44 protein-coding genes (2 of these 44 running past the window's edge) are annotated in these 56992 nt (G+C 51.1%); 12 read left to right on the top strand and 32 right to left on the bottom strand.

Going from position 1 to position 56992, the window contains the following annotated elements; translation table 11 throughout:
* Positions 1 to 149 precede the first annotated feature (149 nt).
* Positions 150 to 617 carry a redox-sensitive transcriptional activator SoxR gene (gene soxR / locus PsWM33_RS03940; protein ID WP_063299292.1) on the top strand — a complete coding sequence of 156 codons (468 nt, stop codon included), beginning with the start codon at positions 150 to 152 and terminating at the stop codon, positions 615 to 617.
* Positions 618 to 681: 64 nt separating this feature from the next.
* Here soxR and PsWM33_RS03935 read toward each other — a convergent pair whose 3' ends face one another.
* From PsWM33_RS03935 to PsWM33_RS03900, 8 genes are all read right to left on the bottom strand, one after another.
* On the bottom strand, positions 682 to 1410 hold the full coding sequence (locus PsWM33_RS03935) for an SDR family NAD(P)-dependent oxidoreductase (protein WP_063299291.1): 729 nt from the start codon (positions 1408 to 1410) through the stop codon (positions 682 to 684).
* Complete coding sequence (locus PsWM33_RS03930) at positions 1410 to 2216, bottom strand: cyclase family protein (RefSeq protein WP_063299290.1); 807 nt, start codon at positions 2214 to 2216, stop codon at positions 1410 to 1412. The genes PsWM33_RS03935 and PsWM33_RS03930 overlap by 1 nt, the downstream gene beginning before the upstream one ends.
* A gap of 2 nt (positions 2217 to 2218) precedes the next feature.
* Positions 2219 to 3478, bottom strand: coding sequence for an SDR family NAD(P)-dependent oxidoreductase (locus PsWM33_RS03925; protein ID WP_063299289.1), 1260 nt, complete (start codon positions 3476 to 3478; stop codon positions 2219 to 2221).
* Positions 3478 to 4656 (bottom strand): thiolase family protein, encoded by a 1179-nt coding sequence (locus PsWM33_RS03920; RefSeq protein ID WP_063299288.1) that lies wholly within the window; start codon positions 4654 to 4656, stop codon positions 3478 to 3480. The genes PsWM33_RS03925 and PsWM33_RS03920 overlap by 1 nt, the downstream gene beginning before the upstream one ends.
* Complete coding sequence (locus tag PsWM33_RS03915) at positions 4653 to 6272, bottom strand: AMP-binding protein (protein ID WP_063299287.1); 1620 nt, start codon at positions 6270 to 6272, stop codon at positions 4653 to 4655. Before PsWM33_RS03915 ends, PsWM33_RS03920 begins: the two co-directional genes overlap by 4 nt.
* Before the next feature lie 17 nt (positions 6273 to 6289).
* On the bottom strand, positions 6290 to 6772 hold the full coding sequence (locus PsWM33_RS03910) for an aromatic-ring-hydroxylating dioxygenase subunit beta (RefSeq protein ID WP_057465281.1): 483 nt from the start codon (positions 6770 to 6772) through the stop codon (positions 6290 to 6292).
* A complete protein-coding gene (locus PsWM33_RS03905; RefSeq protein WP_063299286.1) occupies positions 6753 to 8108 on the bottom strand; it encodes an aromatic ring-hydroxylating dioxygenase subunit alpha in 1356 nt (451 codons plus the stop codon). Before PsWM33_RS03905 ends, PsWM33_RS03910 begins: the two co-directional genes overlap by 20 nt.
* A gap of 82 nt (positions 8109 to 8190) precedes the next feature.
* Positions 8191 to 9150: a PDR/VanB family oxidoreductase gene (locus PsWM33_RS03900; protein ID WP_063299285.1), complete on the bottom strand. Its 960-nt coding sequence runs from the start codon at positions 9148 to 9150 to the stop codon at positions 8191 to 8193.
* Between the two features lie 199 nt (positions 9151 to 9349).
* On the opposite strand from PsWM33_RS03900, the gene PsWM33_RS03895 reads away from it, so the two are divergent.
* From PsWM33_RS03895 to PsWM33_RS03850, 10 genes are all read left to right on the top strand, one after another.
* Complete coding sequence (locus tag PsWM33_RS03895; protein WP_063299284.1) at positions 9350 to 10378, top strand: TRAP transporter substrate-binding protein; 1029 nt, start codon at positions 9350 to 9352, stop codon at positions 10376 to 10378.
* The gene (locus PsWM33_RS03890; protein WP_063296609.1) at positions 10375 to 10884 is read left to right on the top strand and encodes a TRAP transporter small permease; all 510 of its coding nucleotides are present in this window, start codon (positions 10375 to 10377) and stop codon (positions 10882 to 10884) included. The genes PsWM33_RS03895 and PsWM33_RS03890 overlap by 4 nt, the downstream gene beginning before the upstream one ends.
* On the top strand, positions 10884 to 12170 hold the full coding sequence (locus PsWM33_RS03885) for a TRAP transporter large permease (RefSeq protein WP_063299283.1): 1287 nt from the start codon (positions 10884 to 10886) through the stop codon (positions 12168 to 12170). Before PsWM33_RS03890 ends, PsWM33_RS03885 begins: the two co-directional genes overlap by 1 nt.
* A gap of 30 nt (positions 12171 to 12200) precedes the next feature.
* Positions 12201 to 12674 carry a MarR family winged helix-turn-helix transcriptional regulator gene (locus tag PsWM33_RS03880; RefSeq protein WP_063299282.1) on the top strand — a complete coding sequence of 158 codons (474 nt, stop codon included), beginning with the start codon at positions 12201 to 12203 and terminating at the stop codon, positions 12672 to 12674.
* A gap of 118 nt (positions 12675 to 12792) precedes the next feature.
* Positions 12793 to 13314 carry a MarR family winged helix-turn-helix transcriptional regulator gene (locus tag PsWM33_RS03875; protein WP_082826866.1) on the top strand — a complete coding sequence of 174 codons (522 nt, stop codon included), beginning with the start codon at positions 12793 to 12795 and terminating at the stop codon, positions 13312 to 13314.
* A 62-nt stretch (positions 13315 to 13376) separates the two neighbouring features.
* A complete protein-coding gene (locus PsWM33_RS03870) occupies positions 13377 to 15527 on the top strand; it encodes a thiamine pyrophosphate-dependent enzyme (RefSeq protein WP_063299281.1) in 2151 nt (716 codons plus the stop codon).
* A gap of 2 nt (positions 15528 to 15529) precedes the next feature.
* Positions 15530 to 17092 carry an indolepyruvate oxidoreductase subunit beta family protein gene (locus tag PsWM33_RS03865; protein WP_063299280.1) on the top strand — a complete coding sequence of 521 codons (1563 nt, stop codon included), beginning with the start codon at positions 15530 to 15532 and terminating at the stop codon, positions 17090 to 17092.
* Between the two features lie 580 nt (positions 17093 to 17672).
* Positions 17673 to 18950 (top strand): aromatic amino acid transport family protein, encoded by a 1278-nt coding sequence (locus PsWM33_RS03860; RefSeq protein ID WP_057465273.1) that lies wholly within the window; start codon positions 17673 to 17675, stop codon positions 18948 to 18950.
* A gap of 70 nt (positions 18951 to 19020) precedes the next feature.
* Positions 19021 to 20391, top strand: coding sequence for an L-serine ammonia-lyase (locus PsWM33_RS03855; RefSeq protein ID WP_063299279.1), 1371 nt, complete (start codon positions 19021 to 19023; stop codon positions 20389 to 20391).
* A gap of 156 nt (positions 20392 to 20547) precedes the next feature.
* A complete protein-coding gene (locus PsWM33_RS03850) occupies positions 20548 to 21636 on the top strand; it encodes an endonuclease/exonuclease/phosphatase family protein (RefSeq protein WP_063299278.1) in 1089 nt (362 codons plus the stop codon).
* 82 nt (positions 21637 to 21718) lie between these two features.
* On the opposite strand, the gene PsWM33_RS03845 is transcribed toward PsWM33_RS03850, so the two are convergent.
* From PsWM33_RS03845 to tssA, 23 genes are all read right to left on the bottom strand, one after another.
* A complete protein-coding gene (locus PsWM33_RS03845; protein WP_063299297.1) occupies positions 21719 to 24865 on the bottom strand; it encodes a hypothetical protein in 3147 nt (1048 codons plus the stop codon).
* Between the two features lie 30 nt (positions 24866 to 24895).
* The gene (locus tag PsWM33_RS03840) at positions 24896 to 28162 is read right to left on the bottom strand and encodes a hypothetical protein (RefSeq protein WP_063299277.1); all 3267 of its coding nucleotides are present in this window, start codon (positions 28160 to 28162) and stop codon (positions 24896 to 24898) included.
* A gap of 47 nt (positions 28163 to 28209) precedes the next feature.
* On the bottom strand, positions 28210 to 30948 hold the full coding sequence (locus PsWM33_RS03835) for a hypothetical protein (protein ID WP_063299276.1): 2739 nt from the start codon (positions 30946 to 30948) through the stop codon (positions 28210 to 28212).
* 50 nt (positions 30949 to 30998) lie between these two features.
* A complete protein-coding gene (gene tssM / locus PsWM33_RS03830; protein ID WP_063299275.1) occupies positions 30999 to 34628 on the bottom strand; it encodes a type VI secretion system membrane subunit TssM in 3630 nt (1209 codons plus the stop codon).
* The gene (gene icmH / locus PsWM33_RS03825) at positions 34625 to 36043 is read right to left on the bottom strand and encodes a type IVB secretion system protein IcmH/DotU (protein ID WP_063299274.1); all 1419 of its coding nucleotides are present in this window, start codon (positions 36041 to 36043) and stop codon (positions 34625 to 34627) included. Before icmH ends, tssM begins: the two co-directional genes overlap by 4 nt.
* Positions 36044 to 36071: 28 nt before the next feature.
* Positions 36072 to 37409, bottom strand: coding sequence for a type VI secretion system baseplate subunit TssK (tssK, locus tag PsWM33_RS03820; protein WP_063299273.1), 1338 nt, complete (start codon positions 37407 to 37409; stop codon positions 36072 to 36074).
* Positions 37409 to 37903 (bottom strand): type VI secretion system lipoprotein TssJ, encoded by a 495-nt coding sequence (gene tssJ / locus PsWM33_RS03815; protein WP_082826865.1) that lies wholly within the window; start codon positions 37901 to 37903, stop codon positions 37409 to 37411. Before tssJ ends, tssK begins: the two co-directional genes overlap by 1 nt.
* Complete coding sequence (locus PsWM33_RS03810) at positions 37893 to 38708, bottom strand: type VI secretion system-associated FHA domain protein (protein ID WP_082826864.1); 816 nt, start codon at positions 38706 to 38708, stop codon at positions 37893 to 37895. Before PsWM33_RS03810 ends, tssJ begins: the two co-directional genes overlap by 11 nt.
* A gap of 4 nt (positions 38709 to 38712) precedes the next feature.
* Entirely contained in the window at positions 38713 to 39003 is a 291-nt protein-coding gene (locus tag PsWM33_RS03805) for a PAAR domain-containing protein (protein ID WP_063299272.1), read from the bottom strand.
* Positions 39000 to 39593 (bottom strand): DUF6931 family protein, encoded by a 594-nt coding sequence (locus tag PsWM33_RS03800; protein WP_063299271.1) that lies wholly within the window; start codon positions 39591 to 39593, stop codon positions 39000 to 39002. Before PsWM33_RS03800 ends, PsWM33_RS03805 begins: the two co-directional genes overlap by 4 nt.
* Before the next feature lie 8 nt (positions 39594 to 39601).
* Positions 39602 to 41710: a type VI secretion system Vgr family protein gene (locus tag PsWM33_RS03795; RefSeq protein ID WP_063299270.1), complete on the bottom strand. Its 2109-nt coding sequence runs from the start codon at positions 41708 to 41710 to the stop codon at positions 39602 to 39604.
* 40 nt (positions 41711 to 41750) lie between these two features.
* Positions 41751 to 42032 carry a hypothetical protein gene (locus PsWM33_RS03790; RefSeq protein WP_063291939.1) on the bottom strand — a complete coding sequence of 94 codons (282 nt, stop codon included), beginning with the start codon at positions 42030 to 42032 and terminating at the stop codon, positions 41751 to 41753.
* Between the two features lie 21 nt (positions 42033 to 42053).
* A complete protein-coding gene (locus PsWM33_RS03785) occupies positions 42054 to 44033 on the bottom strand; it encodes a type VI secretion system contractile sheath domain-containing protein (protein WP_063299269.1) in 1980 nt (659 codons plus the stop codon).
* Positions 44026 to 44913, bottom strand: coding sequence for an ion transporter (locus PsWM33_RS03780; RefSeq protein ID WP_063299268.1), 888 nt, complete (start codon positions 44911 to 44913; stop codon positions 44026 to 44028). Before PsWM33_RS03780 ends, PsWM33_RS03785 begins: the two co-directional genes overlap by 8 nt.
* A gap of 131 nt (positions 44914 to 45044) precedes the next feature.
* Positions 45045 to 47726, bottom strand: coding sequence for a type VI secretion system ATPase TssH (tssH, locus tag PsWM33_RS03775; RefSeq protein ID WP_063299267.1), 2682 nt, complete (start codon positions 47724 to 47726; stop codon positions 45045 to 45047).
* 8 nt (positions 47727 to 47734) lie between these two features.
* On the bottom strand, positions 47735 to 48895 hold the full coding sequence (gene tssG, locus PsWM33_RS03770; protein ID WP_063299266.1) for a type VI secretion system baseplate subunit TssG: 1161 nt from the start codon (positions 48893 to 48895) through the stop codon (positions 47735 to 47737).
* Positions 48892 to 50769: a type VI secretion system baseplate subunit TssF gene (tssF, locus tag PsWM33_RS03765; RefSeq protein ID WP_063299265.1), complete on the bottom strand. Its 1878-nt coding sequence runs from the start codon at positions 50767 to 50769 to the stop codon at positions 48892 to 48894. The genes tssG and tssF overlap by 4 nt, the downstream gene beginning before the upstream one ends.
* Position 50770: 1 nt before the next feature.
* Complete coding sequence (gene tssE, locus PsWM33_RS03760; protein ID WP_063299264.1) at positions 50771 to 51277, bottom strand: type VI secretion system baseplate subunit TssE; 507 nt, start codon at positions 51275 to 51277, stop codon at positions 50771 to 50773.
* The gene (locus PsWM33_RS03755) at positions 51270 to 52121 is read right to left on the bottom strand and encodes a type VI secretion system accessory protein TagJ (RefSeq protein ID WP_063299263.1); all 852 of its coding nucleotides are present in this window, start codon (positions 52119 to 52121) and stop codon (positions 51270 to 51272) included. The genes tssE and PsWM33_RS03755 overlap by 8 nt, the downstream gene beginning before the upstream one ends.
* An 82-nt stretch (positions 52122 to 52203) precedes the next feature.
* A complete protein-coding gene (locus tag PsWM33_RS03750; RefSeq protein WP_057465257.1) occupies positions 52204 to 52734 on the bottom strand; it encodes a type VI secretion system tube protein Hcp in 531 nt (176 codons plus the stop codon).
* Positions 52735 to 52867: 133 nt separating this feature from the next.
* Complete coding sequence (gene tssC, locus PsWM33_RS03745; protein ID WP_063299262.1) at positions 52868 to 54373, bottom strand: type VI secretion system contractile sheath large subunit; 1506 nt, start codon at positions 54371 to 54373, stop codon at positions 52868 to 52870.
* The gene (gene tssB / locus PsWM33_RS03740) at positions 54366 to 54899 is read right to left on the bottom strand and encodes a type VI secretion system contractile sheath small subunit (protein ID WP_063299261.1); all 534 of its coding nucleotides are present in this window, start codon (positions 54897 to 54899) and stop codon (positions 54366 to 54368) included. Before tssB ends, tssC begins: the two co-directional genes overlap by 8 nt.
* A gap of 42 nt (positions 54900 to 54941) precedes the next feature.
* Positions 54942 to 55991 carry a type VI secretion system protein TssA gene (tssA, locus tag PsWM33_RS03735; protein ID WP_063299260.1) on the bottom strand — a complete coding sequence of 350 codons (1050 nt, stop codon included), beginning with the start codon at positions 55989 to 55991 and terminating at the stop codon, positions 54942 to 54944.
* A gap of 320 nt (positions 55992 to 56311) precedes the next feature.
* On the opposite strand from tssA, the gene PsWM33_RS03730 reads away from it, so the two are divergent.
* Positions 56312 to 56992 carry the 5' portion of a protein kinase domain-containing protein gene (locus PsWM33_RS03730; RefSeq protein ID WP_063299259.1) on the top strand. Its footprint extends 3 nt past the window's final position, so 681 of the gene's 684 nt are visible here — the first part of the coding sequence; it begins with the start codon at positions 56312 to 56314; its stop codon lies beyond the right edge, outside the window.
* Positions 56961 to 56992: the end of a hypothetical protein gene (locus tag PsWM33_RS03725; RefSeq protein ID WP_208994375.1), read on the bottom strand. 997 nt of this gene lie beyond the right edge of the window; the window shows 32 of its 1029 coding nt (coding positions 998-1029); its start codon lies beyond the right edge, outside the window — the gene reads right to left on this strand; its stop codon occupies positions 56961 to 56963. The two genes, PsWM33_RS03730 and PsWM33_RS03725, sit on opposite strands and share 35 nt — an antisense overlap.

Raw genomic sequence — 56992 nt, 5'->3', positions numbered from 1 at the left:
TAACTATAGGCGTGGACCACTTCAAAGGGGGAAGCTCACCGCGTAAATCTTGTTCATCTGCCATTCCTTATTGGGTCTTGATTACTGTCATGATCTCTTCTAATTCCTCAAGTAATGTTGAGGTCAAGGCGAAAAATAGAGGAATGACAATGGTCTCCTTGCAAGGGTTAACCGTAGGGCAGGTCGCAGAGCGCAGTGGCATCGCAGTCTCTGCTGTTCACTTCTATGAAGAAAAGGGGCTCATCAGCTCCTGGCGCAACAACGCAAACCATAGAAGATACTCCGCAGCCGTCCTGCGTAAGATCGCCGTGATCAAGGCCGCGCAAAAGCTGGGCGTGTCTCTAAAGGAAATCAAAGCGGCCATGGACCAACTGCCCAACGAGAAGAAGATCTCAGCAGCGGATTGGGCCAAACTCTCCACGTGGTGGCAGCAGGATCTCGACAACCGCATTGCAGAACTTCAGGACCTGAGAGCAGGCCTTGATGAGTGCATCGGCTGCGGTTGCCTCTCCTTGACCGACTGCCATCTCCTTAATCCTGAAGACAAACTTGGCAGTGATGGAGCAGGCGCCCACTTACTCGGGTGGCGTCGGAAAATGCCGGCAGAAGAACACTGACTCAGCGGCATCAGACATGTGCAGTCATGAGCTGAATCTGATTCAGAACTTTAACTGCACGAAATTACAGCAGGGCAGTCCCCACACTCATCCCACCACAGACAAACAGCGTCTGCCCGGTGATGAAGCTGGACTTGGGATCAGCAAAGAACATAAAGGCATTGGTGATGTCCTCCACCGTGCCGATGCGGCCAACAGGAATGCCATCCGCCAGCTTTTGCTCCTGTTCACTGCCCTTAGGAATGATGCCCCAGAAGTTGTCTGTCTTCACCGGACCCGGCGCCACCACATTCACCGTAATCTGATGCTGCGCCAACTCCAGCGCCCACGTCCGCGCCATGCCAATCATACCAGCCTTGGAGGCACTGTACGCCGTCCGTGTCTTTGCTCCCAAAGCAGCACGGGAGCCGTTAAACAGCACGCGCCCAAACTGATTGGCCTTCATGCTCGGCAAGAAGGCTTTGAGCAGAGTCAGCGCTGACCCCAGATGAAGCTGGGCAAGTCCTGTAATATCGTCAGGCTCAGTCTCTTCAATCAAATTGGGAAAGATCAGTCCCGCATTGTGAATGAGATGCGTCACCTCATGCTCACCAGCAATTGCCTCAGCCGCAGCACTCACTTGTGCCTGATCCAGCAAGTCAGTCTGATGAAAATGCAGCTTCGGGTGCTCAAACTCAGGCTCACGGCGCGACAGGCATATGACCGTGTAACCAGACTCCAGCATCTCTTGAGTTAATGCCGCGCCAATGCCCTTGTTGCCGCCTGTGATGACCGCTGTGAACTCCTCTGACATCAGCGGTCTCCCTTTGGCACCAGCGCCAGAACGCGCAGCGGGCTACCTGTCCCGTTTTTGATCTTCAACGGGGCACATAAGATCATGGCACCCGTGGCAGGCAACTGGTCCAGATTGCACATGCATTGCAATCCATACTTGCCAGCCCCGTGCAGATAAAAATGCGCCGGATAGGGCGGCGTATAATGCACACCTTGGCCCGCATCTGTCCCCACAGTCTCTGTCCCAAACCCGCGAATGCCGCGCTCCTCAATCAGAAACCGAATTGCGTCCGGTGTCGGTCCGGGTGAATGTGGCCCGTCATCGCGCATATTCAGATAAGCCGCACCACGGCGCTTGCTCCAGTCTGTGCGCATAAACACCCAGCTGTCCGCCGGAATCCGCCCATGTTCAGCTTCCCACCGGGCAATGATCTCCGGTGTCAGCTCAAAGTCATCATCCTGTGCAGACCCTTCAGAACAATCAATCACCACCACTGGCCCGACAAAGTGTTCAGGGGGAATGGAGTCCACCGTGTTATTGGGCAGATCCCTGCCGGAAATCCAATGGATCGGCGCATCAAAATGCGTGCCTGTGTGTTCAGAGCAGGTGAAGGTGTTCCACTTCCATGCAGGACCGCGATGATCATAGGCGGAGATCTCTTCCATGCGAAAGCGCGCGCACTGCCCAAACTCGGGCGGTAGCACAATTACCGGAAAATCCGGATCAAGCGTATGCGTCAGGTCCACCACTTCCACATCACCGGAAAGCAAAGCAGAGCTCAGAAGCTCAACCGGGTTCGCCAGTTTCTCTTTCAAGGCTTCCATGGTCAAAGCGCCTCCAGACTTGTCATTTCTTTTTCAAGCACCTTCGGGCTCTCCATGAACTTGCGCCGGATGTCCTTGGCAATGTCACCCACATACACATCCTCCAGCCCTGCTTGCAGAGCTTTCACCAGTTCCCGCGCCAACGCACCCGCAGGCACTGTAGGGGGAGGCAAAGGCTGATGCCATTCATCCTCGGTTGGGCCGCAATAAACATTCACCACCCGCACACCAGAGGACGCCATTTCCGCCCGCAAACATTGTGAGAGTGAATGCGCGGCTGCATTGGAGGCTGAAAAGCTGCCAAAGCCGGGGTTGCTGACCAGCGAGTAGACGGAGAGCACGTTCACCCACGCCACCGCGCTGTTCACCCCATCTGCACTGCGCCCGGCCATGGCAGGGGCAAAGGCCTGTGCAAGCCGCATCATGCCGAAATAGTTGACCTGCATCTCATCCATAGCAAAGCCCACGTCCCCACGACCCTGAATACCACCGGGCCGCACAAAGCGGGCATTGTTGATCAAAATATCGACCTTGCCACCAAACTCGCCGGCAAGTTCCTGAACGGAGGAAGTGTCAGTCACATCTAAAGAAACCAGCTCAACACCTTGAAGAGACTCAAGTTTGGCGCGATCAGGGTAGGGTCGCCAACTCTCCGCTTCTCCAACAAACACAGCAGAAGCTCCAGCCTCCAGCAGGCTCTTTGCCAGTGCATACGCATTCGGATTGCGTGCATCTGTGATCAGAATGCGCCGGAATTTCGGATCACACGTCAATTCACGAAGCTGCATATCATCCTCCTGCAACTGGCCTTTTTCCAGGGGCAAGGCAAGCAAAACGCTCTGTCCGGACTTATCGAGCCGATTAATCAGCTGCACCTCATCCCCCACCGCCACCTCACTGTGAAGGTGGCACATAACGGAGGGGCCAATCTCCAGATGCACCGTCCCAAGCCGCCACGGTGTACGCTCACGGAAATAAGTGTTGGTGCTCGTACGCACAGTAGACGTTGCAATCAGCTTTCCGCGCGAAGACACATCCTGCCAAACGAGCCGATCAGACAGACAACAACTGCAAGCATCCCGTGCAGGGTATTGAACAGACCCACAACCTGGCCCAGCACAGACCTGCAGCATAAACCGCCCCTCAGCGGCAGCTGCGGCCATGAACAGGGCAGAACGGCTACGATAATGAGAAGGCAATGTGGGCACACGAGTGCGCACCTGCGGGTTCTTTTTGGGTGGTTTTTGAAGAGGTGTAACCATCAGCTCACCCCTTCTAAAATCACCGCACTGGTGCACACGCCGCGGTCGTAGTTGATCACCCCAAAGCCGGAAACCAAAGCCCGCTTGGCATCCGCCACCTGCGTTGCCCCAGCCGTGCCCGTCACCTGCCGGATGGCCTCAGCAAGTCCAATAAACCCACCAGCAGCCCCAGCCTGACCAGCAGACAGTTGCCCGCCGGAGGTGTTGTGCGGGAAGTCTCCGGAAACCGTTAGGTCCTTATCTGCAATAAACCGAGCTGCTTCGCCTTTCGCGCAAAAGCCCAGGTCCTCCAGCTGCATCATCACGATGACCGGATAATCATCATAGGTCTGCAACAGATCCACGCTCTCTGGCCCATGCCCGGCCATCCCGTAAAGCTCATCAATATCCATCTCCCAGCCACCACGCATCTGGATTGGGTCTTCAGCAAACGCATTGTGCCGCTCAATGGTCGCGCTGATATGCGCATGCGGAATCCCAGAGGCGACCGCATCTTCTTCGCGCATCACCAAAAAAGCTTCAGCACCAGCCACAGGCATCACGCAGTCAAACAGGGTAATTGGATCACTGATCTCACGCCCTGCCAGATAAGCCTCCATGGTCAGTGGCTTCTTCATCACTGCGTTTTCATTGCGCAAAGCATTGTCCCGCTGAGAAACGCAGATCCGGCCAAAATCTTCACGGCCCACGCCAAATTCGCGCATGTAATAGTCAGTCAGCAGCGCAAAACAGGCATTCGGCCCGCCAGCGCCATATGGGTAGGAGGCATCCTGCGCGAACCGTGAAAAGCTGGAGAGCATGCGCCGGAAGCTGTCCACGTGGTTGGTATCCCCCGCAACGCAAGCCACCACAGAGGCATCCCCACATTGCACGGCACGAGCAGCCCGGCGCAGTGCACTGGGCCCACTGGCGCCGCCCTGCGGAATATGATCCAGCCAACGCGGAACAAGCCCCAGATGCTGAGTCAGGCCAACAGCCGTATCAGGAAACAGCGAGAAACTGGCGACAGAAAACCCGTCAATATCGCGCGGTGTAAGACCGGCAGATTTGATCGATTGCCGCAGCGCTTTGGCAATCCACCAATGCGCGGTCTCTGTTGAATAACGTTCATAGGGAGTGCTGGCAGGGGCTGCCACGACAACCCCGTCATACCCCATGCGTTTGCGTGGCTTGATCATGAAACCAACTGCCTCCGCTTCAGGTGGATGGTGTCGAATGCCTCTGATGTTTCAAGCAGTTCAAGTGCCCTCTGTTTTTGGGCTGCCCGCTGGATCTTCTGTGTACCGGTCAGCTTTAAAGAGCTGCAAAATGCGATGTAGCCGGGCACCTTGTAATAGGCCATGCGCTCCAACCCCCAGCGCACAATCGCTTCTGCTGCATCCTTCGTTTGTTCGCCGCGCCAGACGATAGAGGCAAACACCTCATCCCCGCGAATGGTATCTGGGACAGGACAAACAGCAACTGCCTCAATGTCCGGATGCTGCATCAAAACGGATTCCACATCCACCGCGGCAATGTTCTCGCCACTGCGCCGGATCACGTTCTTCTTGCGATCCACGAAGAAGAAGTCACCATCCTCATCCCGCCGAACAATATCGCCCGTATGAAACCAGTTGGCTTTCCATGCCTCATTGGTCGCTGCATCATCCTTGAAGTAATGGGAGAAGAACCCGACACGCGGATCATCGCCCTTGCGCCGCACCAGCAACTCACCGGGGTCGGTTCCTGTAACAGGCACACCGTCATCACCCATGATGCACACATCCATCTCAGGTCCGGGCTTACCAAGGCAGTTCATGCCGCGCTTACGAGGCTCCTGGTTGGCCGCAATCACAGATCCAGCGCCTGTTTCTGTCATGGCCCACGCTTCCACCAGAGGAATTCCAAAGCGCTCCTCAAACGGAACATGCAGCTTGGCATCAATGCCCGCCCCAAAGCCAAAGCGAACAGAATGGGCTTTGTCTTCCGGCGCTTCTGGCAGACCCATCAGGATCGATGGCATAACGCCCAGATAATGCAGGCAGGTTGCTCCACTATCCCGCACATTCTGCCACCAGGAACGCGGGTGGAAGCGGTCCAGAGCTGTCAGGCACCCACCAACAGCAATCATCGCCATGGCAGAATATGCCATCGCATTCATATGGAAGATCGGCAGCGGCGTAATCATCCGCTCGCCATCCTCATTCAGCGCACACGTGCCGCCTGCATTGGCGTACCAATGCCCCGCTTCCAGAAAGTAGCGGTTAGCCAGCACACAGCCTTTCGGGCTCCCGGTGGTGCCAGAGGTATAAAGCATCGCCGCAGGGTCTTCTTGCGCAGGCGAATAGATCTCATCTGAAGGCGCGCGCACAACGGGCAGGGCATCATCCAGTGTGGCACAGGCAAAACCTAGCCCACTGTCACGCGCTGCCTGTTCCATATCTGCTTTGCGCTCATACGTTGAAATAACCAGAACAGGCTCTGCATGTCTGCCGATGTATTCAAGCTCTGAGCTTTGTAAGTCAGGATTGATTGGCACGATTACCACGCCAAGCGCATTCAGGGCCAGCCAGTGCAGAAAGAAGGCAGGGCGGTTTTCAAGCAGAACCAGAACTCGGTCTCCAGCTTGAAGGCCAGCTTGCCGATACCGCACCACCGCACTCTGCGCCTGAACCAATGCTTCTGCGTAGCAGGTCTCTCTAGCCTCAATGCCGTAAAGCTCGGCAGTCTCAGGCAACACATTCACAAACGGACGGTCTGGCCACTTTTCGGCAGTAGCACAAAACGCATCGAAAACAGATTTATGCTCAATCATTCAAACAACCTGTTTTCTCAAATGAACAGCTGGATGTTGCCAAAGGCAGCATCACAGTTGAGCAGATCAACCCGCTTCAGCTTAATTTTCAACTCGTCCTCCATCATCTCAAAATGATGGTGCACGGTGGCTGCCAGCAAGAATTGGTCATCGAGCCGCGTCTCCACATAATGAACAGCAGTGCGGGTGATAAATTGGCCCGCCTTCGGATCAAAAGCCTCGATGCTAGGACGGTTTAAAACATGAGAGCAGCGGCTCTTGGGTTTTTGCGAAAAAGTGCGCAGGCCATTGAGGCGCTCAACACGAAGCTTCCGCAAGAATGCGTCCTCATACATAAGCGAGGTCATGTTTTTCGGGTTGTCCTGCTGATAATCCAGCGGCATCCAGTAGTAGCTGTCAGAGCCCCAAAGCTCCAGCCACTCATCAAAGCGGCCTTCATCAATCACCCGGGCTTCATGGTAGACAAAGTCGATCAGGTCATCACGCGTCGGTAAGGTCACGAGCTTCGGCCTCCATGCTTGCAACAACAAACTTCTTCCAGGCATGGAACTGATTGCGCATCTGGCGTTCCGTCGTCCCGTTCTCAACGGCTTCTTCATCCAGGTCTTCGTCAGCATCATAAAGGCGCTGCACATTCACCCACTCAAGTTCCTGAGAATGCAGGCCTTCCTGCGCGCGCTCATACATCTCCAGATCATCGTGCCCAACAATGGAGGTTGGCGCGTTGATCAGGCGGTTGTACATGGCCGTGCGCTCAAGCAGCATGTCCGGCGCATCAACAAGGCGGAAGATATAGCTTTCAACCAGCGTCTTATTGGCGGCCAGTGGAATGAACACACGCAACTGCTGGATAGGGCCTTTGATCATGATGTTCGGGAAATAGACCGTGTTATGCCGGTTTTCACCCAAAATAGCCTTGGCACGCTCTTCGCCATACGCCTCCACCATCATCTCCAGATAACCCGGAATAGCAGAGTAATCCGAGTGAATGGAATGATGCACACCTGTATGGCCATGACCATTCGGCCAGGTGCGAATACCCATATCCTCAAAGAACTCATAGGGCGACATGAACGGCGCAATCACCTCCATCGCCATAGGCGTTTTGGTGTTCTCGTCCTTGTCTATGCTCTCCCAGATCTCAACCGCGGTGCCAGCGGAACTTTCATGAGCAACCATCGGGTGACAGGTGTCCGTCTGGTTATCAACCAGCATCTTCCAGTTACAATTGTGCATATAGCGCAGCGGTGGGCCAGCCACCTCTAGCTTCCCAACCGGAGAGCGGTCCACCATGTTATCGAGAGAGGAGAGGGAGCCGCCGAAGAACTCCTCAAAGCTGATGCCCTCTTGGTTCATGCGCACAAAGATAAAGCCGCGGTAGTTCTTCACCGCACCCACAGGCGGCAGACCGCTTTGCCCAGCCTCACTCTGCTCAAAACCGGTGTCTTTGTACCCCTTCTTCAGCGGAATCGCGAGCAGCTTGCCATTGGTGCGGAACGACCAGGCATGGTAAGGGCAGCGGAAAAACTTGCCCGTGTTGCCTGTACGATCAATGACGATCTTGGTGCCTTTATGCGGGCAGCGATTGTGCAGCACATACACCTCGCCATCCGTATGCCGTGCAAGCAAAATAGGCTGAGCAGCAACGTCGGTCGCGAAATAATCGCCAGCATTGGGCACCTGACTTTCATGCCCCACATAAACCCACGTGGAGGCAAACAGATGCTTCATCTCCAGGGCAAACACTTCATCGTCGATGTAAAGATCGCGATGAACCTCAGCGGGGCGCACAAGGTCGGCCACCGCCTGCGGGTTATCTTTGTATTTCATGGTCATAAGCTCCCCTCCCAAAAAGCTTAGAGCGCATACTGACCGGAGCTAAAAATGCGTCCCTCCGGCAAATACGCGAAATTATCTTTTACAAATCCAGCACCAGTCGTTTGGACTTGGCGCGCGATACGCAAATATGCATCACGTCACCAGCCGCTTTCTCATCATCACTCAGCACCACGTCCCGGTGGTCTGGCTCACCCTCAAGCACATCCACCTGACAAATCCCGCAGTCCCCGCGCTGGCAATCGTAAACAAGGTCTACGCCGCCGTCTTCCAGCACATCCACGATGGATTTATCCTGTGGCACCCAAAACACCTCGCCTGAGGATTTAACCTCCACCTCAAACCCGTCACTGTCATCATCGCCTGAAGAAGCAGCGCTAGCAAACAGTTCAAAGTGGATTTGCTCCTTACCAAAGCCAGCAGTCAGCGCCGTCTCGCGCACGGCTTCAATCATCCCCTTCGGGCCACATACATAGATATGGCTGCGAGTATCGAGCGTAGGAATGAGAGCGCCAAGATCCAGACAGCGCTCAGGATCGTCATCACTATGGATGTTCAAAGCATCACCGCAGAGGTCTGCAAGCTCATCCCTGAATGCCGTCCCGTCCAGCGTGCGGCCAGAGTAGTGCAGGGCATAGGCTTTGCCTGCGCGCTTCAACGCAGCAGCCATGCTGATGATCGGCGTCACACCAATGCCGCCTGCAATCAAAACAACCGGTCTGTCGTCTTCAATCAGCGGAAAATCGTTCTTTGGCACGTCAACCTGAACAGCGTCGCCCACCCGCAAAGAATGCATGTAAGCCGAACCGCCACTTCCGTCTTGCTCCAAAAGTATACCGAGCGTGTATCGCTGATTCTCGTAGGGTAAGTTTTCACCAAAATCGATCAGAGAATATTGACGAGAAGAGCCATCCTTAAGTTGAACTGCGATATGTGCACCAGCTTCAAATTGCGGAAGCTGCGCATTATCTTCGGCTTTGAGAACAAACTGTTTGATTTTTGGGGCGGCCGTCCGAACCCCCTCAATAATAAGTGTTTTCATGCTTTTTGGCGTCCTCCCTCAGAGCCAAAACAAGGAGAGTCTCCTCTCGCATAAATGAGAAATATAATATGCGATATCATATAAAACAATGTCAATGCATGAATTGGAAATAGTTTCCATTTCATATTTGTGCTTGATTAACCCACGGTATGTGTGCACATTTTTCTCATTCATCCTGTATTCTCTGGGGAGGGAGAACATGAATAAGAAACTCAAGATATTTGCAGCTGCAACTATTACCGCGCTCTCTGTCAGCGCATCTGCCATGGCGCAGGAAACCGTATTGCGCATGTCCAGCTGGCTGCCGCCGACACACCCGATCGTAAAAGGAATGATGGTGCCATGGGCGGCCAAAGTAAAGGAAGTCACAGAGGGACGCGTCTCTGTACAAATCCTCGACGCACCGCTCGGCCCGCCACCAGCCCACTTTGACCTCGCCGCAAACGGCATTGCTGATCTCACATACGGCGTGCACGGTTACACACCGGGCCGCTTTAAACTCACACAGATTGCGGAGCTGCCATTCCTTGCAACGGACGCCACCAGCCTGTCCGTTGCCTACTGGCGTCTCTATGAAAGCACGCTGGCAAAAGCCAATGAGCACCGCGGCTCAAAGGTTCTGGGCGTCTTCACCCACGGTCCCGGCCTGCTTTACACAACCGACCGTGCCGTCTCACCTCTGAGCGAGCTGAAAGGCGCAAAGATCCGCGTCGCTGGCAGCATCACCAACCAGCTGGTTCAGGCTATGGACATGGTCGCCATTCAGGCGCCTGCACCTCAGTCCTATGAGATCCTGTCTGGTGGCATTGCTGACGGCATCGTGTTCCCGACTGAATCCATCCCGTTCTTCAAGCTGGATGGCCTGCTCAGCAACGGCCTGCGCGTAGAGGGCGGACTTTACAACGTCTCCTTCTTCTTCATCGCCAACAACGCCAAGTTCTCAAGCCTGTCAGAAGCGGATCAGAAAGCCATTGAGGCCATCTCTGGTGAAGCCTTCTCCCGTCTTGCGGGCGCCGCATGGAATGCTGCCGATGCATGGGGTCTGGAGCAGATGAAAGGCAAAGTGACCATTCATGACGCCACCGCAGAAGAGCGTGCTCAGCTGGAAGAGGTTACCCGTCCAATGTTTGACGGTGTTGCCAAATCCTACGGCGAAAAAGGCATCGACTTTGAAGTTGCCATGGACATGCTCCAAAAAGAAGTTGCAGCAGTTGCCTCTGAAAAATGAGTGGGAATCTGGTTGACTTAGCAGCGCGCGCCCGACGAAAGCTTCGTTCGGGCGCCTCTGTTCTCTGCGGAATACTGCTTCTGGCGCTGGTCGCAGTAACGGTCATTGATGTGATTGGCCGTTACCTGTTTGCAAGCCCATTGCCCGGAGCGCCGGAATATACGGAATTGCTGCTCATGGCGGTGATCTTTACAGGCCTTCCTGCAGTGTGTCTGGATGATGGACACATCACGGTAGACCTGTTCACCTCCAAGTTCAAAGGCGGAGTAGCCGCCCTGCAAATGTTCTTTTCACGCATGTTTGTGGCTGTGGTCCTGTCCGTTGTGGCCTGGGAGCTCTGGCAACACGGAACGCAGCTTGCGAGTTATCAGGAAGTTACGGTGTATTTACGCATCCCTCTTGCTCCATTTGCAAAAGCAGCCGGTGTCATTTGTGCGTTTTGCGCATTCATCACATTCGTGCTTGCAGTCTTGAGAATTCCTAGAGGTGTTGGGGGCGGTTCCTGATGGAATGGTATCTGGGTCTTGCCATCCTGATGGCATTGATTTTTGTAGGCGTGCCGATTGCTTTTGCAATGGCTGCCGTTGGTTTTTTTGGAGTTGCGTCCATCATTGGATTGCCTCCTGCTTTTCACCTTGTCGGACAGGTCTATTTTGACAGCGGTCGAAGCTACACCCTGTCGGTCGTGCCCTTGTTCCTGCTCATGGGCAATCTCATCGTCCAGTCTGGAATCGCCAGTGACATGTATACGGCGGCAAACGCATGGCTAAGACACCGCAAAGGCGGTCTGGCCATGGCAACCATCGTTGCCTGTGGCGGCTTTTCCTCGGTTTGCGGATCATCTCTGGCGACCACCGCAACCATGGCACGCGTCTCTCTGCCAGCCATGCGCCGGTTTGGGTATTCGGACCGCTTGGCAACATCTTCCATCGCAGCAGGTGGAACGCTGGGTATTCTCATCCCGCCCTCCGTTATTCTTGTCATCTACGGCATTCTTACACAGCAAAACATTGGCGCGCTGTTCCTGGCTGGCATTTTGCCGGGCCTCGTCGGCGTCATCGGCTATATGCTCGCCGTGCGCTTGTCGCTCTTCATGTTTAATGAGGAGCTGGAAGTTCAGAGCAAACTGCCACTGATAGAGCGGATCATCGCTCTGCGCGGTGTGTCATGGGCATTGCTTTTGTTCGTCTGCGTGCTGGGGGGCATCTATCTCGGCGTCTTCACAGCCACGGAAGCGGCTGGCATCGGAGCAGGCGGGGCGCTGGTTCTGACTGCAATGCGGGGTAAACTAACCTATCGGGAGACGCTCAACACTCTGTTTGAGACAGCCAAAACCACAGCTGTGATGTTCTTCATTCTGTTCGGGGCGCTCTATTTCCTGAACTATGTGAACATTTCCGGTCTGACGACGGACCTGCGCACATGGGTAAATTCCCTTGGCGTCGGACCCTATGCCATCATCACCATGATCGTGCTGATCTATCTGGTGCTGGGGTGCCTGCTGGAAAGCCTGTCCATGGTCACACTCACGGTGCCGATTCTCTTTCCAATCGTGACCGGTCTTGGGTTTGACCCGATCTGGTTCGGTATCTTCGTCATTATTGTCACGGAAATGAGCTTCATCACGCCTCCAATCGGCATGAACGTGTTTGTTATGCGCTCAGTTGCGCCTGAGGTGCCGGTCGAAAAGATATTTGTCGGTGTAGTTCCATTTGTTGCTATGGATGTTGTGCGCTTGATCCTGCTAATTGCAGTTCCGGGACTCGCACTTATCATTCCGTACTCAATGTAGCGCGGCAAAAACAAAAGAAGAGGCTGGCCGGTGGACGCAGACCTGAATGAAATCGACACGCATGAAAAGGAATCCGGCTTTGTAGACGGGTACCTTTTGTATCTGCTGGCATCGGCAAGCCATCTGGCAAGCGGGCAGTTTCACGAAGAAATCCGGGGCGCAGGCGTACGTGTCCCGGAATGGCGCGTACTGGCGTGTCTTCGAGACAATGACGGCCAGATGGTCACTCAGTTGGCCCGCTTCGCTTTGATGGAGCAATCTCACCTCACCAAAACCATCGATCAGATGACAGAAAGAGGGCTGGTGACACGCCGCTCAGATGAAGCAGACCGCCGCCGTGTCCGCATCTTTTTGAGCGAGAAGGGCAGGGAACTCGCTGGTCAACTCGTCACGCAGGCCAGTGCTCATGAAGAGCGGTTGATCCGTCAGCTTGGCATGAATGATATCACGCAGGTGAAAGGTTTTCTCTCTCGCATGATCGAGACTCTCGAAAACAATGAATGATCACATATTTGCGCTATAATCTACAGGATTGCAGTTGATATAAATATGTAAATGCATATAATCATTTCAAGCTCTACGAGAGAGGTGGGGCTTGTTCAAAAAAGAAAGAGTGCACCACATGAACGAGATTCTCGGTGATCAAGCTCCCGAAACTGAACAGGACGGACAACACTCAAAACCTGTATCCACGCCAAGAACTCTGGGAGAGGTCGGGCTGGGCCATTTCGCGCCCTATCTGATGAACCGGATCATGGGCCGATACAACGAGAGTCTGCGCGAAAAACTGAGCAGATCAGGGTTGTCGGTCGCCAAAATGAGAGCACTCGCTGTGTTGTCAGTCGTGGACGGGCTGATGATCAATGAACTCTCAGTTTACTCGGTGATCGAGCAATCAACTTTGAGCCGCACGCTGGACGCGATGGAAAAGGAAGGCCTGATCCACCGCAAAGCCAGCGAGCAGGACAACCGCGTGCGTCATATTTTTCTGACAGAGGCAGGACGGTCTGCTTTCGGTGAGATGTGGCCGCATATGCGCGATGAATACAGCACAATGTTCACTGGCGTCTCGCAAGCCGAGCATGACGCCTTTTTGGTGACGCTGCGCAAAGTGCTGGCAAACATACGAAAGCACGACTTCTAGGGCGCATTTCTCTTCACTGAGTTTGCGCCAGCTGGATCTGTCATGCTTTCGAGGGAGGGAGTATGGCAGAAAGATCCTTTGTCAAAGAGGTCGAGAAACTTCGCGCTGGTGAAGGCGAGGTTTTCCGGGGTGAGGGCATTCTGGCCATCACCAAAGCACTTCTGGAAAATGGTGTAGGCTATGTTGGCGGCTATCAGGGCTCGCCCATCAGTCACCTCATGGATGTTCTGGCTGATGCGCAGGATATTCTTGGTGAGTTGGGCGTGCATTTTGAAGCCAGCGCCAGCGAAGCCGCTGCAGCTGCCATGCTGGCCGCATCCGTTCACTATCCCATTCGCGGCGCAGTCACCTTCAAATCAACTGTCGGCACCAACGTTGCCTCTGATGCCTTGGCAAATCTGTCATCTGGCGGCGTCACTGGTGGCTCCCTTGTTATTGTCGGGGAAGACTACGGTGAAGGCTCTTCCATCATGCAGGAGCGCAGCCACGCCTTTGCAATGAAAAGCCAGATCTGGCTGCTTGATCCTCGTCCCAATCTGCCATCCATCGTCAAAACTGTTGGTGATGGTTTTGAACTGTCAGAAGCCTCCAACACGCCGGTCATGCTTCAAGTGCGCATTCGCAGCTGTCATGTGCATGGCGAGTTCGCCACCAAAGACAACCAGCGCCCATCCATGAGCGTGGCTGATGCTCTGGAGAACCCCAGGCGTGACTTGAACCGCATTGTCTTGCCACCAGCCTCATTCCTCCATGAGCAGGAGAAAGTGACAAAGCGTCTGCCTGCCGCGCTGGATTATATTCAAACGCATAAATTGAATGAGTTGTTTGGACCAGAGGGCCGAAATGTCGGGATTATCCTGCAAGGCGGTATGTATAACGGCGTCATCCGCGCATTGCAGCGTTTGGGGCTTGCTGACATCAACGGCGAGACACAAATTCCGCTCTACGTCATGAATGTAACCTATCCGCTTGTTCCAGCTGAAATCACCGAGTTCTGCCGCACCAAAGAGGCGGTGCTGGTGGTGGAAGAAGGCTATCCTGATTATCTGGAACAAGCCGTTGGCGCCATGCTGCAAAAGGAAGGCCTCAGCACCAAACTGGAAGGGAAAGGACCATTCCCGGAAGCTGGTGAGTATACCGGACAAGTGATGCTGGACAGCATCCAAACTTTCCTTGCAACCCATTCTGATGCATTGCCCGGCAAAGGACGTGCGCCAAATACACCAGGTCCACTGCCAGATATAAAGGAGCTGCAAGAGGTTGTTCCCATGCGCCCGCCCGGGTTCTGCGTAGGCTGTCCGGAACGTCCCATCTTTGCTGCCACCAAACTGGTAGAAGATGAGCTGGGCCCGCATCACATCGCCTCAGATATCGGCTGCCACCTGTTCTCCATCATGCCACCCTTTGGCATTGGCTCCACCACCATGGGGTATGGATTAGGACCGGCCTCGGCCTCTGCGTTCAACACAACGGAAACGGATCGAAGGTCCATCTCATTTATGGGAGATGGTGGCTTCTGGCACAACGGTCTGACCACTTCCATCGGCAATGCGGTCTTCAATCAAAATGATGGCGTGATCGTCATTGTCGACAATTATTACTCAGCGGCCACAGGCGGGCAGGACATCTTGTCCTCAAGGGCAAACAACAAAAGCAAGTCCACCAAACACCCGATTACCGAAGCGGTGAAAGGCGTTGGTGTGAAATGGGTCCGTCAGCTTGACCGCACCTATGACGTCACCCAGATGCAATCAATCCTGAAGGATGCGTTGACCACTGATGTCAAAGGACCAAAGGTCATCATTGCGTCCTCAGAATGCATGCTCAACAAACAGCGCCGGGAAAAGCCAATCATCAATCAAGCGGTGAAAGAGCAAAAGCGCGTCGTCAAAACCCGCTTTGGTGTTGATGAAGATGTCTGTACAGGGGACCACGCCTGTATGCGCTTGTCCGGTTGTCCCTCTTTGACAGTCAAAGATCTGGACGACCCGCTGCGTGATGATCCTGTCGCGCATATTGACCAGAACTGCGTCGGTTGCGGCAATTGCGGAGAGGTTGCTGACGCCGCCATCCTCTGCCCATCCTTCTATCAGGCTGACACCATTCACAACCCAAGCAAGTTCGAACGCTTCTTCAGTAAGGTACGCGGTCGCATCATTTCCGCGCTGCAAAACTGGCGCGAGCGCCGATCTCTGATCATTGAGGAGGCATAATTATGGATATCGACACTCAATGGCAGGCTTTGGGAACAGGCGAGGATGAAACCCGAACCATCACGAAAATTGCCATTTTCGCCGTTGGCGGGCAGGGCGGTGGTGTCCTCACAGACTGGATCGTCAACTTAGCTGAAGCCAACGGCTATAAAGCCCAGTCCACCTCTGTCGCAGGTGTCGCCCAGCGCACGGGTGCAACAATCTATTACGTCGAAATGGCACCAGACACTGGCAAAGCCCCTGTCTTCTCCCTCAGCCCAGCGCAAGGCGATGTCGACATCGTCATTTGTGCCGAACTCATGGAAGCAGGCCGCGCCGTTATCCGTGGTTTCGTGACTGCTGATAAAACCACGCTCATCGCCTCATCTCACCGCATTCTAGCAGTCTCGGAAAAGATCGTGCCGGGCAAAGGGGAGCAGGACAGTGATGTCGTCCTCTCTCGTCTCGGAAATGCCTCCCAAAAACTGGTTGCCTTCAATATGGAAGAGGTCGCCGCAGACAATGGCAGCGTCATCTCCTCCAGCCTGTTCGGCGCACTTGCCGGTTCCGGCGCACTTCCGTTTCTCAAAAGCACCTATGAAGACACCATCCGCAAAGGCGGTAAAGGCGTCAAAGCAAGTCTGGCCTCCTTCAATGCGAGCTTCGAGCACGCCCAGTCATCAGCTGCTGCTGGAAGCGCTGGTACCAGACGACCAGAACAACCCAAGTCTGAAAAGGCACTCACAGTCCGCGGACCTGAGAAGAAACGCGCAGCCTGGCAACTGCTTTTATCTCGTATTGAAGCGCTTCCAAAACAGGTTCACGAGATGGCGCTGGCAGGGCTGCGCAAGGCCGTTGAGTTTCAGGATCTGGAATATGGTGAGGAGTATCTCAATCACCTCGAAATCGTGCTCGCAAGCGATACCGAAAATTGCAATTGGGAGTTCACCAGAGTTGCGGCCAAGTATATCGCAAATGCTATGTGTTATGACGACACGATCCGTGTTGCCGACATAAAAACGCAAAAAACACGCTTGCAACGCGTTGAAAGGGAAATCGGGTTAGGCGCAGAAAATCAGCTGGAACTGACCGAATATCTCCACCCACGTATGGAAGAAATCTGCGGAACTCTGCCAGTTCGGCTTGGTAAATGGGTCGAAGCCCGTCCTAAAGTGTTCAACTGGCTGGATAGAAGGGTGAACAAAGGGCGACGCATAAGAACGCACTCCGTTCGAGGCTTCCTCAGCCTCTGGCTCATCAGCAGCCTGAAACCCTGGCGCCGCAGTTTTCTGCGCCATGAAATTGAGACAGAACATCTCCAAAACTGGCGGGATCTTGCGATAAAGACCGTGCACTCAGACTACGATCTGGCTGTTGAGATCCTCACTTGTCGCCGGCTCATCAAAGGATATTCGGACACGCATAAACGCGGACACACCAAATTTGACCGGGTTCTTTCCTCTCTCACACTCTTGAGAGACAGAAAAGACGCCGCAGATTGGCTCAGACGTCTCAGAGAAGCCGCGCTTTTGGATGAAAAAGGCGAAGCCTTGGAAGGTGCATTGAAGACAATTCAAACCCTCTGATTGAAAACAGGGGGAAAGAATGTCGCATTTGAAATTTTTCCTCCGATTATAATTAATGTATGCATTTGTGTGCCTTAGCGAAAATACGGTGTTTTTCCGAGCGCACAAAATGCGCGTGCAAGGGGCATATTGTCATCATTTGAGGACAGGTGAACGCATTAGATTCAGGCATACACCTGAATGCAATTTTACTTATGCGAATTACTCAAATGACGCCAAAGTACCTCTAGGTCAGTGATATACGCTTGGGAAACAGTGTGTTGACTGCATATATTAGAATACGCGTATATTGCGTGAATTGCAGGTCTGACGAAGAGCCGAAGCTGATTAATAGGAGTTCGGTGAAAAATCCTATTTAATATAATTATTTACAGCGCCGCGGCAGATTGTTGCACGCGCACTGGGGTCTCACGCTATTAAACTGAAGTCGTATTCAGTATCGCTGCGTTATTATGGCGCGCAGGATGTGTATTAAAACGTATGGTCTTAAAATTTTAACATAAGTATATCAGGTCCCCGTCCTAGAGAGATTGGGAAATTCTCCTAGGGCACATGAGTGGCACATGGGGAAATAAAAGAAATGTCAAGCATCAATGCGACCGAAGTCGAAGTCGCCCCGAAAGAAACGGTTAAATATACAAAAGAAGATCTTACCTGGTCTTTGTCCATGTTCGGTACCGCAGTCGGTGCCGGTGTTCTGTTTCTTCCAATCCGTGCAGGTCTTGAAGGCTTCTGGCCGCTGATCCTGATCGCAGCTCTCGTAGGTCCAATGACCTACTTCTCTCACCGCGCATTGGCTCGCTTTGTTCTTTCCTCCAAGAACAAAGACGCAGACATCACAGACGTGGTTGAAGAACACTTTGGTAAAGCAGCTGGCCTGCTGATTACCTTCTTCTATTTCTTCGCGATTTACCCAATCGTGTTGATCTACGGTAACGCGATTACCAACACCATCGACAGCTTCATCGTCAACCAGCTGGCAATGCCTGCGGTTCCTCGCTGGCTCCTCTCTGGTATTCTCGTTGCAATGATGATGGGCGTAATGATCCTTGGTCGCCGCCTTATGCTCGTCGCAACTGAGCTTCTGGTGTACCCACTGGTGATCATCCTGTTCGGTATGTCTGTATACCTGATCCCATCCTGGTCTTTTGAAGCCATGAGCTTCGACATGATCCCGGAAACCGGCACTTTGCTGACAGTGGTGTACCTCACCATTCCAATGCTTATCTTCTCCTTCAACCACAGCCCAGCCGTCTCCTCCATGGCTCTGGCTCAGCGCGAAGCACATGGCGATAACGCAGTTGCAAAGTCCGACATCATCCTGAAGCGCGCATCTGTGATGCTCCTCGGTTTCGTTATGTTCTTCGTATTCAGCTGCGTTCTCGCACTGACACCTGAACAGCTGATGGAAGCAAAACAGCAGAACCTGCCAGTCCTGTCTTACCTTGCAAACGTGTTTGACAGCCCGCTGATCTCCTTCATGGGCCCACTGGTTGCGTTCCTTGCAATCTTCTCTTCCTTCTTCGGTCACTACCTTGGCGCAAAAGAAGGTCTTGCAGGTATTGCTAAGAAAGCTGCTCCAAAAGCTGTTGAAGGCCTGGGCGAAAAGAAATTCAACACACTGCTTGTTGCATTCTTCTTCTTCTCCGTCTGGGGTGTTGCAATCATCAACCCTTCCGTTCTTGGCATGATTGAAGGCCTGGGTGCTCCGTTCATCGCAGCAATCCTGTTCCTGATGCCAATGTACGCAATCAAAAAAGTCCCAAGCATGAAGAAGTACGACGGTGCGCTGTCCAACATCTTCATCACCATCATGGGCATTGTCGCAATCTCTGCGATCGTAAAAGGCCTCTTCTAAGAAGGCCAACTAACAAAAATGAACCGGTGTCTTCGGACACCGGTTTTTCTCTCCCACTGAGGTTCACGTTATGTTCAGCGTTTTTGACATCTTCAAAATCGGTGTAGGTCCATCCAGCTCCCACACAGTCGGGCCTATGAAAGCGGCAAAGCAGTTCATTGATAGCCTGCGTGCTCAGGATAAACTGCGTGATGTGACGCGTATTGCAGTTGACATATACGGCTCTCTGTCTCTGACAGGCAAAGGCCACCACACAGACACAGCAATTATTATGGGGCTTGGTGGCAACTCTCCGGAAACCGTTGATATTGACAGCATTCCAGAGTTCATTCAGCGCGTAGAACAAACCGGACGCCTCCCGGTTGGCATGCATTGCCACGTGGTTGACTTCCCGAATGATGCGATCACATTCAATCGTCCAGCACTTGAGTTGCACGAAAACGGCATGTCCATCCATGCCTTCGCAGGTGGAGAAAAGATCTTCTCCAAAACCTACTATTCCATCGGCGGTGGTTTCATCGTGGATGAAGAGAATTTCGGTAAGGCTTCAGAAAACGAAGTTTCAGTGCCTTATCCATACAAATACGCTTCAGAGTTGCTGGAGCATTGCCGCCAAAACGGTATGAGCATTTCCGCGCTTGTTCTGGAGAACGAAAAAGCATTCCGCAGTGAAACAGAACTGCGTGAGAGCTTTGGTCGTGTCTGGAATGTGATGCGCGATGGCATAGAGCGTGGCAGCAACACGGAAGGTCTGCTGGCAGGCCCGCTCAAAGTCCCACGCCGTGCTGCAGCACTGCGCCGTCAGCTGACAGCTACAGAGCGCAGCAGCAATGATCCAATGGCGACGGTTGATTGGGTCAACATGTTCGCGCTGGCCATATCAGAGGAAAATGCAGCAGGTGGCCGCGTTGTGACAGCACCAACCAACGGTGCTGCAGGCATCATTTCTGCGGTTCTCGCGTACTATGACAAGTTTATCGAACGTCTTGAGCCTGAGCACTACACAAAGTTCTTCCTCGCCTCAGGCGCCATTGGAGCGCTGTATAAGACCAATGCATCCATCTCTGGTGCAGAAGTTGGCTGTCAGGGTGAGGTTGGTGTTGCGTGCTCCATGGCAGCGGCAGGCCTTGCAGAGCTGATGGGTGCGAGCCCGGCTCAGGTCTGCATTGCAGCTGAAATCGGTATGGAGCACAATCTGGGTCTCACATGTGACCCTGTTCTCGGACAGGTTCAGGTGCCTTGCATCGAGCGCAACGCAATAGCCTCCGTCAAAGCGATCAACGCAACACGTATGGCTATGCGCCGAAACTCAGATCCATGTGTTTCTCTCGATAAAGTCATCGCGACTATGTACGAAACTGGCAAGGATATGCTGGCAAAATACAGAGAAACCTCACAGGGTGGTCTTGCGCTTAAAGTGGAGCCGGTCGCAGCAGAATAAGCAACAACCAACGCGTTTGAGATACAAAAGCTGGCCTTTGGGTCAGCTTTTTTGTCTTGCTCAACCATTTTGCGGAAACATTTAAAACTGCAAGAACACTCGGAACGGGCCACTAACCCATGTTTGGTACTCCCAAAAGAAAAAAGGGAGAAACCCATGAAATCCTTGCTACTGGGTGCAACGATCATCGGATTGGCCATGCCGGCAGCCTTTGCTCAAGACAAGCCAGTCACGATCGTCAGTTACAACGTGCAAAATCTCTTCGACACTACTGATGATGAGAACAATCCACGAGATGACACTTACCTTTCCAAAGAAGCAAAAGAAGCCCGTGGTAAGGATCATGAAGACGCTTGTGAGAGCTATAATGATAAAGGTTCCCACTATTACAAACAATGCATTGAGCTGAACTGGGGCGAGGAAAGCTACAAGCAAAAATTGATGACACTTGGTGATGTCATTCGTTCCTTCCCGGAAACGCCAGACATTCTGGTTTTACCTGAAACAGAAAACAAAAAGGTGCTTGATGATCTGGTCAATAAAGCACTGGCCGGTCTGGACTATACCTCAGTCATTCAACTGGATACCTCCAACAATGAGCACAATCGCGGTATCGATGTTGGCATCATCTCACGCTTGCCGCTGAAGGGTGAACCTGAGACGATCAAGGTGTTTGGTGAGGATGGTGATAACCCTCATGATTGCAAACCAACGCGCGATATTGTGAAAGCGCAGTTTGAGATGCCAGATGGCGAAACAATGTATGTCTTCGGCGTTCATTTTCCATCAGGTGCTGCCTATCAATGCCGCAAGGATGCAATGGAAGTGCTGAATAAAGAACGCGCAAAGCTTCCTGATGATGCAAATGTTGTTGCAGCTGGTGACTTCAACTTCAACTGTACGGATGTTCAAAATGGCGAGTTTCAGGCTTTAGCGAGGGAAGGGCACTGGAGTTATCCGCCAGAGATCGTTGGTTGTGCTGCCCCGGGCAGTGCCTTCTACTACAAGGATCAGAGCTGGTCGTTCCTTGATATGATCCTTGTATCCAAAGCTTTGCGTCCGGATCAGGACAGCAACAGTACATGGTTTGCTGATCTGGGCAGTTTCCATACAGTCGTCACACACCCAAGCCAGTACGCGCAGGATGCAAGAAACAGAGTGCGTCCGAAGCGTTTTAATCCCGACAACAATCAGGGCGCTAGCGATCACTGGCCAGTCTTGATGCGGTTCTTAAAGCGTTTCTGACAACCGCATACAATACTCCAAAATAGAAGAACCGGCCTGAATGTTCAGACCGGTTCTGTGCTGTTTGTGTTACAGGCTAAGCTCAGACTTTATAGAGCTTCAGATCAGCTGTGATCTCACGATGTACAAGCTCGATCTGAGCTGACATCGCATCAACAACAGCCTCCATTTCAGAATGGCGTTGACCAGCGGTCCACTTCTCGTTCTTTGGATTTTCCGGCTTGTCTGTCACCGGCGCATAAGCATCTAAGCCCTTCTTCAGGTTGTCCAGTTCTGTGCCGACCTGTGTGGCATAATCAAACACTGCTTTCATACCATCCGGCTTGCTCAATTGCTCATCGCGAACTTCTGGGTACTTGAATGGATCACCATTGCAAAGCTTATGCAACTCCTTGATAGAACGGTCGATATTTGGCGTCAGACAACTGTCTCGAGCCATCCTCGGATAGGCTCGCGTGGTCGCTGCCTTCTTGAACAAGAACCAGGACTTCAGGGTCAGATCAGGCGTACAAGGGTGCCAGTTCTCTACCTTTGGAACACGGCGCAGCACAACAGGATCATCGCTGTAAAGCGTCTCAAAATACCGCACAACTACAGAACATACATCTGTGCTGGAAACTAACACTTCCGGTGTCAAACCGCTGTTACGGCCAACCTGACGGGCAATTGGATCTTTTTCCTCGACGATACCGTAAGCGAGCACACACTTGGCAAGTGTGGAGTTGCCCGCAATCGCAGCCCGCGCGGCCTTACGGTTTGCAGGATCCATCCGGGCTTCCTGATACTTCTTCCAACCATAAATAATCTTCGCACGGCCATAGGTCTTATAACCGAAATCAGAAAGTGCACGGCCCATGTTCATGCCTGCGGAAATACCGGCAGAGGCCTGTGTTGCATCAGCCAGGCGTGCAATTTCAGCCGCAACACCGACAACTGAGAAGAAGGTGTTCAGTGTCTTCTGGCTCACCTGAATGGCAGCCTGCGTGTGCCGCTCTTTGATAGCATGGTAATAGACCGAGTTACTTGCTTCAGCCATGTTGACGTTCTTACGCCATTTCTCGACCTCGGCAGATTTCTTCGCCAGCGCGATGGCGTCCATGGTCAATTTTCTGATCGCTTCAGCAAGGCCCGTTGCAGGGAATATTGTGGTGACTGCCTTAACGCCACCACTTGCAATGGTCTCGATCATTTTGATCTTCATTTGAGAGGCTTTGATATCTGCAAGCAGAGTGTCGATGGCCTTCAAAGACTTCTCGACGGCCTTTTCATCATTGGGATCATCTGGTGAGGAAGCTTCTGCAATGAGGTCTTGCAGAGCCTTGTGTTCTTCATCCGCTGCCTTCTCAATCTCATCCATATAAGCTTTGCGTTCTTTAGGATCAGCAAGCTTCTCCTTCAAACTAGCAAGCGCATTGCCTGTTTTCTCTTCTTCGATTTTTTTCAGCGCTGCCGCTGTATTTCTCTTGACGATCTCAGCGTCTTTTTCATCGCGGCCTGGCTTCTTGAGCTTATCAAGACCGCCAGTCAGCAGTGCGTTGACGTTTGCCATGATGTCATCGTCAGAAAGAAGCTCCATGCTCTTCTCAACGCTCTGAACACCTGCACTTGGACCAGCAAGTTTCAGTTTCTTCTCAAGAATTTGTTGCGGTGTCAGGCCTTCAGTTTCAGCTTCGCCTTCTTCAGTCAACTCACCTTGGTCTGGCTGAATCTTACCCGTAATGGCATCACCAATCGCATCAGAACCAGTAGCACTGGCAAGGTTTGCCAAGCCTCCTGTGAGGGCTTCCGCAAAGGCTTGATAATCACCATCAATCAGCGCTTTCGTTGCGGTGCCAGCATCAGTCGTTGCAATCATTGCAGCTTTAAGTGCTTCACCAACAATTTCAGGAGTAGCGGATTCCGTACCGCTCAACTGCGAGCCTGACGAAATTGCCGTAGAGAGGGAATCTGCCAGAGTCCCAATAATGGACATCACCGCTTCTTGCTTGGCGTCTTTGTTGGGAGCTTGTTTAGCCTGCAGAATTTTCTCTGAGACGCGCCCACCTGCCATCGCAACATCAATCAGGCCAGAAACACCCTCAAAAATATTGCCGTGGTCATCGTCCCCTTTACGATCAGATGCAGATTTATCAAAAGCAGCACCAGCGGAGAGAATTTTTTTGATTTCCTCACCGATCATCTCACCAGCTTCATTCGCAAAGCTCAGCTTATCGGCGGCTGTTTTGCCTTTCTGCTCAGAGAAGACAATCCCTTTCTCGGCAGCTGCAAGACCAGTATCAAGCAATGTGGTGGTTGCGGTAAACAATGCACGTTGTTCAGCCACCCAGTTGGCATCTTTCGAGAGATTGTCGCCCAGTGAATTCAATGCTGAATCGATGTTGGTGACTTTTTGAAGTTGATCTCCATATTGTCCAGCATCTTTTGCAGCTTTGATGACGTCTTCCGAGCTGGCATTCGCATCCATGCCAAGAGACGTACGCAATTCACCCGTCACCTGACCTTTCTGATTGTTCAGGACTTCTTGCTTGGCGGAGATCTGGTCTTTGTCTGGGGCGTCACCGGCAACCGTGTTTAGATTGGCTAGGGTAATCGCATTGGAGCCGATAGAGGTGGCGAGTGTCACCACATCACGTGCAAAACCGATGGCTTCTAACGTATTTTCGTGTTTAGAAGCGGTTTCTCTGTGCTCTTCAAGTTTTTGCTCATAGATCTTCGCGCCGCCTTTGAACATCTTCTCAAACTGGCTGTAGCGGGAGGGGACCAAGTTTGACGGAATAATCCCTTCGCGCACCAGTGGAGTCCAAAGTTCACGTGTGATGTCCTCTTCAGAAAACAACTCATTGCCGTCTTTGTCCTTAGCAGCGATCATTTCAGCTTGCCGGGCCAGAATGCGCTCAAAGGAAGCGTTGAGTTTCTTCAGTGTCTCAGCATTGATTGCCCCGCTATCGGCGCGGATATCAGCGCGGGTGTCAATCTCTGTCTGCATATCCCCAGTCATCCAAGGCATCTTCGTGCCTGATCCGGGGAGCTTAAACCATTTTTCATTCCGCGCCAGCGTTACTTCAAAGTTTTGGGCCTCGCGAATGGTTTCCTTGTCCCCATCCAGCTTGGTCATAATGTCATTCAATCGTCCAGCCTTGGCTGCAACATGTTCGGAATTCTGTTCAAAATTGCCGGCGCCTTGTTGCGCTGTTTTGAGCCAAGTGAGCTGTTTTGCGGTAAGGGGCATGACAAACTCCAACCTGTACAGGAGAACGGGTTAAGAACTATAAGTCTTCACATCTACTCTGGCATCGCGGAGGATCAACGTTGCCTGTGCTCGTAAAGAGTCCGCGACTTCAACCATTTCGACATGTAATCGGCCACCCGTCCAAGTCTGTGTTTTCTTGTCGGTTGGTTCGGCAATAACTGGCCGATACCCCTTGAATTCCCGTTCAAGGGTCTCTAGGTGCTTTTGAACATCCTGGGCGTAGGTCAGGATCTTTTCCTGCCAGTTATCTTCGGAAATCGTGTCATCGGAGATCATGCCATCCCGAACAGAAGGGTAGTTGAAGGGGTCTCCACCACACAAGGTGTGCAGAGCCTTCAAAGCTTGCTCGATAGCTGGTGTCTTACAGCTTTCCTTAGCCATCAAAGGATAGGCTTTCTTGGTTGCTGCACGTTTAAAGCTGAACCAGCTCTTGAGCGTCAGGTCTGGTGTTCCAGGGTGCCAGTTTGCAACCTTCGGAACACGCCGCAAGACGACAGGATCTTCACTGTAAAGCGTCTCGAAATAACGCACCACCGCAGCACAAACATCGCTGTTTGATACCAGAACTTCGGGTGTCAGACCGCAGTTGCGGCCAACTTGCTGTGCGATAGGGTCGCGTTCTTCAACAATGCCGTAGGCAAGCACACACTTGGCAAGCGTCGAGTTCCATGCAATAGCCTCGCGGGCCTTCTTGCGGTTCTCTGGATTTTTGCGGGCATCAAGATACTTCCGCCATCCAAAAACGACCTTTGCGCGTCCGTAAGTCTTATAGCCAAAATCAGAGAGCGCTTGCCCCATGTTCTTTGCAAGAGAAAGTCCTGTAGAGGCTTGCGTTGAATCGGCCAACCGAGCAGTCTCTGTAGCCACCCCAATGATAGACAGGAAGGTATTGATTGTCTTCTGACTGACTTGAACCGCTGCCTGTGTATGGCGCTCCTTACAAGCGTGGTAATAGGGCGAGTTTGCGGTTTGCGCCATTTTCACGTTTCCACGCCACTTTTCAACTTCAGCAGCTTTCTTACCAAGAGCAACTGCGTCAAATGCAAGTTTTCTGCAAGCTTCAACCATGCCCGTTGCTGGAACAACACGAACCAGAACCTGAACACCACCCTTGGCAATCTTTTCAATCAGCTTGTACTTCATTTCAGATGCTTTGATGTCAGCAATCAGCCTTTCGACCGCTTCCATTGATTTCTGAAGAGCCTTCGTGTCTTCAGGATCGGGAGGAGGAGAGGCTTCCTCGATCAGGTTTTTCAGCGCCTTTGTTTCTGCTTCCACATCCGCTTCGAGTTTCTCCATAAACTCTTCGCGTTCTTTTTTGTTGGATTGTTTCTTCTTAAAAGCGGCCAATGCATCCCAGGACTTCTTGGCTTCCATCCTCTGAATGGCAGCATTCGTTCTCTTTACCGTTTCAGCATCCATCTTCTTCTTGTCATTTGCCTCGCGGCAAGCATCCTGCATCTCACGCATATTATTTGTGATTTTGTGCAGGTATGTGGGTTCTTGAAAGCTGTCCAGAAAAGCTTCACGCTCAGTTCGTTTAAACGTACAGCCAGATCGCTCAAGCTTCTGATCCATAAGCTCGCGAGGAGTGAGCTCACTGAGTTCTTTTTTTTCTTCTTCAGTATTGAGAGGTAAGTCAGGCTTTGCCATTGCGGCGAGGGGGCCGGTCGTAGCAGAGGAAGCGACCTGCATCAAACCAAGAACAAGAGATTCAGAGAAGGCTTTATAGTCTTTATCTTTGATCGCTTTAACCGCAGTCCCTACGTTGACACTAGCAACAAAGAACGCCTTGATCGCAACACCAATTAGTTCGGTCTGGTCGTTTTCATTGCCCGGTCCTGGTCCCGGATCACCGTAGGCATACGCCTTGCTTTCGTCTTTGAGAGTGAGTTCGGAATCTTGCTTGCCAGTGTCCACATGGCCTTGAACGTCACCCGCTGCAAAAAAAACTTCAGCAAGGGAGTCAGCGATAGAGCCTGCAATTTGCAAAACTGCATTCTCGCGCTCTTTGTTTGTTTTTGCTTGCGTTGCTAAGGCAATTTTCCGTGCAACCTGATTGGCTTCAATAGCGACACTCACAGCACCTGCAGCATAAGAAATGTTCTGAAGTGTATCTTTATCTGCAGCACCTGCAAATTCAATCTGATCGGTAGTTTGGTGCTCTTCGTGCTCGTAGGTTTTGCCTGTTGCCTCCAAAGCAAGCTTAAGTTGGCCAGCAACGATATCAGCAGCGTCTTGGGCAAAGGCGAGTGTGTTTCTTGCGTTCTTTTGTCTCTCTGAAAACTGCATACCCTTCTCTGCCATGGCAAGGCCGCCATCCAGCAGCGACGTGGACATCGTCAGTAAAGCTTTTTCCTCTTCGAAAAGCTTGTTTTGCCCCATCAGCTGTTCAACTAGTTGTGATTGGGCAGCTTCAACGTTCTGGTAGCTTTTGATCTGGCTACCATATTCACCGCGTCGGGCTGCCTCTTCCAAAACCTCTGCATCCGAGGTGTTTGCACCCATTTTGAACTCAGTCCGAAGATCACCAGCAATTTGGTCCTGCTTACCTTTCAGAACCTGGCGTTTGGCTGCAATTTCGCGTTTTTCTGCCAGTGAACGAGACTGGTCTTCAAAGTTGGCAATGGTCAGTGCGCTACTACCAAGACTACCGGCTAGTGAGACGACATCACGCGCAAACCCAATAGCTTCAAGCGTATTCTCGTACTTTGACGCTGTTTCACTATGCTGCTCCAGCTTCCCTTCATAGATCTCAGAGGCACCTTGGAACATCTGCACAAATTGACTATATTTATCCGGAACGATGTTGGAGGGAATGATCCCTTCACGAACCAAAGGTGTCCAAAGCTCCCGCGTGATATCTGCATTACTGAAAAGCCGCGTCTTCCCATCCTTCTTCTTCGCCGCAATCATCTCCGCTTGCCGCTCAAGGATCTTGCCAAAAGCAGCATTAAGAGCATCAACATTTTCAGGTTGAATGAGAGGCGTTTCAGATGTCACGTCCGCGTAGGTATCTACCTCGGTTTTCATATCGCCTGTCATAAAGTCCATTTTACTTTTTTGCAGCTTGCGCTTGAAAACATTTGGACTTCGGGCAAGCTCAATTTGAAAGTCTTGAGCTTGGTGAATAACCGACTTGTCTGCATCCAATTTGGCTAAAATGTTGGTCAGTTCTGCAGATTTCTTCTCTTCGTTTTCACTATCAGCTTCGAAGTTCTCCACGCCGCCTTGGGCCTGGGAGAGCCAGTCAATTTGAGACGGAGTTAACGTCATGACAAACTCCAGTGTGGGACCGTTTTCGATCTTTCTTGTTTTTCATCTTAGCCGCCGAGCGAGAGCAGCTTCACTTCCAGCTGAACCAGCTCAGGACGCAGTATGTTCAGATCATTCGGCAGATCGCTGAAGGGGTGTCGCATATAAAGCTGAATGGCCTGACTGTTGTCCAGTTGCGCAATCAGTGGCCGCACTTGCCTTAAGGCATTTTCACGGGCTTTCTTGCGCTCTTTCAGGTCTTTTGATTTGTCAGCAATAGTCGCAACTTGCTTAGGCAATTCTGCTAGGGTCAGTGGTTGAGAAATGCTCGACGAGAACTTCCGCAAAGCAGCGACATCCACCGCTTCTTCACCGGCATCCTGCTTGTCTTTCACTGCATTGACAAAAGAGCTGTCAATATACTGCTTGGCTTTGACCAGACGTTCGAGGCATTTATCAGAAAACGTTGAGATGTCTCTTGCAGTGTCCTCTCTGAAGCCTGTTATTTCACCACGCATTGCATCCAGAGCACCTTCCAGCTCTTTCAGTTTAGCAAGGTTTTCTTTGTGTGTATGAGAGGCGTCAGACTGATCTTCCAGCTCCGCAATTTCCATTCGAAGTTCTTTCAAACGAGATGTATCGAACTTGCTGGGGTCAACGCGATCAACACCCTTGTAGTAAGCAAGGATACGCTTGATGGAGATGTCTTTCGACGTCATCATATCAAGCTCATCCTTAAGCGGGCCGGACTTAGTGAGGAAGGCGTTCTTGGCTTCCTTCTGGTCTTTTTGTCGGGCAACACCCTTCTTGTAATCCTTTTCCAGATTTTTGAAGTACTTCAACTCTTCCTTACTAAAACGATCTGAATCTTTGATTTTTTCGCCTTTCTTCTCCATCTCAGCAAGCTTGTGGAGATGGCTCAACTGGCCTTCCAGTTCGAGGACAAAACGGTCAACACGGAAGATCAATCGGTTCGCCAGATCAAGTGAATGAGCCAGCTCATCGTTTGTGGTTGCGTTGTAGGCAAGGTCTTTCGCCTGATCGAAAAAGACGTCCAGCTCACCATGATATTGCTTGATCTCATCAGGTGCGAATAGGGAACCAATCATCTTGGCAAGACTGGGGTCTGCTTTCCCCATTTGTGAGAGTAGTTTTGGGATCTCTGTAAACTGGTTCTCGATAATCTTGACTTTGGTGTCGAACAACTCTCGGTTTTTGACAGCCTTGCGAACCCCCTCTTCGAGTGGATGTAATTGCTTGGCTTCCATCTCAGTGCATGAAGCCAACGCTTTTTCGATGTTCATGGAGAGCGCTTCGTCTTCCAGTTCATCAGTGTCATCCGTGAGGCGCAACCGCTCTTCGATGTAATAAGCGCCTTCCTTGCCTTTCGAGATCTTGTCGACTTTCTCGCGTAGCTTATCCAGATTTTTAGTCAGCTTCTTATAGGCGCCAGGATCCTTCTGAATGCCGGAAAGGATCGCTTCAGCTTTCAGGAACTCCTCAACAGCGATATCTTCCACTCCTGTCACACCAGATGCTTTTAACTCATCAAGAAAGTCAAAGGTTTGAAGAAGGCTGTCGACTGTTTTGCGTGGAATTTCCTTCGCCTCTTTAGGTCGACGTGGAATTTGGATCATGACATCTTGATTCAAGCCGGGGACATCACCCGCGCGTTTGATTGCACGACGTTCATCAGGTTTGGTGACCAGATTTCCTTGCTTGTCGTAAAGGACCAGTTTCTTCAAATCGTCGCGGAAACGCTCCGTACGCTCGCCAAGTTGCGCAGCATCCCACCGCGCTTCCTTTCTCATGCTGTTCTTGTGAGCAGCGGAGGCCTTGAGCGAACTTAGCAGGCTGCGAATGGTTGGGACCGTCCTGGAGGCGTCCGACATGTAGTTATCTAGCGTGGTTTCAATATTGCCAGCGGCGTCCGTGACACCGGAATTGCGCAAACTTGTAGCTAGCTTTTGAATGTGGGTCTTGAGCTGACCAAACTCTCCAACCGCAGCCATGGCCATTTCATTATCATAAAGCAGAATTTCCCAAGCTGGATCATCTTTAGGCAACTTTGCTGCTCTGACATCCTTCAGTGTCTTCCCAAGGCGTGTTGCAGGTCCGGAGAAACCAATGCCTGTCATTGATTTGATACCCTGACCAACTTCCATGACATATGGCTTCAACTCTGCCGGAACAGGAAGTTCTACAGGTTTGCTCTTGGCCGCAGCGACAACGCCTTGCCAAAGCGTTTGCATGTCATCAATGGTGGATTCTGCTTCCAGAAGGCTGTTATGCGCACCGTCAGTGTCTTTGGTTTTAATCTCCAAAGCAGCGGTTTGAATGAGCGCTTTCGCGTTTTCATAGCTTTTGTCAAAAGCAATTGCTTCGCTTGGATAATTCTCAAAATCTTTCTTATGCCCATAAATAGAATTGAGACGTTCCAGAAGCTGCTTACTCTGGCTTGCAAGCGCTGCCAGAGCATCTGAATCGGTGTCTTCATTCTCATGAACAAAATGATCTTTGACGTCGGCTTTCAACTCAGAGAGTTGCGCGGTGACATCTTTGAGTTTTTCATCACTCTCTGCTTTTATGCGCTCAGCAGTTGCTTCCGTCACAGCCGCTCCGACTTTCTTGTCGTCTTCAGCTTTTGTCTTAGCTGTTGCCTGTGCAATCTCTTTCTCTTCTTTTTCTTTGATTGCAGCGGCTGTCTCACACTCAGCCTCATGCTGTTCCTTAAAGGTCCAGCCGAGTGTTCTATAAACTGATTTCACCCACTCAAGTTGTTGGGGCGTTAGTTGATCGTCAGACATTCGAGGCTCCAATTGGTTCTATTATTATCGAGAACCACTAAACCTGTATTTTAGGTATTGAGCTCCTTAGGACAGGTGAAATTCTGAAGCAGCCTGGCTGAGAATGGATTGTTCACGCTGTTGGCCATGAGGTTGAAAGTGGCAAATCGATTTCCAAGCGTAAATCTCACCTTGTATTGATCGGGTAGCTCAGTTTTTGTCACGCTTGCCTTTTCCAATAAACGAAAGAGGGACCATGGTCCGCTGAGATTGATGGAGTTCGGTTCTCCGGCAATCGCAGGGAAAAATGCGAGACTTGCAGCTGGTACACCTTCGCCAGGCCAATTCAACTCAATCGGGCGTGTTGGACCATGCGCATAGCTCACTGTTGTCCCATCCACGGTGAGGGCAACTCTGGTTGATCCGACGTCCAGATCCAAGGGTGTCATCGTGAATGCAACAGATGGTTTATCCCCCCCATTTGCGAAATATGCGTTGCGAATATTGTTAGCTTTTTCGAAGACTTGAAGGCTGTCTTTTGAGACACCAATCTTGGCGTTATCGCTCTCTCTCCATTTCCAGGGTGTAGAGGAGGTATCGACGAATGATTTGATGTTGGTATTGAAAAACGCTTCAATCTTACCGCCCGGTTTAAACAGGGTCGAAAAGTCGTCTAGCATCACCGATGCTTGCTGGCCATTTACCACCGGATAGCGGCCAGAAAGTGCGTTGCTGCACAAAGGTAAAACCTCAGAATCCCAGGCTGCATTGATGGCTTTTTGAGCGTCGTTTACAGTAACTTGAGAGGAGAATTGAAGCATTTCCAATATCCAGCTTTGCAACGGCATTGGAACATTAGGTGCTTCATCCTTCAGTGTTTTAACCGCGTCACTCCCGCCACCCAGAATGTAGCTCAGGGCGTCTTGTTGAGTGTTGTTAGCCAGTAAAATCCGGTTAAGTTCACGATAAAGGTCAGTGACCTTCATCAGTAATGCGTCTAGCGGAGTGGTGCCGCTGCCTGACCCTAATGTGAAACTGTCAAGAGGCTCGAAGCGTGCTTGAACAGAAGTGCCGGGTGGAACGGCTTTAGGGCCACCTTCACTCGTCGGAACAGCTTCACCAAGCACTTCTACAAGCTGCTGCTGTCTCAGGTTGGTTGTTGCGCGGGCTTCTTCCTGTGCAATACGAGCTGCGCCGCCTGCAACGTTCTGGGCAACGCCGGTGGCACTGGATGGAGCTTCAGTCCGCGTAAGCTGTGTTTGCTCAGCCACTGAGACGAGAAGATTACGGATAGGTGAATTCGGGCCGGAAGCCGTGTTAATGACGTCTGTCGCCTGTGACAGGCTTGTGAACTTCACAATGCGCAGGTCAGCCAGCATCGCATCCCACATGCGCGCGTAGTCATCAAGGTAAAGCCCCAGCACACCACGTTCGATACGGGTGACAGTCTCTTCCTTGTTCTCCAACTGACCATTAGGACCTAGCACCCAGCTTTCACGAACGAAGCTCTGGATGCTATCAACCAACTGAGGAAGGAACACACCACGGAAGCCTTCAAAAGTGTAAAGACCGGGAATTCCTTCGCTCAAAGGCTTGCCGGAAGATCGTGTGAAGACGCGTGTTACGGCAGAACCAGCAGCTTCGTCAGGACGCCATTCCGGAAGACTTTGAGCGGCCTGTCCGGCTTTGATAAAGGAATAAGCCAGCTCCGCGATTGGAGTTGCATTCAGAATCTCTCGAACTTGACTAACCAACTCTGTATTCACATCAATTCGGACCTTAAAAGGCTGGTCTAGCAATGCTGCAAGATGGTTTGAGAGTTGGTCACGCTCTGTCACTTGACGTGGGTCACTGTAAAGGGACTGCCAGTCAGTTTCTTCCCAACGCTGAATAACCTCGGGTTCTAGCGGCCCTTTGTCTGCCAATTCCAAATAGATCCGCAAGGCTTCAAACAGGAACTCTGGATTGTTAATATTTGCAACCATTTGCTGCTCAAGGCGGAGCATCATGCGTGGTCGCAAATAACGCTCCAGCCCGTTGTGATAAAGCGCATCCGCATCCTCTGAAACATTCGGAATCTGGTTAAGGCCCCAACGCTCATTTTGAGCCGGTTTCTCTTGTTGATCCGCAAAACCGCCCGGCAGGTCTCGGAGGTAGTTTAGCAACGGCAACACAGATAGGTAGTTGGCATCATTGACGCGTACAGCATCAATTCGGTCGGCAAATTTGGGATATTCTTTCAAGTCAGCTTGGGCGCGGTTGATGATGTTTTCTTGATTCATCTCATAGCTGATGACCCAAACCGTTGTTAAAAATGCAAGAACGACCACACAAGCAGCAAAAGAAAGGCGTTTACGGATTTTCTGCTTGCGCATCACTTGCTTGCTCTCGCCCGCCAGATTGCCTTCGCCAAAAATCAGGTCAAAGAATAAGCGCTCAAGAAAATAAGCATGTTTCTCATAGGGAGCAGAGGGAAGTGCCTGTCGGCCAATCCCATAGGCATGCGCAATCGAGCCTGCAAGCAAATCAACAGGCTGACCTTCCTGAGTCGCAGAGGTGAAATAAACCCCACGCAGAAAGCTGCGGTCCTCATAACGATTGGGACGGAACATCTCGGTCAGGAAATCATTCAGCACGGTTTGCAGTGACGCCATTTGTTGTGGGAAGCTGAAGATCAGACTTCTGTGCTGAATGTCCGTTTCTTTGTTCAGGTAGTCGTAGACGCGCGAATTGAGCTGCTCCATGAGCAACTCATATTCCTCATCAAAATGACTGATCGCATTCTCGGAGGATTTGCCGTCATCAACGGGGAAAGTCATACCCCAGGCTTGGTGGCGCTCATTTCGGCCAAGGACTTGGAAGTAGTCGGCAAAACCGGCGATCAAATCCAGCTTGGTGAACATGACATAGATGGGAAAGCGAAGGCCCAGTTGCTTCTCAGCTTCTTTGAAACGTTGTTTGACCGTCCGCGCCATATCTAGACGCTGATCCGATCGCATCGTTGCAAGCTTTGCAAGATTGATCGCAATGATCATGCCGTTCAGTGGTTGACGGCGGCGGTTTTTCTTAATCAATGAAAGCAGTGTGTTCCAGCCAGAGGCATCGATGACCTCATCTTGATCCTGCATCGTATAACGGCCAGCACTGTCAACGATGATCGCGTTGTTGCTGAACCAGTATTCACATTCTGCAGTGGGCTCAATCGTTGCCGCGTCCACTTTCTGGCCTAGTTTGTGAGCCAGTGGAAACTTCATTCCAGAACGTAAAAGAGCAGTGGTCTTGCCAGATTCCTCTGGCCCAATCATCAGATACCAGGGCAGCTGATAAATCACCTTGCGACCTAGTTTACCATCGACACTTGCCGTTTTGAGAATGTTCAAGCTCTTCTCAACCTTGCCAGAGACCAGCGCTGCTTCATTCTTCGCCAGCTCGTCAGGATCGACTTCAGGCTCTTCTTCTTCCTCTTCTTCTTCGTTCTTGGCTTCTGCTTCTCTTGCTCGCCGGGAAACGCGCCCAATATTGATCGCGGCCCAGATCATCAAAAGGCCCATTACGATCAGCATACGAACGACAGCCATCGCAAAAGGTTTTGCGCCGAAGATCGATAGACTTGGACCATAAATCCAGATGACCGCACACAAGATTAGTGTGATGAGCAGCGTAACAAACCAAAAGGGGAAAAAGCGTTTGAGTTTCTTCATTGCTGGCCTCCCTGGCCAGAAGGCGGAATAAGCGTAATATCGATGCGCCTGTTCTGAGCACGCCCTTCAGCTGTTGCATTGGTCGCAATTGGATCAGCTGATCCTCTGCCGATGGCTTTGACACGTGTCTTGTCTGTCAGTCTGACCTTGATGAGATCTGCAACTGTCTGGGCACGTGCCTTGGAAAGTGCAACGTTGTTCGGATAACGGGCATTTCGAATTGGAATATTGTCTGAAAAACCAACTACATTGATTGTACCAGGTTGCGTGTTCACCGATTCAGCGACACGATTGACGACTGGGATAAAGCGGGCCGTGAGCGTATCTCTTGCAGTTGCGAACATGCCAGAACCCGTCAGACGGATAACCACGTTACCTTGCACATCCATCACGACGACAAGACCCTGCCGGATCTCAGGAGCAAGGAACCTGCTAACTTGCAGATAAGCAGGTAACGTGCTGTTACGAACGACTTGAGGTGAGGAGGGAGTGCCAGGTGTTGCTTGTTGTTGTGGTAAGTTCGGTAGAGCTGCCCGTGGCGGTGCAGGGTGGTGCGTCAGGTCGATTGGGCTTGTGTTGACTAAAGATTCATACTGGAACGCAATGCGCTCACTTTTCTCGCCTAACCAAAGCGCGAGCACAGCATAAATCAGCAAAGCGAGGAGAGCTGCGCCAAAGAAGATGCCCCAAACCGGAATAGACCATTTTAAAGGTCGGTATGCATCTTCAACGCCTCTCCAGTGAGGAGAAAGGTCGGTTTCCTGATCTCCTCTCAACGAGCGAATGAGGCGCGATATGCCATAACGAAGACGCGACATCGTATTGCTGCCTTGCGGCATGATCCGCAAGCGTCCTTCAAACCCCAAAGAAATACAAAGATACAATAATTCCAGAAGATCTTTATCACGACTTGGGTTGGCCTGCGTCTTTCTCAATAGATCATAAAATCGATCGCCACCGGACACGTCCTTGTGGAAGTTACTGACAAGGCTTTGCGTTGCCCAAATGCTGCGACTACCCCATGGAGTATTGAGAATGACATCATCAAGGGTTGCGCAGACCACATATCTGGCAATGCGAATGGTCTTAGAAGAAAGACCGTTTAGCATAGCGTTATGTTCGAAAGCGCGGATCTCGGAAATAACATGAGAGCGCAGGGCATTTACATCGCGGTGCTGAGCGTGATTTCGCAAGCGGGCAGCTAGGGCCAATAAACTGGAGGCTGCTTTGATAAGAGGATTATTCCCGAGTGGGACGAACTGAATATCGTCAGCGCCAAGGAACCAATAGCCTGCAGGCGTTTGTGCCGGAAGGTTGGTGCTACCGGCGTCAGGATGATCAGGATTGGGAGCATCAGTCGAGATGACAGTGTCGACTGAGTCCACCGAAAGGGCAGTGAAATCCTTCTTTGCCATAATCTCAACTCCTCAGTCCGTTAGCCGCTTATTGCTCTCTGATCGCCCAGAGTTCCATCACAAGTTTCGGGAAATCACCCGCGACATGCATCGCCAGACCGCCAGAAACACGGATTTCGTCCCAATGTGATGAGGCCGGATCCAGTTCGAAATATGCTGTGCCCGTGTGATACGGGATCTGTCTTGGCGCGACTGGCAGTTGCTTCACTGCGATGCCGGCCAAAGCAGAATTCACAAAGTCTCGGATCTGTTCAACAGACCCAATCGTAATCTGCCCCGGGAAGTGTCGATTGATCACTTCCGATGGCAGGTCAGCACTAACAGCAAGCACAAACCGAGCCAACTTGATCAGGCTGCGATCGAGCAGCATGCCTACACGAACGCCGTACTTGCGTTCTTCCAGTGGTATCGGCACGGCAGTCTGCTCCAGAACAGCAGAAAGGTGCTGCCGCAAATGGGCAATCACAGGAGCGAATGTTTCCGTGAGTGCTTCGTGTCGATAAGGTTGAAGCGTTGAAGGACGCCGCGCTGCCGCCGTAAATGTGGCAAGTTCACCAACCAGCTGGATCGAAATCCGGTACAACGCCTCAGGATGAAGTGACGGCGTTTGTGCAAAGTGGGCGTAGAGTGGTTCATAGCGATTGACGGTTTGCAAAAGCAGAAAGTCCGAAATCTCAGCAACACCCTTACTACCGGAGTTTGAAACGCGCCCTGCAAGTGCGTCCGCGCGATGGCTCAGCATGCCCCAGATCTCGCGAATGTACCCGTAAAGCACCGAAGAGGAATGTGATGCGAGGCAGGTGGAGATGTACTCGTCATCTAAAATAACTTGCTTATCTGCCCGTACTTCAATCACGCGAGCGATAGGCAGGCAGATCCAGCCTTCTAGATCCTCAAAGTCGAACTTAAAAGAGAACCGCAGGCGACCAGTTTCCATTTGCACGCTGGCATCACTACCCGTGATCGCATCTCGCGCCTCTGATTCATGCACCACATAGCGCGCAGCTGTTTCCTGTACACCTGGATATTCATATTCGTAGGCACCAGGTTGTCGAATGGGTAGTGCAAGATAGACGACCGAGTTTTTTACGCTTTCAGGAACTGGAATAGACGCAGGCGCGTCACATTCCTGTGGCATCTTGAAAGGTGTACCATCCGGCATCAGACCGCTGGCAAAATTGAGTGCAAACTGGCCCAGTTTCAGAGCTTCCTGATTGATTTTCAGCTCTGTATGGCCCCATGGGTGAGGACGTATGCTTGAGATGGTGTCACTGACCAGCTGTTCCAGATAGCGATCATGCTGCTGAAAGTGCTGCGGCTGTAGAAATAGACCTTCTGACCAGACAACTTTGTTATGAGTGGTCATTAATAGAACCATCCTTCTTTTACTGTCTTGTCGGGCTGCAGAGTAATTTCAAGCTTGCTCAAATACGCAATGAGGCTCGATGGTTGATTGTTTGGAACCATAATCACCGAACTCCATGTTCCTGTGTCCACTTTCCGAAAGGCACCGAGCACAGCGACAAACGCCACACTGGGGTCAACCTTGACTGCTACCTTCATGATCTTGTCGGGAGCTATGAAAACTTCCTTCATAGCAAGCAGGTTTTTGCCGAGAACCTGGTCTCCTTTTTCAAACAAAGTGAAAAAGCCATGAGTTTTAAACTCGGCATCAGACGTAAGGTAAAAGATCTTCACCTGAACAGGCGTCGACATCCCATCTGCGTTCTGGTTCAACTCCTTGTCCGCGATGACTGTCGTCGTGATCATGACAGGCATCGGCATCTCGGCAGAGCAGGAGGCCAGACCGATACTCAAAAGCAAAGTGTACGCAATGCGTTTGATGTGGCTAATCGTCATTTGGTTTACGAGCTTTGTTCTGAATGTCTTTTTTCGGGGCTACATCCCAGTCCTCAGGAATGGTCTGGTGATGCGTTCTGGGCAATTTAAATGCATCAGATTCCGTGCGGTTGTGATCCCACGCACTCGCACCTTCTTCGCTCGAGATACCGCTTTCACTTTCAAACGGCACTGAGCTGGAAAACTTGTATCCTTCAAATCCATAACTAACTGGTGGAATAGGCTCTTTCCCGGTGCTGACAGGGTAGGAGTCCAGTGTTTCAGTCGCCTTTCTGAGAATAGATTCTGGAGACTCGAGTGGGTCATTGAGAACCTCGGAAAGTTCGTCTTCGGGGGTAACGATCTGGTCATCGACCCAGTCGTCATCCTCCATATCGAGTTCTTTAGGAAGAAGATTTGCAAGTGGATCAGGGGTCTCAGGTTCTGCAAGAAAGTCATCCACTTTCAGACGGGCATCAGCATCTTCTGGCAACATTTGTGCGCTGATGTAATAGTTTCCGACCCTGATAACATCGCCATCCTGAAGGCCACAGGCCTCACCATTGGGAATTGGTTCGTCCCAATCATTAACAAAGGTTCCATTGGAGCTGGTATCGACGACGCGGTAGACCCCGTCGTTCCATTCAACGACACAATGACGGCGCGAAAGTTGGTTTGCAGGATCGGGTAGAATCCAATCCGCACTGCTTCCACGTCCAATGACGCAGCGTTCCTGTCGCAGTATGCGCGTGCACTTTCCTGTGTCGACCAACTCATGCCCCTTGGTCAAAATGAGTACTAAAACGATGCTCGTGTTATCAGTCATATCCTCAGCCCTCGATTAAAACTGTGGGCCAGCCAAGGATGATGGTGCCGCCGTGAGCAGTGACATCCAGCATACGCGCCGCCGGCAATCCGGCGATCAATGTGGTGACACTGCCTTTCATAATTGTGTCTGGAGGCCCAACACACACGCACATGTCAGTCATGCGCGCTGCGGGTAAGTTTCCGATCAAAACCGTCGGTGCTCCAAGAGATATCGGGCCTCCTACGTGAGGAACGATACCGGTCACCATTGGACAGACGTGCATGTCTGTCATGCGTGCTGCTGGGAAACTCATAGGGCCTCTATTTCATTATCTGCGAGTGCTCGTCCCAACTTGTAAGCTTTGACTAAGAACTCTTCGGGGTCCTCCACGTTACTGTCGTATACTGACAAAACTATAGACGACCCTACAGCAATACTAGTTAGGTTTTCTGGGGGAGGTGCGGGGTCAAATTCGGGGGAACCCATACTTCCGCCACTCCAACCAGCCGCTGCAGCGGCAAGAGAAGCGGCGCTTTTATATCCTCCGTCATCAGCAATTTTCATTGCCGCACGACGCAGGTCTTCATCGGGTTTGCGGACCCAGTCTTCGGCGGCTTTCAGCGCAATTTCGTCTTCATTCGGGGGCTGGCTGCCTTCCGGAAAGGTTGCTCTGCTGACTTGACTGGCCCACCACACTGCACGTGGTTTACTCAGAGCGTGGGCAAGAACTTTTATCGCGTCTGATGTAAGCTCTGCTTCCGCCAGGGTATCCACAACTTCGATAGAAGGTTTCTGATCTTCTATCAGTGGTAATGCCTCATCTCCAAGTTCTAAAGGTCTTCTTTTGAGTAAATCTTTGAAGGAATTGAGTAGCAGTGTAGTATTTGTCACGCTTTTTTCCATAATTCGCCTCAATTTATCTTCACAAGGGCACCTTGTACCGTTGTGATGCCTGCGCCTTTCAAGGTGGTCAAGGTCCCGTCGACGGTCGCCTGAACATCACCTTTTACGGTCACCATTAAGCCTTTCAGCTCAGCTTGAACGGCCTCAAGCTTGAGGGAGCTAGGACCAGCCGTAAGGGTGATCGACATGGGATCCATTTTGATCGAGCTGCCACCACAGGTGAGCTCGATGGCTTGAGTTCCGGAGACCTTCACAGATCCTGCGGATGCGTCCACTTTCACATCGCCAGTTTGCGAGGTCACACCGATGTCTTTCATGGCTTCAACAGTCTGCGCACCTTGCTTCATAGAGATGCTCTGGTCGCCACTCTCAACTGTGATGGTGTGGTTGCCAGACTTGACTGAGAGGGCATCGTCTTTTTCGACGGTTGTCGTACGACCACCGGTCTTGATTGTGTAGGTTTCATCACCCTGATCGACCGTCAGACTGCGGTTGTTATAGACCTCAATTGTCTGGTCACCATCTTCTTGCTTGTCGAAACCAATCTTGACGGTTTCATTGTTTTTGACGGTGCGCTCGTAGTCCTTCTCAGCCGTGAGCTGAACGAGTTCCTCATCTTTCTTGTCTTCAAACAGAAACTCATTGTTACCGCCACCTTCCTTGGAAGTCTCACTCTTGAGCGTTGATTTCGTGGCTTCACCGGGCAGGTCGTAAGGAACAGTCTGTTCACCATTGTAAACACTGCCCACAACAATAGGTCGGTCAGGATTTCCGTCTAAGAAATCAACGAGGACTTCCTGTCCAACACGTGGAATGTGGAGACCACCCCAACCTTTACCTGCCCACATTTGCGCGACACGCACCCAGCAAGAAGATTTGTCATCGTTCTGTCCGTCACGATCCCAATGGAACTGCACCTTGATCCGGCCATACTCATCGGTCCAGATCTCTTCACCATCCGCACCAGTAACGATTGCGGACTGCAAGCCATTCATATTAGGCCAGGGTGTGGTAGAAGCTTTACGGTATTGAACGCTGGAATCGACTGCCTCAATCTCATAAGTGATAGCGTCGTAGAACTCCTGCTCTTCATCGCGTGCAAATTCGATTGAGACCTCACAGATCGCCTTCGTGATCAGGTATTCTTTCTCCTGACTTGGGTCGTCTGAAAACTGATCCAATTTGAAAAGGTAACCGGGTCGCAATCCACGTACGTTGCCGCGAGCATATACCTTAGCGTAAGCCGCACTGGCTTCTTCAACGCGCACCTTGGCTCGCTTTTCACCTACACTGACTTCCTCGTAATGGCCGGGATACATGTAACGCGTGCGGCCAGAAAGCTGGTGGGACTTCTTTTCGCTAGCATTAGCTTTCAGATCACTCGTGGGTTTAGTGAAATCATAGTCATTGATTTCAACTTCATCCGTCTGGATCTCTTCATTGTGTCGCCAGTCCCAAAAGTGATCCGCTCCGCGACGGAAATGGTCTTCCTCAGAATAAAAGGGAAGGCTGGACTCGCCTTTGATGTCCTCATGAGCGCTATAGGAATCTGCCAATACCATCGTGTGTTGGCCGTCCTCATGCTCAAAGTAATAATAGATCCCTTCCTGCTCCATCAGGCGGCAGATAAAGTTAAAGTCGGATTCTTGAAACTGCGCGCAATAGGGCCGAGGATCATAACTGTCACTCAGCTTGTTCTTGAAGTCAGTAAAACCTGCTTCCTGAAAGACTTCCTTCAAGATGTCTGGTATCGATTTTTCCTGAAAGATCCGGCAGTTGCTGGTGAGGGTCAAAAACCAAAGCCACGGGCGTACAATAAGTCGGTAAGTTGAATACCCATGATCTTGGCCCGTATAGATAGCCTTGGTTACAAACCCATTCAGATACTGGTCAGAAGACAGGCTTGTGCCGGACACTTTTTTCATTTCAACCGTAAGTGTCTGCCCAAGCATCTTATCAAGGCTCAGGTCATGCTCGAATGATCGGCAATCTACGACCATTTCGTAGAGCTCACTCATTTCGCTGGTCATCTTCATCTTCCAAAGGTGGAAGCTGTCATCTCCACCATCGAAGCTGATCGTGAACAGCCGATTTTCAGTTACTTTGCTCGCACACATTCCAGGACCTGCCTATTTCTAAAACGTTTCTCGTTCGGTCTCAGGCGTTGAAGCTGTCTGAGGTCAGTTTGCGATTGTCTCGTTCCATCCGTTCAACGATGCTGGGATTGAGGATCCAGGGCATGGAGCCCCCGGTATTCTCCCAATTCACGAGAACCTCATCCCAGGTTTTGACGGATTTGATGAGCACGGGGAAGCTGAGTGGCTCTTTGCCAAACAGGATTTGGTCGAGGTAAGCAGCGCCGCGAACAAGGTAATAGTTGCCGCCGTACTCCATGACGTAAATCTCAGGTACTTCTTCTATCTCAATGAGTTCAGCCATTTGAAACTCCATTATCAATTGTTATAGATCGGCGAGCAGTGCTTCGAGTTCCGGATCCATACCCTCTTCATCCGCTTCTTCCTCATCATCTGCTGAAAGATCGGCTAGGAGATTGTCCAACTCTGTCGTGTCATGGACAGCTGCAGGCGGGGCAGCGGCTGGCGCAGGCGCTGGTGCCTCTTCAATTTCGTCTTCTTCCTCAGCGACCTCAGCTTCACTCTCTTGAGGTTCGGGCGGTTCAGCTTCAATTCTGAAGATAGTTTCTGGTGTTTTCTTAGGATCAATGATGGTCTCAACAACAACAGCACCTTTTGTTGCCTGAATGCCTGGGGTTAAGCCGTCGCCACCACTAATACTGACACGCGCACCAGCACTCGGGCTTGGTGTCTCGGCAGCTTTGGTCACTGCAATCTGATCGCACCAGCGTCCAGAAATCGTGTCACCGGCCAGGCCATTAAGAGAGGCTATGCGAACTTCGGGCTGTCCTTTCATTGAAACAATGGGCATCCAACTCTGTCTCATAAGAGGCTCGACGCTGCGATGACTGATCATGCGATCAGTACAGGGCAGGGCAACCTGATCACCGTACTGGTCGTGAACGTAGTGAAACGGCATTTCGTTGAGTGTCAGGATAGATCCTGGCTTCATGCCGCCGCCATTGGTCTCATAGTCTTTTGCAAGCACAAGACCGATCAGGGCTGCTGGGTTGCCCCACAACATGGCTTTCAGGCCAACTTGCTCGTCAAACTCTTCAAAACTGAATGCATCAATAGGGTCGGTTTTTGCGCCATAAGGCATTCGGAGCATGAAGCGTGGCAAGCTCAGGCCAATGTAATTGCTTTCTGGCATGGCACGCAGACTCTGCCACGTCTTTTCGGTAATCTTAGGAAGCTCAGTAAATTTTCTTGTGGCATTGTTGCGGTCTAGGGATGTCAGGAAAGGCGCATGTGCATGCGCACAGATCTTTGACATACGCCCTAAAAGCTCTGCATGAGGTGGTGTCATGTCGAATGTGTAAAGGCCAACAATTGCACTCGGCGTGCCAACACCTTCATCCTGCAGCGCATTTTCCACGAAGAGACGATACAAACCTGTTTCTTCAAGCTTGTTGGTCGCACTGAGATCTCTTGCAAAATCTTCCGCAGAAATGTCGTAGAGCGTTATCTTGAGCACAGTGGAAGTCTCTACTCTGCGTGACAACATATCAATGACACGCCAAACGCTCTCAAGAGACTGAAAATCAGCGTTTTGAAGGATTTTCCGCAGTGTTGTAGTCATCACAGTCTCGACGATCTCAAGGTAATCATCGAGTTGTGGGTTGTCGGCTGGAGTAATGTGGGGTGAGACAATCTTACCGATCAGATCTGTAAAGTCGTCGGCCTCTTCATGTTCTTTAACTGGGCGATCAATGAGAGCGGAAAAATCACTTAGCTTCTTGTCAACTGGAATGACGGATCCACGCGAGTTGCGCTGTGAGACAGGCTTTTCACCTTTGTTTTCTAGCCACTCATCAATGGTTGCTGCCGCATTGCTGAATGTCCCGGGGTTCTTGAGGGAGGAACGCAGAGCCTTCAGCTCATCAAATATCTCGAACTCATCGATTATTTCGTCAGGATGGAAGTCTTCAATGCAGCTAGGTTCAAACCGAATGACTTTTTCATCACCAGCAAGGTCGAGTTCAATGTTAATCTTGAAACGGGCAGGGAGATCTTCTGCAGTATCGACATCAACGTTATGCCCCTTGAGCACAGCAAGCTCATCAGAATCGTAGAGAGCCATACGGTTGGCACGACCAGAAAAATCACCGATCACGGCAAGATGGAATGGACTATCCAGCGTGATGTTGAGCTTTGGGGCTTCACATGTGACCTCGCCAAAATCGGGCTCAAAAACACTTGCAGATGCACCTTCAGCGGTTTCACCTTCTGTGGGAGCATCACTTTCCTCGATGATGTCATTGAGCAGTGCGTCAAGATCATCGTCCTTGTCAGAGTCACTCATCAGAATCTCTCTTATTGGTTTCTATCTGGTCCTCAAGACGTTCGAGGGTTTTGATTACCTGTAACTGTGCTGCTTCCAATTGAGCGGCGATTGCACGGTTTTCTGCGGATACGAGGAGGCGAAGGCGTTCGACGTCTTCACTGTGTTCTTCCTGATAGATGCCCTGCATGGAGCTGACGATCAGACCGATAAACAGATTGAGCACCGCAAATGCAGTCAGGAAGATAAAGGGGATGAAAAGGGCCCAGGCGTAAGGATAGATCTTCATTACGGGACGTACGATCCCCATCGACCAGCTCTCTAACGTCATGATCTGGAACAGCGAGTACAAGGATCGGCCAATGTCTCCGAACCAGTCCGGGAAGCTTGCACCAAACAAGCCAGTCGCCATCACCGCAAACACATAATAAATCAGCGCCAGAACGATCATCACGGAGAACATGCCAGGCAGGGCATCCAATAGCGCCTGCATCACTTGTCGGTATTGTGGCAGGAAGGACAGGACACGCATGGCCCGCATAACACGAAGGGCACGTAAAACGCTGAGGTAACCTGACTGTGGGAGCAGTGAGAAACTAACCACTGAAATGTCGAAGATATTCCACCAGCTTTTGAAAAAACGCGTGCCAAACGCCATGATTTTCAGGGCAAATTCTAAAATGAAAAGTCCGATAATCACGTCGTCAAAAATGATCTGTCCATCACCGGTTACGCGTCGCACTGCGGGAGATGTCGCCAGACCGAGGCTGATCGCGTTGACAACAATCAAGATGAGAAAAGTGTACTGAAAAGCATCAGAACGAACAATACGGCGCAAAGTAAGACGCCACGCAGGAATGCGTGCCGACCTTCTCCTCGCCGATTGTTTAATTTTCTGCATCGTTGGACTCCTAGTCACTTGGAAAAGTAGTTCCGACGTGTTTTGTTTCAGTTAGTTTCTGTGGTAAAAAAAATTAATAAGCCTATGTTTTGATTTTGCTTTCAGCTTTATTTGATTTTCCTGTTATGGGCTTATTTCTTCTTGTGCTTGTCTTTTTTAGCCACAGGTGACTTCTTGAACTTGTAGTCAAATGCATCACCATCAGTCAGAACCTTGAGTTCTGTGATCTTCTTGTCTTCACTCATGTTCTTCAGGAACTCTGTACTGATATCCGGGAGAAGGGTGTTGGTCAGGATTGCATCGATCATACGACCACCACTCTCAATTTCCGCACATCTGCTTTCAATCAAAGCAACAACTGAATCATCCCAAGTGAACGTCACATTGTGGTTCTCAAGGATACGATCACCAATCCGGTCAAGTTGCAGATTGATAATCTTATGAATGACAGGGGAACTCAGCGGGTAATAAGGCACGGTTACAAGTCGGCCTAAAAGGGCTGCCGGAAAGGCTTTCAGGAGTGGGGGTCTTAAAGCCTTGGCAATTCCCTCTGGATCAGGTGTCAGATCTTCGTCTGCGCACATATCCAAAATGAGGTCACTGCCCACATTGGCGGTCAGTAGGATCAAAGTGTTCTTGAAATTGATCTTCCGGCCTTCGCCATCCTCCATCATGCCCTTGTCGAAGACCTGAAAGAAGAGTTCGTGCACATCAGGGTGGGCTTTCTCAACTTCATCCAGCAACACGATGCTATAAGGTCTGCGGCGCACAGCTTCCGTCAACACGCCGCCTTCACCGTAACCCACATAACCTGGAGGAGAGCCCTTGAGCGTGGAGACTGTATGGGACTCCTGAAACTCACTCATGTTGATGGTGATAAGGTTCTGCTCACCGCCATAAAGGGTCTCCGCAAGCGCTAAGGCTGTCTCGGTTTTACCAACACCACTTGGTCCAACCAGAAGGAACACACCAATTGGGCGACTTGGATTATCAAGATTAGCACGGGAGGTTTTTACGCGGCGAGCGATCACCTCCATAGCGTGATCTTGGCCGATGATCCGTTTCCTCAGGATATCGCTCAGATGCAACACAGTCTTAATCTCGTTAGAGACCATGCGCCCGGTTGGGATACCCGTCCAGTCAGAAACAATCGTTGCGACAGCTTGGCTATCTACTTCAGGAAGAATGAGGGGATGCTCACCTTGTAGTTCGGTCAGTTCCTCAAGTTTCTGATCCAGCTCCTTCTTGATTGGAGCCGTATCAGCGTTCTCATCTCCATTGGTCTGGCGGAACACCTCACGCAGTTTCAGAATTTCTGTAACAAGTGATTGTTCTTTCAACCACTCAGCTTCAAGAGCCTCACGCTCTTTCTCAAGCTCTGCAAGCTTCTTGTGCACGTCAGTTAGCTTATCTCCAACATCAAACCCGGACTGCGCTTCTCGTTCAAGGATATCTCGTTCCGTCTCAATCATAACGAGACGCTTACGGCAGTCGTCTACAGCGGCTGGGGTCGCATGCTGTGAAAGAGCAACCCGGACACACGCTGTATCAATCAGGCTGATTGCCTTATCTGGCAGCTGCCGTGCCGGAATAAAACGCATCGACAAATGTACGGCAGCCTCAAGCGCTTCATCCAGAATCTGGACCTGATGATGCTCTTCAAGCATCGCTGCCACACCGCGCATGATAGCAACGGCTTTATCTGGATCAGGTTCTTCAACCAAAATGTTCTGGAAGCGGCGAGCAAGGGCAGGGTCCTTCTCAATGTGCTTCTTGTATTCAGACCATGTTGTTGCGGCGATTGTTCGTAGTTCACCGCGAGCAAGAGCTGGCTTCAAGAGGTTGGCTGCATCACCGGTTCCCGCAGCACCGCCTGCACCAATGAGCGTGTGAGCTTCATCAATGAACAGGATGATCGGTTGCACAGAGGAGCGCACCGCATCCAGTATCTTGCGAAGGCGATCTTCAAATTCGCCCTTTACGCCAGCACCAGCCTGCAATAACCCGACATCAAGCAACAGAATGCGCACATCTTTGATGGATGGGGGCACGTCGCCCTCTGCTATGCGGATGGCTAAACCTTCGACCACTGCCGTTTTACCAACACCCGCTTCTCCAGTCAGGATCGGATTGTTTTGACGACGGCGCATCAGCGTATCGATGATCTGGCGAATTTCTTCTTCACGGCCAATAACCGGATCCAGCTGTCCAGCTTTTGCCTTTGCCGTGATATCTGTGCAGTAGGCGTCTAACGCTTCATCAGCGGATTTCAGACCCGGAGTGGTGGCTTTCTGCTCGCCAGCATCAAGTTGCGTTCCATCTTTGGCTTTTCCCTCTTCAGGAGAGCCTTCTGTGATCTTTTTGTATCGTGTCGCAACATCATCAGCTGAAATGTTCTCAAACAGACGCGAAATGCCAAAGAGAGTATTGCGAAGGCCCGGTGTTTTTAGGATGCCAATCAGAAGGTAACCGCTGCGGATGGCATTATCACCAAACATCAAAGTGGCATAAACCCAACCGCGTTCAACGGCCTCTTCCACGTGCTGAGACAGATCGCTGACTGAACTGGCTCCTCGGGGCAACTTGTCCAAGGCCTTGGTGAGATCACTTGCGAGCCGGGCCTCATCGATCTCTGCATCCCGCAAGATGCGGTGTAGATCTGAATCTTGACCGCTCAACAACTGCTGGAACCAGTGCTCCAACTCCACATAGGGATTGCCACGCATCTTACAAAAGGTCGTAGCGCTGTCGATTGCCTGATAGCAGGTCGGATTCAATTTACCGAAGAGGGACGCTCGTTTGATATCACTCATGGGAACTCCTAGGCAGCCTTCGCACGATTGTTGTTGTGAACAGATGCTTTTGATTTTTCAGTGACTTGTCGTGGGCGTAAATTGAGATCTCGGACCGGATCGCCTTGTTTTTTAGGAGACAACCAGGTGGTCCAGCCAAGCTTTCCATATTGTCCAAGCCGGGTAGTCGGCACCTGATTGCGCTTAAGGACAAGAGCCACATCCCACTCCAGCTCATCGCCGCAATAGGCTCTGACGGCTGAAAGCAAACGCGGCATGGAAACACCATCAGGAAGCAGACCTTCATAGTCACGTAAGCTCAGAGGACCGAATGCCACACGGAACTTTGTGTCGCTGGACCAAACTCGCCCCCCCAGTGCAGCACCAACACCGAGAAGTCCGGCATTGCGAAAGCCGTTGAGGGTCGTCACTTGATTTTTGGGTAGATACAGCCATTCTCCGATAAACTCTTCCAGAGCGACGGGAAGGTTGAAGTAACAGCTCAAAATAGCCAGCAACCCATCAGCTCCGCGGGTTTGCAAGGCGAGACGGCCAGCGAAGTGGTACTTCACCACATCCGGCAAATCATCACGATGCCGAAATTCAGTCGGTCCAAACCCCGCGAGTGCTCCGGTATAGATCGAATACCGGTCTTGTTCGGGGCGATCAAAGCTGAACGCGGGTTCCCCCGTAATCGCCGCGCGGTAAAATAAGCTCAGGATACGGTGGTGAAAGACATCCGCGAATGCACGCATAGTGGTGTCGCGGTGCTGGTGTTCCCGCTTAAAGGCATACTCAGTCAGATGAAGCGGCATTGGACCGTTGGGTCCAAATAGCCCTAAAAACCTGCTGGTTAACCGGCTGGGTTTTGTTCCAACACCTTGCTTGAATGCTGTGATCGTTGAGGCTTCAAACTGCAAATGCGGTTCATGAGAAAATCGAACAGGGTCGTCCTGACAGCGCCGTGACGTTCCGATCCGAGGCATATCCGGGTTAGAACACTCAATCAGCCGCACCAAAGGCAAAAATTCGTAACTGAGGTAATCTTTCTCAGCCGAGCGCAAGCGCTGCTTCCACCGAGCTTCAGGCGCTACGTCTGCCTTAAACGGTACGGGCAGTGCGCCTTGCCCATCGCGAGGTTTGGGTGGACCAGAAGAGCCGGGAGGGGGTGGTGTTTGCGAACCGGTCATAGTCTGTGACGCCTCCCGATCTGGCAGGGCCAGCGCATCACTTCACCGCGTACGTTGGATCTGATCACCGTCTCGGTGAAACTGTTGATCGAAACGTAACGAGCAAAGAACTCATTGAGCACAGCACCAAGCAAGAACACACCCGTGCCTTCAAAGGCGGCTTCATCAAGCGTAATATTGAGCTCAAGCCCGCGCGCCACGGATGAAAGGCCTTGTCCGGGGAGGCGGCGAACAGCTCGTGTGGATTTGATTGAGCGTACGCCGTCGATCTGTTGTGTTGTGGAACTGTCACCCAATGGCGCATACAGATGCAGGATGGAACGCAGCGCTTGCGCACCATCAGTATCGTTGTTGTCTGCAATGCTGAGGTAGTTCAGTGAAAGATGATTGATGAAACGCCATGCGGTCTCACCAAAGATGTTTGAGGGACGTGGGCGACTAGGACCATCAATGCATTTGACCGCTTCAACTGGCCCACCTTCCGGAAGGGAGAAATCCGACTTTCCCGCACCAATCGGCATCATCAATGGCAGATCCCGGTTTGTACAAAGCGCGCGGATGCCCAGCTGGTTGAGTGCCAGATTATAGGGAGCGTCTTTCGCATCTACGAGACTGACAAAAATCTCTGTGCCAAGATAATTACTCCGCCCACCTATCATCTGACGTTTGGCCGTTGCAAGCCGCTGTTTGCGGTTCACCGTGTAGTAGGCGCCTTCGCTTTGTAGGTCTTGCGTACTTGATAGGCTGTAGAACGGCTTGAAGATCTGCGGGGCATCGCCTTGCGAGCTGAACCCTTCAACCTCTTGTAACTGATAAATCTCGTAATCGAGCGGTTTCGATCTGTCTGGTACAACGTGATGATCGCTGCGCTTATCGTTGATATGCAAACGGTCAAGGCGCGTTGAGAACAGATTGATTGCAGGCGTGCAGAACAAAGAGATGTTAGCACGATCAACGGCACGTTCCAGATCTTTGTCAATCCGATCAAAGAGCAGGAAGATATCCATTTCATCCGTCTCGCATTGACGAACGGCAGGTTGCAGATTGGTCAGTTCAACAAACAGGAAACGATGCGGAAATGCGAAGTACTCCTGCAACAGACGGTACCCGCTGAAGGATTGTGGACCATAAGGAAGAAGCGCATCTTCGTCTCCATACCCACGCGTATTCACGATCTCGGAGGAAAGACTGATTTCCCAGGGAGTAGGCAAACTTGTTGGACGGATCGAAACGCCAGTGCAATTGCCGATGATTTGCTCATAAAGCTTCACCGGTTGTGAGCCTCCACCGCGCAGATACAGCGGCAATTCGTCCAGTGCGAGCTCGTTAAATGGAATATTGCCAACCGTTTTTAGTCGAATGCGAAGTCCGGCTTTTGCTCCATTTTTCACCTCAACCTTCTGAGCGGCCAGTTCGCTTGGGCTCGCCAGATAATCGATGGCCTCTATCGTAATTGGCCAAAGGGTTGTTTCATGGGCAGTGTTATAGATACAAGGCGTCGCTCCGCGGGCACTCTTGCGGCTGCGCAACTGCGTTCCGCGAGGGATCACATACCCATCCTTCAGGGAACCCTGCGTCATATCCGGTTCTAAATTTGCGATAAGCATGGATGGAACTGGAGCCAGAAAGTGAGGATACACCATCTCAAGAAGGTGCTGCGTAAACTGAGGGAATTGAGCGTCTAGCTTGTATTGAACACGCGCAGTCAGGAATGCAAAGCCTTCCAGAAGACGTTCAACGTACGGGTCTACACAGTCAAAACCGCTCAACCCAAGGCGTCCGGCGACTTTGGGGTAAGCCTCTGCAAATTCAGAGGCACTTTCGCGAATATGCTGTAATTCTCTGTTGTAATACGGAAGCAGCCAAGGTTTCATGTCAAGAACCTCGCTGGCGCGGTTTAGCTATTTGCACCGCATGCACATCAAGGTCGAACTCAGTGCGCAGGTACAAGGCTTGTGGCAAAGGTTGGGACCACAACTGCCCTTCAATCTGGAAGTCCAGACGATTGGAGCGGCGTGGCTTATTAGGTTCAACGATAGAAACCAAAAGACTATCTGCGATAAGGCGAGGCTCGAAATGTACGATTGCCTCATGCAAGATGTCTTCAATCTCTTCAGCACTTTTGCTTGTCATCGCGCCTAGGTCTGGAATTCCAAAATTTAAGACGGAGGACTGGACTTCGGGATAGGGTGTCAAATCAATGTCTGATGCCAGGCGGGTTGTGTTAAAAAGCCACTCCAAATCACGTTGAATGGAATACCGAAGATTAACCGAACTGGTGACACGGGCTTCGCGAGGCTCCACCTGCTGAAACGGGTTGTCATCTGTAAGACGATCCAACAAAGACGGGACCAACCGATCAGCAAGAGGGCGTTCAACCATGGCCTCCCTCCGTTGAAGATGCGGCATCATCTGCGCCCGTTACGGGGCCGATGTCCTTATGAATATCCAGTTCAGTGTCAAAGTTGATCGCTCGCACCTCAAGCAGAGGGATCTCTGCGCTTTCATGCGCAAACGTACGTTGCCCGATCGGTCTGTCTTCGTTCCAGGTAGTTAAACGGGAAAGCTTGAGGTTTGGGTCGTCTGAATGAACAGTCTCAACGTAACGTGTTGGAATGAAACCATTTGCAGGGCCACCATTGACCCAAAGAAGATTCACAGGTGTCCAGCACATGTCCCGCAGATCACGAGGCTCTGGAATTCTGATGGATTTGATTGCGGAGTACGGAACCCAATAATAGGCGTTGCTCATCATAAGCTCAAGAACTGGGCCAAGCCGCGGGTCGGCATCTGCCAGCCACTCGAACTTTTCACCATTGATGGTTCCGGAAATAGCGTCTGCTTCTTCAAAGGCTTTATCCCGAAGCTCAATTGCCGCTTGTTCGTTCTTCTCACTATCGAACTTGAGGGCTTGAACCAGGAAAGAAAGCCATTCTTTGGGTTCGCCAAAGAGCAGGGGCGTCTTGTCACCTGAAAAGACTTCTTCGCGCAATTGCTCCATATCCAGCAAGCGGGAATAAGTCTCCACCATAGGCACGGCACTTTCATCAAACTGCCGGATGATTGGAAGTTGTTTTTTGGCTTTGAGCCAGTCTCCATTGACGCAATAGAGCTGGAAAAGGAGGATGCGCTCTTTGACGTCCTCAGGCTTTTTTCGCACATGCTCCTGAGTGATCTTGAGCGCTTCTTGTAAATTACCTGTGGCTAGATGTTCCTTCGCAGACATACGGGATCACTCCAGATTATTGCGATGAGGAAGGTTTGCCGGGGAAGCCCCCGGCAAACAGATAAGGTAGGGAAATACTCGATTATTTGACGACCAGGTCGCGAGTATTCTTGATGCGGCTCCACTTTTCGGTAAGTGTCTTGCCCATCGCACCAGTGGTATCCATCATGGTGTAATCAATCTGAACAGCACCATATTCCATCTGGATGGATTCTTTACACTCTTCATCGTTACCTTCCCAACTGATTTCCTTGATGGCAACCAGCTTCATTGTGAAGGTAAGGAAGATCACACCAGCTTTACCGGATGCACCACCAGAACGGCGAAGCAAAAGTGTCACTGTCTCGTAAATACCGCCGTTACAACAAGCAAGGAAAAGGCCTGGCGAACCGCGGTCACTTTTCTTTTCAATCTGGAATTCTTTAAACTTCACGCGACCAGCGCCAGAACCGCCACGCATGGAGCCGATGTCCATAGTGTTTTCAGCACCCATGCTGAAAGTGGCGATTTCGAAGGCCTTTTTTTTTGCCATTTCGTCATCTTGTGTTTCGCCTTCAATGGCGATAGCACCGGCACCGGGCCCCTCAAAGATTACATATGCATCAATTGACATGACGCTTGCTCCACTTTTTGTTGCTTACTTTTTTGTGGCACTAAACGGCTTGCCGCATGAGGCGTAGTGCCGATTAACAGCGTTTTGAATGGGTTTGATAAAAACGCTGCCGTCTTCCGCGTCAGCCTGAGGTTTATCCTCCCTTGGCTGACGGAAGCTTTGAAACCAGTCGCAAAGAAACCGTCAGACCTTCCAACTGGTAATGAGGACGCAGGAAGAACTTCGCGCTGTAGTAGCCTGGGTTTGAATCGTCGGCTTCGACGACTACTTCGGCTGACGCCAAAGGCTTTTCCGCCTTTGTCTGCTCACTCGAACCTGCAGGATCGCCATCTACGTAACGCATGATCCAATCTTGCAGCCAGTTCTGAAGATCCTGACGTTCTTTGAACGAACCAATCTTGTCTCGAACAATACATTTTAGATAGTGAGCGAACCGACAACTTGCAAATAAGTAAGGTAACCTAGCTGCAAGGTTCGCATTTGCTGTCGCGTCAGGGTCCGTATACTCTGCTGGTTTCTGCAAAGACTGTGCTCCAATGAACGCCGCCAAGTCCGAATTCTTGCGATGTAACAATGGCATCATACCATTCTTCGCAAGTTCAGCTTCACGGCGGTCAGTGATGGCAATCTCAGTTGGACACTTCATGTCCACGCCGCCATCATCCGTTGGGAATGTATGTGAAGGCAGGCCTTCAACAGCGCCGCCAGATTCAACACCTCTGATGCGGGAGCACCAGCCGTACATCTTGAATGAACGGGTGATATTGGTTGCCATTGCAAAAGCAGAGTTAGACCAGACGTACTTTGAGGAGGAGGCACCTGATGTGTCCTCTTCAAAATCAAACTCATCTACTGGCTCAGTAAGCGGACCATAAGGTAACCGGGCCAGAAAACGCGGCATTGCAAGACCGATATAACGAGAATCTTCAGATTCTCGTAGTGATCGCCATGCGGCATATTCTGGTGTTTGGAAGATTTTGGTGAGATCGCGGGGGTTTGAGAGTTCTTGCCAGGATTCCATTTGGAAGAGGCTAGGGCTTGCACCTGCAATGAACGGAGCATGAGCCGCCGCAGCAATCTCTGCCATTTCGTTCAGAAGCGCTACGTCTGGTGGTGTGTGGTCGAAGTAGTAATCGCCAATCAACACACCATAAGGCTCACCACCGAACTGACCGTATTCTTCCTCGTAGATTTTCTTGAAGACCGGGCTCTGATCCCACGCTGTACCCTTGTATTTTTTCAGAGTTTTGCTCAGTTCCTTCTTGGAGATGTTCATCACCCGGATTTTCAGCATTTCGTCAGTCTCAGTGTTATTGACGAGATAGTGAAGTCCGCGCCAGGTACCCTCAAGGCTCTGGAAGTCTTCGTGGTGAAGGATCGTTTGAATTTGCTCGGAAAGCTTGCGGTCAAGTTCGGCAACAATTGACTCGATTGACTTCAGCGTGTCATCCGAAATCAGCGTCGTGTTTGCCAAAGCCTGCTCAGCCAGTGTTGCCACTGCACCTTCCACGGCTTCTTTTGCGCTGTCTGACTTAGGCTTGAATTCTTGAGTGAGTAGAGATTCAAAGTTATTAGGATCAATAGCTTCAACCTGTGCCTCTTCGGCTTCGACTTCCGGTTGTTTTTCAGCTTCAGGCATTATTTTCGTCCTTCTCTTCAGCAGCAGCATCACCTTCCTTCGGTGCGGCAGCTAGTGTTTGCAAAAGGGCAGGATCATTTAAAACCTTACCGATCAACTCTTCGGCACCGGACTTGCCGTCCATATAGGTCATCAGGTTTGCAAGTTGAGTACGGGCTTCCAGCAAGGTACGCAAAGCATCAACTTTGCGAGCAACTGCTGCCGGAGAAAAATCGTCCATACTCTCGAAGGTCAGATCAACACTGAGATTTCCTTCGCCTGTTAGGGTGTTGGGAACACGGAATGCCACACGTGGCTTCATCGACTTCATGCGTTCATCGAAATTGTCGACGTCGATCTCAAGGGCTTTTCGATCCCCTACAGGAGGAAGTGGATCGTCGGGCTTGCCAGAAAGATCAGCCATTACACCGGCTACGAAAGGCAGCTGGATGGTCTTTTCTGCACCGTACAATTCAACATCGTACTCAATTTGCACTCGAGGGGCTCTGTTCCTCGCTATAAATTTCTGACTACTTTGTTTTGCCATGTGATCGGGTTCCCGGTGCTTTTGTTCTTATTCAGACCTGGGTTATTCGATTGAACCAGAATGTTCGTCATCGTCGTCGGGGCGTACCCCCCTGATATTCAAAACTTGTGCTTCCCCATCTGGAGCGAGGTCCTTGATGATGGAATAAAAGTCGAGATCAACAAGACGTCGGGCCCGACCCAGTAGAAGTGGAACCGGACTTGAAGGTTCGCTGCGCTTGTAATACGCACAAACTTCATCAAGAGCCCTTAATACGTCAGTTCGGTTTATAACTGTTCCGGTAAAACTTGCGCTTTTCTTGCCTGCTCGAGCTTTAACTGGTCCCTTTGCCTCAGAGGCAGGTTCTCCATCCTCCTCCTCTTCTTCCTCTTCGATTTCCAGTGCTGGAGCCAATAAAAACTGCGCTTGACGTAGCTCTCGCAGCAGATCGTCAAGGATCAGACCACCGTGCTGTCCGAAAAAATCCCGGATGTGCTCGGATGTTTTGATCGCAGTTTCGATTGCATTAACAACCTCTGCAATGTTTTCGTGATCAGTCTCTCTGAGCGCTGCATCGTAAGAGGCAATGTCCGGCCTATCTCGCCCTTCCGGCAGTTCAGTCTCCCCGCGGGCAATAGCGATCTCGTTGAGAGACCATGCCCCGAAGATACGAGACTGAACCAAAGAGGCATTTCTGATCAAAGCAAGCGTTGTGCGTCTGTCGTTGAGAGCGGAAAGGACATTCGCACGCATGATCGGGTCATGCCCCTCTGCAGGATCAAGTTCTGGATGCAGCGTATCCCAGAAGGAATCCAGCATTTGTGCAATGAAATCCATGCCTTTGGCGAAGCCTGGATATCCTTCAATTGCAATTAGAGATTGTGCGTGAATGATGGCAACGCGAAGATCGTAGGTCCGCGTAAGCAGCTGGGTGGAGAGGCGCAGCGCTTCCTTCCAGTCAGGCTCTTCCCCTTTGATAATGGCTTCCCCGATCTGGTGATCTTGGGTGCCACTGGCAGCAGTCTCCATCGTCAGGAAGTCAGGATCGTATTCAAGATCCGGCCCGCAAGGTGCATTCTCCTCAATAGGTTGAAGGGAAGCCGTTGGATCCATTCGAAATCTATCCCGCTCTGCTACTGCTTATTGGGACTGGAAGTCCGATCACTACCAAGTATTTGCGCATAGGATTGGTAGAGGTTGCCAAATGAGTGGGGCGACCACTCGAGATGGGCCTATAATATTCCGCAAGATCATTTCATTGTGTGTACAGTATAAGAGGAACTGGTAATATCGTTATTAACTCGTTGACTTGATAGGGAAAAGTATCTCTGCAACCAGAACACTCTGACAGATATGAGGATATTGTGTTGGAACCTGCAAAGAACACATCAACAAGCACTGTCAGGTTTTACAAGTGCCCGTCGACAAAACGCATGTTGGCAGAGAAGACGCTCATCTCATCATCAGCTCCTCAGCAACTCTTTTTTAGAGAAGCGAAAGCCCTACAGCTTTTGTCCGGCACCATTGCACCGAAATTTGTGGAGCTGAAAGCCGAAGACGGAACTGGAAACGTCAAGCTGGTCATGGAGTTGGTGGAAGGTCAAACACTTGCCGATAGGCTTAGTAAGGTGTCGCTTTCCTCAAAAGAATGTGTCCAACTCTGTAAGCAATTGGTTCTGACGATCAATCATCTCCATAACGCAGGGATTACTCACCTAGATCTCGCTCCTAACAACATCATGCTAAGCAACCAGGGAGAGCATAGCTTAGTCATTCTGGATTTTGCCTATTGTGCCTTTGCTGATGAACTGCCGTTTATAAGACCTCGTAGCAGTTTTGCAGGTCATTTGAACTATGCTGCACCAGAACAACTCGGGTTAGGCACGGATCAGATCACCGAGAAAGCAGACCTCTATGGACTAGGCTTGATTATACGCGAGATGTTTGGATATCGGGACCATATCAAGGATACATATGAAGCTGCCATTGCGTTTCGGCAGTGCAACCCCGACCTCAGAAAATTAACACCAAACTGGCGGCAAATGGTAACTCAACTGCTGAAATTTGTGCCCGAAGAACGCGTCAGAATATTAACGCACAGCGACTGCAGCACC

This window comes from Pseudovibrio sp. WM33, assembly GCF_001623165.1.
Lineage (GTDB): Bacteria > Pseudomonadota > Alphaproteobacteria > Rhizobiales > Stappiaceae > Pseudovibrio.
Note: the sequence above shows the minus strand (reverse complement) of the source record. Positions and strands in the feature narration are given on the sequence as shown.

Bases quoted from the DNA above. Each gene is read 5' to 3' on its own strand.
- tssH (WP_063299267.1), bottom strand. From the start codon at position 47,726: ATGAGTGATATCAAACGAGCGTCCCTCTTCGGTAAATTGAATCCGACC.
- PsWM33_RS03755 (WP_063299263.1), bottom strand. From the start codon at position 52,121: ATGTCTGCGAAGGAACATCTAGCCACAGGTAATTTACAAGAAGCGCTC.
- tssF (WP_063299265.1), bottom strand. From the start codon at position 50,769: ATGAAACCTTGGCTGCTTCCGTATTACAACAGAGAATTACAGCATATT.
- PsWM33_RS03930 (WP_063299290.1), bottom strand. From the start codon at position 2,216: ATGGAAGCCTTGAAAGAGAAACTGGCGAACCCGGTTGAGCTTCTGAGC.
- tssG (WP_063299266.1), bottom strand. From the start codon at position 48,895: ATGACCGGTTCGCAAACACCACCCCCTCCCGGCTCTTCTGGTCCACCC.
- tssK (WP_063299273.1), bottom strand. From the start codon at position 37,409: ATGACCACTCATAACAAAGTTGTCTGGTCAGAAGGTCTATTTCTACAG.
- PsWM33_RS03890 (WP_063296609.1), top strand. From the start codon at position 10,375: ATGAGTGGGAATCTGGTTGACTTAGCAGCGCGCGCCCGACGAAAGCTT.
- PsWM33_RS03785 (WP_063299269.1), bottom strand. From the start codon at position 44,033: ATGAGTGACTCTGACAAGGACGATGATCTTGACGCACTGCTCAATGAC.
- PsWM33_RS03780 (WP_063299268.1), bottom strand. From the start codon at position 44,913: ATGCAGAAAATTAAACAATCGGCGAGGAGAAGGTCGGCACGCATTCCT.
- PsWM33_RS03840 (WP_063299277.1), bottom strand. From the start codon at position 28,162: ATGACGTTAACTCCGTCTCAAATTGACTGGCTCTCCCAGGCCCAAGGC.
- PsWM33_RS03850 (WP_063299278.1), top strand. From the start codon at position 20,548: ATGAAATCCTTGCTACTGGGTGCAACGATCATCGGATTGGCCATGCCG.
- PsWM33_RS03805 (WP_063299272.1), bottom strand. From the start codon at position 39,003: ATGAGTTTCCCAGCAGCACGCATGACAGACATGCACGTCTGTCCAATG.
- PsWM33_RS03870 (WP_063299281.1), top strand. From the start codon at position 13,377: ATGGCAGAAAGATCCTTTGTCAAAGAGGTCGAGAAACTTCGCGCTGGT.
- PsWM33_RS03835 (WP_063299276.1), bottom strand. From the start codon at position 30,948: ATGTCTGACGATCAACTAACGCCCCAACAACTTGAGTGGGTGAAATCA.
- PsWM33_RS03875 (WP_082826866.1), top strand. From the start codon at position 12,793: ATGAACGAGATTCTCGGTGATCAAGCTCCCGAAACTGAACAGGACGGA.
- PsWM33_RS03790 (WP_063291939.1), bottom strand. From the start codon at position 42,032: ATGGCTGAACTCATTGAGATAGAAGAAGTACCTGAGATTTACGTCATG.
- tssE (WP_063299264.1), bottom strand. From the start codon at position 51,277: ATGGTTGAACGCCCTCTTGCTGATCGGTTGGTCCCGTCTTTGTTGGAT.
- PsWM33_RS03865 (WP_063299280.1), top strand. From the start codon at position 15,530: ATGGATATCGACACTCAATGGCAGGCTTTGGGAACAGGCGAGGATGAA.
- PsWM33_RS03750 (WP_057465257.1), bottom strand. From the start codon at position 52,734: ATGTCAATTGATGCATATGTAATCTTTGAGGGGCCCGGTGCCGGTGCT.
- PsWM33_RS03885 (WP_063299283.1), top strand. From the start codon at position 10,884: ATGGAATGGTATCTGGGTCTTGCCATCCTGATGGCATTGATTTTTGTA.
- tssB (WP_063299261.1), bottom strand. From the start codon at position 54,899: ATGGCAAAACAAAGTAGTCAGAAATTTATAGCGAGGAACAGAGCCCCT.
- PsWM33_RS03860 (WP_057465273.1), top strand. From the start codon at position 17,673: ATGTCAAGCATCAATGCGACCGAAGTCGAAGTCGCCCCGAAAGAAACG.
- PsWM33_RS03845 (WP_063299297.1), bottom strand. From the start codon at position 24,865: ATGCCCCTTACCGCAAAACAGCTCACTTGGCTCAAAACAGCGCAACAA.
- soxR (WP_063299292.1), top strand. From the start codon at position 150: ATGGTCTCCTTGCAAGGGTTAACCGTAGGGCAGGTCGCAGAGCGCAGT.
- PsWM33_RS03915 (WP_063299287.1), bottom strand. From the start codon at position 6,272: ATGATTGAGCATAAATCTGTTTTCGATGCGTTTTGTGCTACTGCCGAA.
- tssA (WP_063299260.1), bottom strand. From the start codon at position 55,991: ATGGATCCAACGGCTTCCCTTCAACCTATTGAGGAGAATGCACCTTGC.
- PsWM33_RS03855 (WP_063299279.1), top strand. From the start codon at position 19,021: ATGTTCAGCGTTTTTGACATCTTCAAAATCGGTGTAGGTCCATCCAGC.
- PsWM33_RS03935 (WP_063299291.1), bottom strand. From the start codon at position 1,410: ATGTCAGAGGAGTTCACAGCGGTCATCACAGGCGGCAACAAGGGCATT.
- PsWM33_RS03905 (WP_063299286.1), bottom strand. From the start codon at position 8,108: ATGACCATGAAATACAAAGATAACCCGCAGGCGGTGGCCGACCTTGTG.
- PsWM33_RS03900 (WP_063299285.1), bottom strand. From the start codon at position 9,150: ATGAAAACACTTATTATTGAGGGGGTTCGGACGGCCGCCCCAAAAATC.
- PsWM33_RS03810 (WP_082826864.1), bottom strand. From the start codon at position 38,708: ATGACTGATAACACGAGCATCGTTTTAGTACTCATTTTGACCAAGGGG.
- PsWM33_RS03925 (WP_063299289.1), bottom strand. From the start codon at position 3,478: ATGGTTACACCTCTTCAAAAACCACCCAAAAAGAACCCGCAGGTGCGC.
- PsWM33_RS03800 (WP_063299271.1), bottom strand. From the start codon at position 39,593: ATGGAAAAAAGCGTGACAAATACTACACTGCTACTCAATTCCTTCAAA.
- icmH (WP_063299274.1), bottom strand. From the start codon at position 36,043: ATGGCAAAGAAGGATTTCACTGCCCTTTCGGTGGACTCAGTCGACACT.
- PsWM33_RS03920 (WP_063299288.1), bottom strand. From the start codon at position 4,656: ATGATCAAGCCACGCAAACGCATGGGGTATGACGGGGTTGTCGTGGCA.
- tssC (WP_063299262.1), bottom strand. From the start codon at position 54,373: ATGCCTGAAGCTGAAAAACAACCGGAAGTCGAAGCCGAAGAGGCACAG.
- PsWM33_RS03795 (WP_063299270.1), bottom strand. From the start codon at position 41,710: ATGTGTGCGAGCAAAGTAACTGAAAATCGGCTGTTCACGATCAGCTTC.
- tssJ (WP_082826865.1), bottom strand. From the start codon at position 37,903: ATGACGATTAGCCACATCAAACGCATTGCGTACACTTTGCTTTTGAGT.
- tssM (WP_063299275.1), bottom strand. From the start codon at position 34,628: ATGAAGAAACTCAAACGCTTTTTCCCCTTTTGGTTTGTTACGCTGCTC.
- PsWM33_RS03895 (WP_063299284.1), top strand. From the start codon at position 9,350: ATGAATAAGAAACTCAAGATATTTGCAGCTGCAACTATTACCGCGCTC.